Source organism: Streptomyces sp. NPDC049585 (assembly GCF_040675615.1).
In the GTDB taxonomy this organism is placed as follows: Bacteria; Actinomycetota; Actinomycetes; order Streptomycetales; family Streptomycetaceae; genus Streptomyces; species Streptomyces luteosporeus.
Genome location: NZ_JBFAPE010000007.1, coordinates 109453 through 166101 on the forward strand (window position 1 = coordinate 109453; position 56649 = coordinate 166101).

The 56649-nt window shown below is 71.0% G+C and carries 53 protein-coding genes and 4 tRNA genes (2 of these 57 cut by a window edge); 13 read left to right on the forward strand and 44 right to left on the reverse strand.

Features of this window, described 5'->3' with window-relative positions:
- The 10 genes from rpsL to AB0K17_RS11175 all read right to left on the reverse strand — a co-directional run.
- On the reverse strand, nt 1-41 hold the beginning of the coding sequence (gene rpsL, locus AB0K17_RS11130; RefSeq protein WP_003948652.1) for a 30S ribosomal protein S12. The gene continues 331 nt to the left of window position 1, outside the view; 41 of the gene's 372 nt are visible here — the first part of the coding sequence; its start codon is at nt 39-41; the stop codon falls past the left edge of the window.
- A 411-nt stretch (nt 42-452) separates the two neighbouring features.
- On the reverse strand, nt 453-4352 hold the full coding sequence (locus AB0K17_RS11135; RefSeq protein ID WP_365965726.1) for a DNA-directed RNA polymerase subunit beta': 3900 nt from the start codon (nt 4350-4352) through the stop codon (nt 453-455).
- Between the two features lie 160 nt (nt 4353-4512).
- Nucleotides 4513-7995, reverse strand: coding sequence for a DNA-directed RNA polymerase subunit beta (gene rpoB, locus AB0K17_RS11140; RefSeq protein ID WP_365982824.1), 3483 nt, complete (start codon nt 7993-7995; stop codon nt 4513-4515).
- A gap of 630 nt (nt 7996-8625) precedes the next feature.
- Nucleotides 8626-9015 (reverse strand): 50S ribosomal protein L7/L12, encoded by a 390-nt coding sequence (gene rplL / locus AB0K17_RS11145; RefSeq protein ID WP_365970033.1) that lies wholly within the window; start codon nt 9013-9015, stop codon nt 8626-8628.
- A 107-nt stretch (nt 9016-9122) separates the two neighbouring features.
- On the reverse strand, nt 9123-9650 hold the full coding sequence (gene rplJ / locus AB0K17_RS11150) for a 50S ribosomal protein L10 (protein ID WP_365970032.1): 528 nt from the start codon (nt 9648-9650) through the stop codon (nt 9123-9125).
- Between the two features lie 377 nt (nt 9651-10027).
- On the reverse strand, nt 10028-10744 hold the full coding sequence (gene rplA / locus AB0K17_RS11155) for a 50S ribosomal protein L1 (protein WP_365970031.1): 717 nt from the start codon (nt 10742-10744) through the stop codon (nt 10028-10030).
- Nucleotides 10745-10824: 80 nt separating this feature from the next.
- Entirely contained in the window at nt 10825-11256 is a 432-nt protein-coding gene (rplK, locus tag AB0K17_RS11160; protein WP_365982825.1) for a 50S ribosomal protein L11, read from the reverse strand.
- 201 nt (nt 11257-11457) lie between these two features.
- Nucleotides 11458-12342 carry a transcription termination/antitermination protein NusG gene (nusG, locus tag AB0K17_RS11165; RefSeq protein WP_365970030.1) on the reverse strand — a complete coding sequence of 295 codons (885 nt, stop codon included), beginning with the start codon at nt 12340-12342 and terminating at the stop codon, nt 11458-11460.
- 80 nt (nt 12343-12422) lie between these two features.
- The gene (secE, locus tag AB0K17_RS11170; protein WP_365970036.1) at nt 12423-12713 is read right to left on the reverse strand and encodes a preprotein translocase subunit SecE; all 291 of its coding nucleotides are present in this window, start codon (nt 12711-12713) and stop codon (nt 12423-12425) included.
- A 108-nt stretch (nt 12714-12821) separates the two neighbouring features.
- A tRNA-Trp gene (locus tag AB0K17_RS11175) sits at nt 12822-12894 on the reverse strand.
- 216 nt (nt 12895-13110) lie between these two features.
- Here AB0K17_RS11175 and AB0K17_RS11180 point away from each other — a divergent pair.
- Together AB0K17_RS11180 and AB0K17_RS11185 are read left to right on the forward strand one after the other, a co-directional pair.
- Nucleotides 13111-14358 carry a pyridoxal phosphate-dependent aminotransferase gene (locus tag AB0K17_RS11180; protein WP_365970028.1) on the forward strand — a complete coding sequence of 416 codons (1248 nt, stop codon included), beginning with the start codon at nt 13111-13113 and terminating at the stop codon, nt 14356-14358.
- Nucleotides 14359-14464: 106 nt separating this feature from the next.
- Nucleotides 14465-15484, forward strand: coding sequence for an adenosine deaminase (locus AB0K17_RS11185; protein WP_365970027.1), 1020 nt, complete (start codon nt 14465-14467; stop codon nt 15482-15484).
- 176 nt (nt 15485-15660) lie between these two features.
- Here the strand turns inward: AB0K17_RS11185 and AB0K17_RS11190 are convergent, their stop codons facing one another.
- From AB0K17_RS11190 to AB0K17_RS11225, 8 genes are all read right to left on the reverse strand, one after another.
- Nucleotides 15661-16776, reverse strand: coding sequence for a UDP-N-acetylmuramate dehydrogenase (locus tag AB0K17_RS11190; RefSeq protein ID WP_365970035.1), 1116 nt, complete (start codon nt 16774-16776; stop codon nt 15661-15663).
- A complete protein-coding gene (locus AB0K17_RS11195; RefSeq protein WP_365970026.1) occupies nt 16742-18169 on the reverse strand; it encodes a DHA2 family efflux MFS transporter permease subunit in 1428 nt (475 codons plus the stop codon). The genes AB0K17_RS11190 and AB0K17_RS11195 overlap by 35 nt, the downstream gene beginning before the upstream one ends.
- A 200-nt stretch (nt 18170-18369) precedes the next feature.
- A complete protein-coding gene (locus tag AB0K17_RS11200) occupies nt 18370-18918 on the reverse strand; it encodes a TetR/AcrR family transcriptional regulator (RefSeq protein WP_365970025.1) in 549 nt (182 codons plus the stop codon).
- Nucleotides 18919-19069: 151 nt separating this feature from the next.
- Nucleotides 19070-19504, reverse strand: coding sequence for a MaoC family dehydratase (locus tag AB0K17_RS11205; protein ID WP_365970024.1), 435 nt, complete (start codon nt 19502-19504; stop codon nt 19070-19072).
- 1 nt (nt 19505) lies between these two features.
- The gene (locus tag AB0K17_RS11210; protein ID WP_344435233.1) at nt 19506-19958 is read right to left on the reverse strand and encodes a MaoC family dehydratase N-terminal domain-containing protein; all 453 of its coding nucleotides are present in this window, start codon (nt 19956-19958) and stop codon (nt 19506-19508) included.
- 99 nt (nt 19959-20057) lie between these two features.
- Nucleotides 20058-20222, reverse strand: a complete 165-nt coding sequence (gene rpmG / locus AB0K17_RS11215) for a 50S ribosomal protein L33 (RefSeq protein ID WP_004571794.1) — start codon at nt 20220-20222, stop codon at nt 20058-20060.
- 85 nt (nt 20223-20307) lie between these two features.
- Nucleotides 20308-20380: transfer RNA gene (locus AB0K17_RS11220), tRNA-Met, on the reverse strand.
- A 50-nt stretch (nt 20381-20430) separates the two neighbouring features.
- Nucleotides 20431-20503: transfer RNA gene (locus AB0K17_RS11225), tRNA-Thr, on the reverse strand.
- Between the two features lie 309 nt (nt 20504-20812).
- Between AB0K17_RS11225 and AB0K17_RS11230 the strand changes: the two genes are divergently transcribed.
- On the forward strand, nt 20813-22186 hold the full coding sequence (locus AB0K17_RS11230; RefSeq protein ID WP_365982826.1) for a hydrolase: 1374 nt from the start codon (nt 20813-20815) through the stop codon (nt 22184-22186).
- A gap of 248 nt (nt 22187-22434) precedes the next feature.
- Entirely contained in the window at nt 22435-23100 is a 666-nt protein-coding gene (locus AB0K17_RS11235; protein WP_365970022.1) for an SDR family oxidoreductase, read from the forward strand.
- 61 nt (nt 23101-23161) lie between these two features.
- Here AB0K17_RS11235 and AB0K17_RS11240 read toward each other — a convergent pair.
- Nucleotides 23162-23243: transfer RNA gene (locus tag AB0K17_RS11240), tRNA-Tyr, on the reverse strand.
- 189 nt (nt 23244-23432) lie between these two features.
- On the opposite strand from AB0K17_RS11240, the gene AB0K17_RS11245 reads away from it, so the two are divergent.
- Nucleotides 23433-23921, forward strand: coding sequence for a YajQ family cyclic di-GMP-binding protein (locus AB0K17_RS11245; RefSeq protein ID WP_365970021.1), 489 nt, complete (start codon nt 23433-23435; stop codon nt 23919-23921).
- Nucleotides 23922-24064: 143 nt separating this feature from the next.
- Here the strand turns inward: AB0K17_RS11245 and AB0K17_RS11250 are convergent, their stop codons facing one another.
- The 5 genes from AB0K17_RS11250 to AB0K17_RS11270 all read right to left on the reverse strand — a co-directional run bounded on the left by AB0K17_RS11250 (nt 24065) and on the right by AB0K17_RS11270 (nt 25835).
- Complete coding sequence (locus AB0K17_RS11250; RefSeq protein ID WP_365982827.1) at nt 24065-24457, reverse strand: YccF domain-containing protein; 393 nt, start codon at nt 24455-24457, stop codon at nt 24065-24067.
- 109 nt (nt 24458-24566) lie between these two features.
- Nucleotides 24567-24701: a SapB/AmfS family lanthipeptide gene (locus AB0K17_RS11255; protein WP_365968747.1), complete on the reverse strand. Its 135-nt coding sequence runs from the start codon at nt 24699-24701 to the stop codon at nt 24567-24569.
- Nucleotides 24702-25095: 394 nt separating this feature from the next.
- A complete protein-coding gene (locus tag AB0K17_RS11260) occupies nt 25096-25257 on the reverse strand; it encodes a hypothetical protein (protein ID WP_365968748.1) in 162 nt (53 codons plus the stop codon).
- Between the two features lie 9 nt (nt 25258-25266).
- Nucleotides 25267-25455 carry a hypothetical protein gene (locus AB0K17_RS11265; RefSeq protein WP_365968750.1) on the reverse strand — a complete coding sequence of 63 codons (189 nt, stop codon included), beginning with the start codon at nt 25453-25455 and terminating at the stop codon, nt 25267-25269.
- A complete protein-coding gene (locus AB0K17_RS11270) occupies nt 25452-25835 on the reverse strand; it encodes an ATP-binding protein (protein WP_365968751.1) in 384 nt (127 codons plus the stop codon). The genes AB0K17_RS11265 and AB0K17_RS11270 overlap by 4 nt, the downstream gene beginning before the upstream one ends.
- A gap of 102 nt (nt 25836-25937) precedes the next feature.
- Between AB0K17_RS11270 and AB0K17_RS11275 the strand changes: the two genes are divergently transcribed.
- Nucleotides 25938-27143, forward strand: coding sequence for an XRE family transcriptional regulator (locus AB0K17_RS11275; RefSeq protein WP_365968752.1), 1206 nt, complete (start codon nt 25938-25940; stop codon nt 27141-27143).
- Complete coding sequence (locus AB0K17_RS11280; RefSeq protein ID WP_365968753.1) at nt 27140-27649, forward strand: NUDIX hydrolase; 510 nt, start codon at nt 27140-27142, stop codon at nt 27647-27649. Before AB0K17_RS11275 ends, AB0K17_RS11280 begins: the two co-directional genes overlap by 4 nt.
- A gap of 20 nt (nt 27650-27669) precedes the next feature.
- Here the strand turns inward: AB0K17_RS11280 and AB0K17_RS11285 are convergent, their stop codons facing one another.
- Nucleotides 27670-28938, reverse strand: a complete 1269-nt coding sequence (locus tag AB0K17_RS11285; RefSeq protein ID WP_365968754.1) for a ricin-type beta-trefoil lectin domain protein — start codon at nt 28936-28938, stop codon at nt 27670-27672.
- 140 nt (nt 28939-29078) lie between these two features.
- Here AB0K17_RS11285 and AB0K17_RS11290 point away from each other — a divergent pair, with 140 nt between their 5' ends.
- On the forward strand, nt 29079-29294 hold the full coding sequence (locus AB0K17_RS11290) for a hypothetical protein (RefSeq protein WP_365968755.1): 216 nt from the start codon (nt 29079-29081) through the stop codon (nt 29292-29294).
- Here AB0K17_RS11290 and htpX read toward each other — a convergent pair.
- The 11 genes from htpX to AB0K17_RS11345 form a co-directional block, all read right to left on the reverse strand.
- Nucleotides 29287-30159, reverse strand: a complete 873-nt coding sequence (gene htpX, locus AB0K17_RS11295; protein WP_365968756.1) for a zinc metalloprotease HtpX — start codon at nt 30157-30159, stop codon at nt 29287-29289. The two genes, AB0K17_RS11290 and htpX, sit on opposite strands and share 8 nt — an antisense overlap.
- A gap of 133 nt (nt 30160-30292) precedes the next feature.
- Complete coding sequence (locus AB0K17_RS11300; protein ID WP_365968757.1) at nt 30293-31789, reverse strand: NADH-quinone oxidoreductase subunit N; 1497 nt, start codon at nt 31787-31789, stop codon at nt 30293-30295.
- Nucleotides 31789-33336 (reverse strand): NADH-quinone oxidoreductase subunit M, encoded by a 1548-nt coding sequence (locus tag AB0K17_RS11305; RefSeq protein ID WP_365968800.1) that lies wholly within the window; start codon nt 33334-33336, stop codon nt 31789-31791. The genes AB0K17_RS11300 and AB0K17_RS11305 overlap by 1 nt, the downstream gene beginning before the upstream one ends.
- A gap of 25 nt (nt 33337-33361) precedes the next feature.
- Nucleotides 33362-35377 (reverse strand): NADH-quinone oxidoreductase subunit L, encoded by a 2016-nt coding sequence (locus AB0K17_RS11310; RefSeq protein WP_365968758.1) that lies wholly within the window; start codon nt 35375-35377, stop codon nt 33362-33364.
- Nucleotides 35374-35739: an NADH-quinone oxidoreductase subunit NuoK gene (nuoK, locus tag AB0K17_RS11315; RefSeq protein ID WP_365968759.1), complete on the reverse strand. Its 366-nt coding sequence runs from the start codon at nt 35737-35739 to the stop codon at nt 35374-35376. The genes AB0K17_RS11310 and nuoK overlap by 4 nt, the downstream gene beginning before the upstream one ends.
- Complete coding sequence (locus tag AB0K17_RS11320; RefSeq protein WP_365968760.1) at nt 35739-36278, reverse strand: NADH-quinone oxidoreductase subunit J; 540 nt, start codon at nt 36276-36278, stop codon at nt 35739-35741. Before AB0K17_RS11320 ends, nuoK begins: the two co-directional genes overlap by 1 nt.
- The gene (locus AB0K17_RS11325; RefSeq protein WP_365968761.1) at nt 36275-36826 is read right to left on the reverse strand and encodes an NADH-quinone oxidoreductase subunit I; all 552 of its coding nucleotides are present in this window, start codon (nt 36824-36826) and stop codon (nt 36275-36277) included. The genes AB0K17_RS11320 and AB0K17_RS11325 overlap by 4 nt, the downstream gene beginning before the upstream one ends.
- On the reverse strand, nt 36823-37791 hold the full coding sequence (locus tag AB0K17_RS11330) for a complex I subunit 1 family protein (RefSeq protein ID WP_365968762.1): 969 nt from the start codon (nt 37789-37791) through the stop codon (nt 36823-36825). Before AB0K17_RS11330 ends, AB0K17_RS11325 begins: the two co-directional genes overlap by 4 nt.
- Nucleotides 37788-39035, reverse strand: a complete 1248-nt coding sequence (locus AB0K17_RS11335; protein ID WP_365982828.1) for an NADH-quinone oxidoreductase subunit C — start codon at nt 39033-39035, stop codon at nt 37788-37790. The genes AB0K17_RS11330 and AB0K17_RS11335 overlap by 4 nt, the downstream gene beginning before the upstream one ends.
- Nucleotides 39032-39619 carry an NADH-quinone oxidoreductase subunit B family protein gene (locus AB0K17_RS11340; protein ID WP_365968764.1) on the reverse strand — a complete coding sequence of 196 codons (588 nt, stop codon included), beginning with the start codon at nt 39617-39619 and terminating at the stop codon, nt 39032-39034. The genes AB0K17_RS11335 and AB0K17_RS11340 overlap by 4 nt, the downstream gene beginning before the upstream one ends.
- A complete protein-coding gene (locus AB0K17_RS11345; RefSeq protein ID WP_365968765.1) occupies nt 39610-40026 on the reverse strand; it encodes an NADH-quinone oxidoreductase subunit A in 417 nt (138 codons plus the stop codon). Before AB0K17_RS11345 ends, AB0K17_RS11340 begins: the two co-directional genes overlap by 10 nt.
- 186 nt (nt 40027-40212) lie before the next feature.
- Here AB0K17_RS11345 and AB0K17_RS11350 point away from each other — a divergent pair, with 186 nt between their 5' ends.
- The 5 genes from AB0K17_RS11350 (at nt 40213) to AB0K17_RS11370 (ending at nt 46782) form a co-directional block, all read left to right on the forward strand.
- Nucleotides 40213-41382 (forward strand): sensor domain-containing protein, encoded by a 1170-nt coding sequence (locus tag AB0K17_RS11350; protein WP_365968766.1) that lies wholly within the window; start codon nt 40213-40215, stop codon nt 41380-41382.
- A gap of 140 nt (nt 41383-41522) precedes the next feature.
- The gene (locus AB0K17_RS11355; protein WP_365968767.1) at nt 41523-42875 is read left to right on the forward strand and encodes a sensor domain-containing protein; all 1353 of its coding nucleotides are present in this window, start codon (nt 41523-41525) and stop codon (nt 42873-42875) included.
- A gap of 116 nt (nt 42876-42991) precedes the next feature.
- Nucleotides 42992-43651 (forward strand): response regulator transcription factor, encoded by a 660-nt coding sequence (locus tag AB0K17_RS11360; protein WP_365968801.1) that lies wholly within the window; start codon nt 42992-42994, stop codon nt 43649-43651.
- A 177-nt stretch (nt 43652-43828) separates the two neighbouring features.
- Nucleotides 43829-45733: a 2-oxoacid:acceptor oxidoreductase subunit alpha gene (locus AB0K17_RS11365; protein ID WP_365968768.1), complete on the forward strand. Its 1905-nt coding sequence runs from the start codon at nt 43829-43831 to the stop codon at nt 45731-45733.
- Nucleotides 45730-46782: a 2-oxoacid:ferredoxin oxidoreductase subunit beta gene (locus AB0K17_RS11370; protein WP_365968769.1), complete on the forward strand. Its 1053-nt coding sequence runs from the start codon at nt 45730-45732 to the stop codon at nt 46780-46782. Before AB0K17_RS11365 ends, AB0K17_RS11370 begins: the two co-directional genes overlap by 4 nt.
- A 69-nt stretch (nt 46783-46851) precedes the next feature.
- Here the strand turns inward: AB0K17_RS11370 and AB0K17_RS11375 are convergent, their stop codons facing one another.
- The 8 genes from AB0K17_RS11375 to AB0K17_RS11410 form a co-directional block, all read right to left on the reverse strand.
- Entirely contained in the window at nt 46852-48225 is a 1374-nt protein-coding gene (locus tag AB0K17_RS11375; protein ID WP_365968770.1) for a M20/M25/M40 family metallo-hydrolase, read from the reverse strand.
- Between the two features lie 111 nt (nt 48226-48336).
- Entirely contained in the window at nt 48337-49347 is a 1011-nt protein-coding gene (gene rarD / locus AB0K17_RS11380; RefSeq protein ID WP_365968771.1) for an EamA family transporter RarD, read from the reverse strand.
- An 82-nt stretch (nt 49348-49429) separates the two neighbouring features.
- Nucleotides 49430-51418, reverse strand: a complete 1989-nt coding sequence (locus tag AB0K17_RS11385; RefSeq protein WP_365968772.1) for an APC family permease — start codon at nt 51416-51418, stop codon at nt 49430-49432.
- A 340-nt stretch (nt 51419-51758) separates the two neighbouring features.
- Entirely contained in the window at nt 51759-52595 is an 837-nt protein-coding gene (locus AB0K17_RS11390; RefSeq protein ID WP_365968773.1) for an ABC transporter permease, read from the reverse strand.
- The gene (locus tag AB0K17_RS11395; RefSeq protein WP_365968774.1) at nt 52582-53568 is read right to left on the reverse strand and encodes an ABC transporter ATP-binding protein; all 987 of its coding nucleotides are present in this window, start codon (nt 53566-53568) and stop codon (nt 52582-52584) included. Before AB0K17_RS11395 ends, AB0K17_RS11390 begins: the two co-directional genes overlap by 14 nt.
- Nucleotides 53565-54884 (reverse strand): DUF2092 domain-containing protein, encoded by a 1320-nt coding sequence (locus tag AB0K17_RS11400; RefSeq protein ID WP_365968775.1) that lies wholly within the window; start codon nt 54882-54884, stop codon nt 53565-53567. Before AB0K17_RS11400 ends, AB0K17_RS11395 begins: the two co-directional genes overlap by 4 nt.
- Nucleotides 54885-55054: 170 nt before the next feature.
- Entirely contained in the window at nt 55055-56065 is a 1011-nt protein-coding gene (locus AB0K17_RS11405; protein ID WP_365968776.1) for a polyprenyl synthetase family protein, read from the reverse strand.
- A 175-nt stretch (nt 56066-56240) separates the two neighbouring features.
- Nucleotides 56241-56649: the 3' end of an FAD-dependent oxidoreductase gene (locus AB0K17_RS11410; protein ID WP_365968777.1), read on the reverse strand. 794 nt of this gene lie beyond the right edge of the window; 409 of the gene's 1203 nt are visible here — the last part of the coding sequence; the start codon falls outside the window, past its right edge; the stop codon is at nt 56241-56243.

A 56649-nucleotide genomic window follows, 5' to 3' on the forward strand; every position in this document is an offset into this window, starting at 1 on the left:
TCCTGCCGGCCCTTCCGGACCAGCTGCTGGATCGTAGGCACCGTTTCTCCGGTTTCTGTGTGCCGATCACGATAAAACTAACCTGGAACGTAGCTCCGACCCACGCGGTCGGGCGTGTCGAATACTGCAGACCTCCGCCGCAAGGCGGATCGCGCAGATTTCGGTGTCTCCCGGCGGTACGGAAACCGCCCGGTTCCGGGCCCCCTGTGCGGTCTGACGGCACGCACAAGAGCCCAGGGACACCCCAGGCACAAGGTCAGAGCGTACCTACCGCATGGGCTGCGGTCAAAACAAATGCACACGCGGAGGACACCCCGATGTGCTGCAAATGTCGCAGATCTGCGGGCTGTTGGCCTGCTGGGCGCGGTCCGCGCCGTCCGTATGGGTGAAATCACGCCGCAGGGCGGCCACCCCCGAAGGGGTGACCGCCCTGTGCGCGATCAGCTGCTCGCCTACTGGTTGTACGGACCGTAGTCGTAGTCCTCCAGCGGGACGGCCTGGCCGGAGCCGGTGCCGAAGGGCGAGTAGTCGATGTCGTCGTAACCGACGGCCGAGTACATCGCGGCCTTGGCCTCCTCGGTGGGCTCCACCCGGATGTTGCGGTAGCGGGACAGGCCCGTACCGGCCGGGATGAGCTTACCGATGATGACGTTCTCCTTGAGGCCGATGAGGCTGTCGGACTTGGCGTTGATCGCCGCATCCGTCAGGACTCGGGTCGTCTCCTGGAAGGAGGCGGCCGACAGCCAGGACTCCGTCGCCAGCGAGGCCTTGGTGATACCCATCAGCTGCGGACGGCCGGAGGCGGGGTGACCGCCCTCGGTGACCACACGACGGTTCTCGGACTCGAAGCGCGAGCGCTCCACGAGCTCGCCCGGCAGCAGCTCGGCGTCGCCGGACTCGATGATCGTCACGCGGCGGAGCATCTGCCGGATGATGATCTCGATGTGCTTGTCGTGGATCGACACGCCCTGCGAGTTGTAGACCTTCTGGACTTCCGCGACCAGGTGGACCTGGACGGCCCGCTGACCGAGGATGCGCAGCACGTCGTGCGGGTTGGTGGCACCCACGGTGAGCTTCTGGCCCACCTCGACGTGGTCGCCCTCGCCCACCAGCAGACGGGCTCGCTTGGAGATCGCGTAGGCGGTCTCGTCGGAGCCGTCGTCCGGGGTGACGACGATCTTCTTGGTCTTCTCGGTCTCCTCGATACGGACGCGGCCGGCCGCCTCCGAGATCGGGGCGACACCCTTGGGCGTACGGGCCTCGAAGAGCTCGACGACACGGGGCAGACCCTGGGTGATGTCGTCACCGGCCACACCACCGGTGTGGAAGGTACGCATCGTCAGCTGGGTACCGGGCTCACCGATGGACTGGGCGGCGATGATGCCGACCGCCTCACCGATGTCCACCAGCTTGCCGGTCGCCAGCGAGCGGCCGTAGCAGAAGGCGCAGGTGCCGACGGCGGACTCGCAGGTGAGGACCGAGCGGGTCTTGACCGTCTCCACGCCGTGCTGGATCAGCTGGTCGATGAGCACGTCACCGAGGTCGACGTTGGCCGGCGCGATGACCTTGCCGTCGACGACGACGTCCTCGGCCAGCATGCGGGCGTAGACGCTCGTCTCGACGTCGTCGGCCTTGCGCAGGACGCCGGCCTCGTCGCGGACGCCGATCACCAGCTTGAGGCCACGGTCGGTGCCGCAGTCCTCCTCGCGGATGATCACGTCCTGGGAGACGTCCACGAGACGACGGGTCAGGTAACCCGAGTCGGCGGTACGCAGGGCGGTGTCCGCGAGACCCTTACGGGCACCGTGGGTGGAGATGAAGTACTCCAGCACGGAGAGACCCTCACGGAACGACGCCTTAATGGGTCGCGGAATGGTCTCGTTCTTCGCGTTCGACACCAGACCACGCATACCGGCGATCTGCCGCATCTGCATCATGTTTCCTCGGGCACCCGAGTCAACCATCATGAAGATGGGGTTCGTCTTGGGGAAGTTCGCGTTCATCGCCTCGGCGACCTCGTTGGTCGCCTTGGTCCAGATCGCGATGAGCTCCTGCGTGCGCTCGTCCTTGGTGATCAGACCGCGCTCGTACTGCTTCTGGACCTTCTCGTCCTGGGCCTCGTAGCCCGCGACGATCTCCTTCTTGGCCTCGGGGACCACGACGTCGGAGATGGCCACGGTGACGCCGGAACGGGTCGCCCAGTAGAAGCCGGCCGCCTTCAGGTTGTCGAGCGTCGCCGCCACGATGACCTTGGGGTAGCGCTCGGCGAGGTCGTTGACGATCTCGGAGAGCTGCTTCTTGCCGACCGAGTAGTCGACGAACGGGTAGTCCTCGGGCAGCAGCTCGTTGAAGAGCGCACGGCCCAGCGTGGTGCGCAGCCGGAAGCTGTCGCCCTGCTGCCAGGTCGTCTCGCCGTTCTCGTCGGCGGCCGGGGTCCAGCCGCGCGGCGGGACGGTGCCGATCGGGAAGCGGATGTCGACCTTCGCCTGGAGCGAGAGCTCCCGGGCGTCGAACGCCATGATCGCCTCGGCGACGGACGCGAAGGACCGGCCCTCGCCGATGACCTCGCGCTCCTCCTCGTCGGTGGTGAGGAAGAACAGACCGAGCACCATGTCCTGGGTGGGCATGGTGACCGGACGGCCGTCGGCCGGCTTGAGGATGTTGTTCGAGGACAGCATCAGGATGCGGGCCTCGGCCTGCGCCTCCGCGGAGAGCGGCAGGTGGACGGCCATCTGGTCACCGTCGAAGTCCGCGTTGAACGCGGTGCAGACGAGCGGGTGGATCTGGATGGCCTTGCCCTCGACCAGCTGCGGCTCGAAGGCCTGGATGCCGAGGCGGTGCAGCGTGGGCGCACGGTTCAGCAGCACCGGGTGCTCGGCGATGACCTCTTCGAGGACGTCGTACACCACGGTGCGGCCGCGCTCGACCATGCGCTTGGCCGACTTGATGTTCTGCGCGTGGTTCAGGTCGACCAGGCGCTTCATCACGAACGGCTTGAAGAGCTCCAGCGCCATGGCCTTGGGCAGACCGCACTGGTGCAGCTTCAGCTGCGGACCGACGACGATGACGGAACGGGCCGAGTAGTCGACGCGCTTACCGAGCAGGTTCTGACGGAAACGACCCTGCTTGCCCTTGAGCATGTCGGACAGCGACTTCAGCGGACGGTTGCCGGGGCCCGTGACCGGGCGACCACGACGGCCGTTGTCGAAGAGCGCGTCGACGGCCTCCTGAAGCATGCGCTTCTCGTTGTTCACGATGATCTCGGGCGCGCCGAGGTCAAGGAGTCGCTTGAGGCGGTTGTTGCGGTTGATGACGCGGCGGTACAGGTCGTTCAGGTCGGAGGTCGCGAAGCGGCCACCGTCCAGCTGCACCATCGGACGCAGGTCCGGCGGGATCACCGGGATGCAGTCCAGCACCATGCCGCTGGGGCTGTTGCGGGTCTGCAGGAAGGCGGAGACGACCTTGAGGCGCTTGAGCGCACGGGTCTTCTTCTGGCCCTTGCCGGTACGGATGATCTCGCGGAGGCGCTCGGCCTCCTCGTCGAGGTCGAAGGACTCCAGGCGCTTCTGCAGCGCGGCGGCGCCCATCGCACCCATGAAGTAGGTGCCGAAGCGGTCGCGCAGCTCGCGGTAGAGCAGCTCGTCGCCCTCGAGGTCCTGGACCTTGAGGTTCTTGAAGCGGTTCCAGACCTCGTCGAGACGGTCGATCTCGCGCTGCGCACGGTCGCGCAGCTGCTTCATCTCACGCTCGGCGCCCTCGCGCACCTTGCGGCGCACGTCGGCCTTGGCGCCCTCGGCCTCCAGCTCGGCCAGGTCGGACTCGAGCTTCTTGGCGCGGGCCTCCAGGTCGGCGTCGCGGCGCTGCTCGATCTGCTGGCGCTCGACGGAGACGTGGGCCTCCAGCGACGGCAGGTCGCGCGTACGGCGCTCCTCGTCCACCCACGTGATCATGTAGGCGGCGAAGTAGATGACCTTCTCGAGGTCCTTCGGGGCCAGGTCCAGCAGGTAGCCCAGGCGCGACGGGACGCCCTTGAAGTACCAGATGTGGGTGACGGGGGCGGCAAGCTCGATGTGGCCCATCCGCTCACGGCGCACCTTGGCGCGGGTGACCTCGACGCCACAGCGCTCACAGATGATGCCCTTGAAGCGGACACGCTTGTACTTGCCGCAGTAGCACTCCCAGTCCCGGGTGGGGCCGAAGATCTTCTCGCAGAAGAGCCCGTCCTTTTCCGGCTTCAGGGTGCGGTAGTTGATGGTCTCCGGCTTCTTGACCTCGCCGTGGGACCAGGTTCGGATGTCGTCCGCGGTCGCCAGGCCGATCCGCAGCTCGTCGAAGAAGTTGACGTCGAGCACTTTGTCGTCAATCCCTCTTTCAGGGTTCGTGCGCCCTCCCGCCGGAGCGGGACATGGGCTCTACATCAGTGGTCTGGGGTCCGGATGGGGGTCCCCCCAGGCCCGTTCAGGGCTCTGGGGGATGCCGGGGGCCTCTAGGCGAGGCCCCCGGCCAGACCCGTCAGACCTCTTCGACGCTGCTCGGCTCGCGCCGGGACAGGTCGATACCGAGCTCCTCCGCGGCGCGGAAGACGTCCTCGTCGGTGTCGCGCATCTCGATGGACATGCCGTCCGAGGACAGCACCTCCACGTTGAGGCACAGGGACTGCATCTCCTTGATGAGCACCTTGAAGGACTCGGGGATGCCGGGCTCGGGGATGTTCTCGCCCTTGACGATCGCCTCGTAGACCTTCACACGGCCGGTGACGTCGTCGGACTTGATGGTGAGGAGCTCCTGCAGGGCGTAGGCGGCGCCGTACGCCTCCAGGGCCCAGACCTCCATCTCACCGAAGCGCTGGCCACCGAACTGAGCCTTACCACCCAGCGGCTGCTGGGTGATCATCGAGTACGGACCGGTCGAACGGGCGTGCAGCTTGTCGTCGACCAGGTGGTGCAGCTTGAGGATGTACATGTACCCGACCGAGATCGGGTCCGGGAACGGCTCGCCGGAGCGGCCGTCGAACAGCCGGGCCTTGCCGGACGGGAGCACCATGCGCTCGCCGTCACGGTTGGGCACGGTGTGCTCGAACAGACCGGCCAGCTCGTCCTCGCGGGCACCGTCGAAGACCGGGGTCGCGACGTTGGTGCCCGGGGCGACCTCGTCGGCGCCGATCGCCTGGAGCCGCTTCATCCACTCGTCGTCGCCCTCGACCTTCCAGCCCTGGCTGGCGAGCCAGCCGAGGTGGATCTCGAGGACCTGTCCCGGGTTCATTCGGGACGGGACACCGAGCGGGTTGAGGATGATGTCGACCGGGGTGCCGTCCTCGAGGAACGGCATGTCCTCGACCGGGAGGATCTTGGAGATGACACCCTTGTTGCCGTGGCGGCCGGCGAGCTTGTCACCGTCGGTGATCTTGCGCTTCTGCGCGACGTAGACGCGGACCAGCTGGTTCACGCCCGGGGGCAGCTCGTCGCCCTCCTCGCGGTCGAAGACGCGCACGCCGATGACCTTGCCGATCTCGCCGTGCGGCACCTTCAGCGAGGTGTCACGGACCTCACGGGCCTTCTCACCGAAGATCGCGCGGAGCAGGCGCTCCTCCGGGGTCAGCTCGGTCTCACCCTTCGGGGTGACCTTGCCGACCAGGATGTCGCCGGCCACGACCTCGGCACCGATGCGGATGATGCCGCGCTCGTCGAGGTCGGCGAGGACCTCCTCGGAGACGTTCGGGATGTCCCGGGTGATCTCCTCGGGGCCCAGCTTGGTGTCACGGGCGTCGACCTCGTGCTCCTCGATGTGGATCGAGGAGAGGACGTCGTCCTGCACGAGGCGCTGCGACAGGATGATCGCGTCCTCGTAGTTGTGGCCCTCCCACGGCATGAACGCCACGAGCAGGTTCTTGCCGAGCGCCATCTCGCCCTCGTCCGTGGACGGACCGTCGGCGAGCACCTGGCCGGCCACCACGCGGGCGCCCTCGTCCACGACGACCTTCTGGTTGAAGGACGTGCCCTGGTTGGAGCGGGAGAACTTGGCGACGCGGTACGTGTTGTACGTGCCGTCGTCGTTGGCCACGGTGACGTAGTCGGCGGAGACCTCCTGGACGACACCGTCCTTCTCGGCCTTGATGACGTCGCCGGCGTCGACCGCGCAGCGGTACTCCATGCCGGTGCCGACCAGCGGCGCCTCGGCCTTGATCAGCGGCACGGCCTGGCGCATCATGTTCGATCCCATGAGCGCGCGGTTGGCGTCGTCGTGCTCGAGGAAGGGGATCATGGCGGTCGCGACCGACACCATCTGGCGCGGCGAGACGTCCATGTAGTCGACCTCGTCCGGCGCGATGTAGTCGATCTCGCCGCCACGGCGGCGGACCAGCACGCGGGCCTCGGCGAAGCGCATGTCCTCGTTGAGGGCGGCGTTCGCCTGGGCGATGACGAAGCGGTCCTCCTCGTCGGCGGTCAGGTAGTGCACCTCGTCGGTGACCTGGCCCTCGACGACCTTGCGGTACGGCGTCTCGACGAAGCCGAACGCGTTGACCCGGCCGTAGGAGGCGAGCGAGCCGATCAGACCGATGTTCGGGCCTTCGGGCGTCTCGATCGGGCACATGCGGCCGTAGTGCGAGGGGTGCACGTCACGGACCTCGAAGCCGGCCCGCTCACGGGAGAGACCACCCGGGCCCAGCGCCGACAGACGACGCTTGTGGGTCAGACCCGACAGCGGGTTGGTCTGGTCCATGAACTGGGACAGCTGGCTGGTGCCGAAGAACTCCTTGATGGAGGCGACGACCGGCCGGATGTTGATCAGGGTCTGCGGCGTGATCGCCTCGACGTCCTGGGTGGTCATCCGCTCGCGGACGACGCGCTCCATACGAGCCAGACCCGTGCGGACCTGGTTCTGGATGAGCTCGCCGACGTTGCGCAGACGACGGTTGCCGAAGTGGTCGATGTCGTCGGTCTCGACGACGATCGTGGTGCCGTTCTCGCCGACGGTCTCGACCTCACCGGCGTGCAGCTTGACCAGGTACTTGATCGTCGCGATGACGTCGTCGACGGTCAGCACACCGGCGTCGAGCGGGGCGTCCGCGCCCAGCTTCTTGTTGACCTTGTAGCGGCCGACCTTGGCCAGGTCGTAGCGCTTGGGGTTGAAGTAGAGGTTCTCGAGCAGCGTCTGCGCGGCCTCACGGGTCGGGGGCTCGCCCGGGCGCAGCTTGCGGTAGATGTCGAGCAGCGCGTCGTCCTGGCCCTGGGTGTGGTCCTTCTCCAGGGTGGCGCGCATGGACTCGTACTCGCCGAACTCCTCGAGGATCTGCTCGGTGGTCCAGCCGAGCGCCTTCAGGAGGACGGTGACGGACTGCTTGCGCTTGCGGTCGATGCGGACACCGACCATGTCGCGCTTGTCGACCTCCATCTCCAGCCAGGCACCCCGGGACGGGATGATCTTGGCCGTGAAGATGTCCTTGTCGGACGTCTTGTCGATGGAGGAGTCGAAGTAGACACCGGGCGAACGGACCAGCTGCGAGACCACGACACGCTCGGTGCCGTTGATGCAGAAGGTGCCCTTCGGCGTCATGAGCGGGAAGTCGCCCATGAAGACCGTCTGGGACTTGATCTCACCGGTCTCGTTGTTGGTGAACTCGGCCGTGACGAAGAGCGGAGCCGCGTACGTGAAGTCGCGCTCCTTGCACTCGTCGATGGAGTTCTTCGGGGGCTCGAAACGGTGGTCGCGGAAAGTCAGCGACATCGACCCGCTGAAGTCCTCGATCGGGGAGATCTCCTCGAAGATCTCCTCCAGACCGGACTTGGTGGGGACGTCCTGACCGGACTCCAGCGCAGCCTCGACGCGAGCCTTCCAGGCGGCGTTGCCGAGCAGCCAGTCGAAGCTCTCGGTCTGCAGCGCAAGGAGGTTCGGAACCTCGAGGGGCTCCTTGATCTTCGCAAAGGAGATGCGCAGCGGGGCGGTGCTGGCGCCGTTGTTCGTATTGGCGGTCGAGGCGTTGCGCGAGGCGGCCAAGAGGGGGTCCTTCCGAGGGCTCGGACTCACTACGCGCGTACCGGTCCCACTCCGTCCAGAGGAGAGAAATCCCAGGTCAGGGGGCTTCTTTCGACTGTGCTATGAAGTGGGCATGCCCCTGGTGACGGGCAGGGAGCAGCTAACAGGCAGCGCAAAGGGTCAGTGTAGCCACTTGGCCCACTGATGTCCAGAGCGGGTATCCCGAGACCGGTGCGATACCAATCTCTCCCTCCGGGATCCTTTTGTTCCTCGCTGTACGGCGTCTGCCCGCGCCCGTCCGACGCAAGTCCTGCGCTGGAAGCGCATGACCATACTTCCCCCTCCGCCTACGATCCATGCCTCGGACGGAGGACCGAAGTGGCGGGGCGTCGTGGGACGCGTCCTGAGAATCGCGCGCGGCGTGCCGTTCGTCAAGGCCCCTCGGCCCCCGGCCGCCCGTTGCGAGGGGCGGATGCCCTGCTCGGAGCGGGTCCCGGCCACCGGGAGGGCAACGAAGATCACCATACTCGCCTTGCGGCCCTGCTGCGCGCACCCGTCCCGGGAACGCCCGAGGGCGACCACCCGTGCGGGTGATCGCCCTCGGTTTTTCCGACGATCGTCGGAAGGAGAGTCCTCGCGGACCCGGAGGTCTTACTTGACCTCGACGGAGGCGCCGGCGCCCTCGAGGGCCTCCTTGGCCTTGTCCGCGGCGTCCTTGGCGACCTTCTCGAGGACCGGCTTCGGGGTGCCGTCGACGAGGTCCTTGGCCTCCTTCAGGCCCAGGGAGGTCAGCTCACGCACGACCTTGATGACCTGGATCTTCTTGTCGCCCGCACCGGTGAGGATGACGTCGAACTCGTCCTTCTCCTCGACGGCCTCGGCGGCAGCGCCACCGGCAACGCCGCCGGCCATGACGACCGGGGCGGCCGCAGCGGCGGTGACGTCGAACTTCTCCTCGAAGGCGGAGACGAACTCGGCCAGCTCGATGAGGGTCATCTCCTCGAACTGCGCGAGCAGCTCGTCCTTGGTCAGCTTCGCCATGATGGCGGTCCTTCCACTAATTCGGCAGGTGCCGGAATGTACATGTCGGCGGGCGGACGGCCCGCTGCGACCGGTGCCGGGTGACACCGATCAATGCGCGAGCCGAATTACTCGGCACCGCCCTGCTCGGCGAGCTTGGCGCGCAGCGCGTCCGCAGTGCGGACGAGCTTCGTCGGCAGCGCCTGGAAGAGGGAGGCAGCCTGGGACTGCTTGCCCTTCATGGCACCGGCCAGCTTGCTGAGCAGAACCTCGCGGGACTCGAGGTCCGCAAGCTTCTTGATCTCGTCAGCGGAGAGCGTCTTGCCCTCGAGCACGCCGCCCTTGATGACGAGGTTCGGGTTCTCCTTGGCGAAGTCACGAAGACCCTTCGCCGCCTCGACCGGATCTCCGGTCACGAAGGCGACAGCGGTCGAGCCCTTCAGGTGCTCGTCCAGCTGGATCCCGACCTCATTGGCCGCGATCTTGGTCAGCGTGTTCTTCACCACACGGTACTGAGCGTTGTCACCGAGCGAACGGCGCAGCTGCTTGATCTGCGCAACGGACAGCCCGGTGTACGCGGTCACGACGGCCGCGTTGGAGTTACGGAACTTCTCCGTAATCTCCGCAACGGCGGTGACCTTCTCGGCCTTCGCCATGAGCCTCGGCCTCCTTCCGGGTGATGAAGACCGCAGTGGCGCGCGAGAAGGGGCCTGGGCAAAACGAAACGCCCCGGCACAGGCGCACGGGGCGTGACTCGACCGCGGGGGCGTAATTCGCATTAACGCCTCGGCGGGAGTTCTTCCACTGTCACCTGCGCAGGTCGTCCGCAGCTAGCGGATCCTTCGGCCGCCGTATCTCCCATTACGGACACACGGCAACGACCAGCGGTCTTTGGCTTCCCCGGTACGGTACGGGATGGGGGGCAACATACGCAAATCGAGCCGGGCCCCGCCTCCCGGAAGGGAAAGCGGGGCCCGGCCCGATGGATTCACGCGCACGCGCGAGAGGCCGCTCAGCGGCCCTCAGACCGTCCTCAGACGGTCTCGTCCTCGACGAGGAGGTTGCGGGTGCGGTTCGGGTCCAGGGCGATGCCCGGGCCCATCGTGGTGGTCAGGGTCGCCTTCTTGACGTAGCGGCCCTTGGCGGCCGACGGCTTCAGACGGAGGATCTCCTCCAGCGCCGCGGCGTAGTTCTCCACCAGCTTGGTGTCGTCGAACGAGACCTTGCCGATGATGAAGTGCAGGTTCGAGTGCTTGTCGACGCGGAACTCGATCTTGCCGCCCTTGATGTCGGTCACGGCCTTGGCCGTGTCCGGGGTGACCGTGCCGGTCTTCGGGTTCGGCATCAGACCACGGGGGCCGAGGACGCGGCCGAGGCGGCCGACCTTGCCCATGAGGTCCGGGGTGGCGACGACGGCGTCGAAGTCCAGACGGCCCTTCGCGACCTCGTCGATCAGCTCGTCGGCACCGACGATGTCGGCGCCCGCGGCACGCGCGGCCTCGGCACGGTCGCCGGTCGCGAAGACCAGGACCCGGGCGGTCTTACCGGTGCCGTGCGGAAGGTTCACGGTGCCACGGACCATCTGGTCGGCCTTGCGCGGGTCGACACCCAGGCGGAAGGCAACCTCGACGGTCGCGTCGAACTTGGTGGTGGAGGTCTCCTTGGCGAGACGGACGGCCTCGAGCGGGGCGTACAGGCGCTCCGCCTCGACCTTGGCGTCCGCAGCGCGGAGAGTCTTGCTGCGCTTCACTTCTGCTCCTGAATGGTTGAGCGTGGAGTCGTGGTCCGGGCCAGCGCTTGGCCCTGCCACTGGGGGTCAGCGGGAGCTGATCAGCCCTCGACCGTGATGCCCATGGAACGGGCGGTGCCGGCGATGATCTTCGCGGCGGCGTCCAGGTCGTTGGCGTTCAGGTCGGGCATCTTGGTGGTGGCGATCTCGCGGACCTGCGCCTCGGTGATCTTGGCGACCTTGGTCTTGTGCGGCTCGCCGGAGCCCTTCTCCACGCCCGCGGCCTTGAGGATCAGCTTGGCGGCCGGCGGAGTCTTGGTGACGAAGGTGAAGGAACGGTCCTCGTAGACCGTGATCTCCACCGGCACGACCATGCCACGCTGCGACTCGGTCGCGGCGTTGTAGGCCTTGCAGAACTCCATGATGTTGACGCCGTGCTGACCCAGCGCGGGGCCGACCGGCGGAGCCGGGTTGGCGGCACCGGCCTGGATCTGGAGCTTGATGAGCCCCGTGACCTTCTTCTTGGGAGGCATTGCTCTCTCCGGGTCCTAGTGAGAGTTTTTTTGCCCACGCACACTGCACGCAGGCATACCGCACCACGATAACGGGTAACGTGGCGGGACCAAAAACCGAATGGTCAGGCCCGCCTCGAAAGGCGGGCCTGACCGGTTCGGAAGCGTTCGGCCAGAAGATCCGTACTTCTGGATCGGACCTTCTGGATCAGATCTTCTCGATCAGTTCTTCTGGATCTGGTCGAAGCTCAGCTCGACCGGGGTCTCGCGACCGAAGATCTCGACGAGGCCCTTGACCTTCTTCGAGTCGGCGTTGATCTCGTTGATCGTCGCCTGCAGCGTCGCGAACGGACCGTCGGTGACGGTGACGGAGTCGCCGACCTCGAAGTCCAGGACCTGGACCTCGACCTTGCGGGACGGCGCCGGACGGCCCTCGGCCTCGGCGGCCTCCTTGGCGGCCTTGGCCTCCGCCTCCGGGGCGAGCATCTTGACGATCTCGTCCAGGGTCAGCGGGTACGGGTCGTAGGCGTTGCCGACGAAGCCGGTGACACCGGGGGTGTTGCGCACGACGCCCCAGGACTCGTTCGTCAGGTCCATGCGCACCAGCACGTAGCCGGGGAGCTTGTTCTGGCGAACGGTGCGGCGGTCGCCGTTCTTGATCTGGACGACCTCTTCCTGCGGCACCTCGGCCTGGAAGATGTAGTCCTCGACGTTCAGCGAGACGGCGCGCTGCTCGAGGTTGGTCTTCACGCGGTTCTCGTAACCGGCGTAGGTGTGGATGACGTACCACTCGCCGGGCAGGCCGCGCAGCTCCTCGCGGAGCGCGGCGACCGGGTCGACCGGAGCGGCCTCCTCGGCCTCGCCGTCCTCCTCGGGCTCCTCGTCCTCGGCGGCAACCTCGGCGTCGCTCTCGACGCGCAGCGCGGCCTCCTCGGCCGGCTCGCCGGCGGCGGCCTCCTCGGCGTCGAGCTCGTCGACGGCGTCGGCGCCCTCGACGATCTCCTGCGGGGTGTCGTCGCCCTGGACCTCGGCCGAGACAGCCGCGTCCACGTCGGCCTCTGCGGCCGCGACGGGCTCGGCGGCGTCGTTCAGGTTCGGGTCAGACACTTGGCTGCTTCTTCCTGGCTTCAAGGGGTGGAACGTGCGAAAGGGCGGACCTCCACAGGGAGGCCGCCTCGCGCGGGGGCTCAGCCGAAGACGTACTTGACGGCCTGCTGGAACCCATAGTCAATCACGGTAACCAGACCGATGACGATGCAGACGAACGCGATCACCACGGTGGTGTAGGTCGACAACTGGCCTCTGGTGGGCCACACGACCTTGCGGAGTTCGGCGACGACCTGGCGGTAGAACAGTGCGAGCCGGCCCAGCGGGCCCTTCTTGGCGCGCTTTCCGCCCCGGCGGCCCTTCTTGCCGGCCACCTCGTCCTCGGGACGACCGCTTTCAGGCGTCGCGGTGGAGCCAAGGGCTTCCGTCACTACGTCCTCACCTGAATCCGGGTCGTGGCCGTGCCGCGCCCGGGTGAGCCGCACGGCGGTGCATTTCAGTACGTACGCACGCACGCACCCTGGTGACGATGCGTGTAGCAGGGCCGAAGGGACTTGAACCCCCAACCGCTGGTTTTGGAGACCAGTGCTCTACCAATTGAGCTACGACCCTTTGTGTTCCCCCAACGTACCGCATCCGCCCGGACGCACGGTGTGTGCGAGGCCGGATTCGCTGCTGGAGGCCAACGAGGGATGAGTGTACGTGGTCCGGAGCGGATCGTCGAACAGCCTTTGTCGCGGCGTTCCCGGACAGGGCCCGGTTCACCCTTTCTGACAGGGGCACGCAAACGGTGTGCCGGCGTTCCGGCGGGTCTGCAACGATGCCCTCATGACCGCTGCGACTCCTCCCGTTCCTCCTGCCCAGTCCCCCACCGAGCGCCGGGTCTCCGCCCGCGTCGGTTCGATCTCCGAGTCGGCGACCCTCGCCGTGGACGCCAAGGCCAAGGCCCTCAAGGCCGCCGGGCGCCCGGTCATCGGCTTCGGCGCCGGCGAGCCGGACTTCCCCACCCCGGGCTACATCGTCGACGCCGCCGTCGAGGCCTGCCGCGACCCGCGCTACCACCGCTACACGCCGGCCGGCGGCCTGCCCGAGCTGAAGGCAGCCATCGCCGCCAAGACCCTGCGCGACTCCGGCTACGAGGTCGACGCCTCCCAGGTGCTCGTCACCAACGGCGGCAAGCAGGCGATCTACGAGGCGTTCGCCGCGATCCTGGACCCGGGCGACGAGGTCATCGTCCCCGCCCCGTACTGGACCACCTACCCCGAGTCGATCCGCCTGGCCGGCGGCGTCCCGGTGGAGGTCGTCGCCGACGAGACCACCGGCTACCGGGTCTCCGTCGAGCAGCTGGAGGCGGCGCGCACCGAGCGCACGAAGGTGCTGCTCTTCGTCTCCCCGTCGAACCCGACCGGTGCGGTCTACTCGCGCGAGCAGGTCGAGGAGATCGGCCGCTGGGCCGCCGAGCACGGCCTGTGGGTCCTGACGGACGAGATCTACGAGCACCTGGTCTACGGCGACGCCGAGTTCTGCTCGCTGCCCGTCGTCGTGCCCGAGCTGCGCGACAAGTGCATCGTCGTCAACGGCGTCGCCAAGACGTACGCCATGACCGGCTGGCGCGTGGGCTGGGTCATCGGCCCCAAGGACGTCGTCAAGGCCGCCACCAACCTGCAGTCGCACGCCACGTCCAACGTGTCGAACGTCGCGCAGGTGGCCGCCCTCGCGGCCGTGTCCGGCGACCTGACGGCCGTCGAGGAGATGAAGGTCGCCTTCGACCGCCGCCGCCGCAGGATCGTCTCCATGCTGAACGAGATCGACGGCGTGTACTGCCCCGAGCCGGAGGGCGCCTTCTACGCCTACCCCTCGGTCAAGGACCTGCTCGGCAAGGAGATCCGCGGCAAGCGCCCGACCACGTCGGTCGAGCTGGCCGCGCTCATCCTGGACGAGGCCGAGGTCGCGGTCGTCCCGGGCGAGGCCTTCGGCACCCCGGGCTACCTGCGGCTGTCCTACGCGCTCGGCGACGAGGACCTCGTCGAGGGCGTCTCCCGCCTCCAGAAGCTCCTGGCGGAGGCCAAGGCGTAAGCAGGGGCACCAGCGGTGGCGTCAGCGCCCCGCACCTGTATTCGGCCCCTTCCCCCTGCGGGGAAGGGGCCTTCCGGTTGACGGGCCGGTACGGCAAAATCCCTGAATGGAGAACGTTCGGGACGTCCGTAAGCTGCCGAAGGCCCACCTGCACCTGCACTTCACCGGGTCGATGCGGCCCTCGACCCTGCTGGAACTGGCCGACAAGTACGGCGTGCACCTGCCCGAGGCACTCAGCAGCGGCGAACCGCCCAGGCTGCGGGCGACGGACGAACGCGGCTGGTTCCGCTTCCAGCGGCTCTACGACATCGCCCGCTCCTGCCTGCGCTCCCCCGACGACATCCGGCGCCTGGTGCGCGAAGCCGCCGAGGAGGACGTCAAGGACGGCTCCGGCTGGCTGGAGATCCAGGTCGACCCCACCTCGTACGCCCCCCGCCTCGGCGGCCTCATCCCCGCCATGGAGATCATCCTCGACGCGGTGGAGAGCGCCTCGAAGGAGACCGGGCTCGGCATGCGCGTCCTCGTCGCCGCCAACCGCATGAAACACCCCCTCGAAGCCCGCACCCTCGCCCGCCTCGCCGTGCGCTACGCCGACCACGGTGTGATCGGCTTCGGCCTCTCCAACGACGAGCGCCGCGGCCTCGCCCGCGACTTCGACCGCGCCTTCGAGATCGCCCGCGAAGGCGGCCTCATCGCCGCCCCCCACGGCGGCGAGCTGTCGGGCCCCGGCAGCGTCCGCGACTGCCTCGACGACCTCCACGCGGCCCGCATCGGCCACGGCGTCCGCGCCGCGGAGGACCCCCGCCTGCTGCGCAAACTCGCCGAACGCGGCGTGACGTGCGAGGTCTGCCCGGCCTCCAACGTCGCCCTCGGCGTCTACGACAAGCCGGCCGACGTGCCGCTGCGCACGCTGTACGAAGCGGGCGTACCGATGGCGCTGGGCGCCGACGACCCGCTGCTGTTCGGCTCGCGCCTGGCGGCGCAGTACGAGCTGGCGCGCGAGCACCACGCGTTCACGGACGCGGAGCTGGCGGAGGTGGCCCGGCAGTCGCTGCGGGCCTCCCGCGCCCCGGAGGACGTCCGCAAGCGCCTCCTGGCGGGCGTCGACGCCTGGCTGGCGGCCTGAGCGCTGCCGCGGGGTGGTGCGGGCCGCATCCAGCCCGTTGGGGGCACCTCCCAGCGGTGGCTGGGGGAGTTTGAGGACCCGGGGGTCCGGGGGCGTGCCCCCGGTTTCGGGATGGGGGTCCCCCCAGCGGTAGCTGGGGGAGGGCGGGGCTGGGGATCAGCCCGCCGCAGGCGCCCCTACAGGGCCACGCCCACCGTGACCGGTTCGTTCACCAGCGTGACGCCGAACGCCTCGCGCACGCCGTCCCGGACCTCGCGCGCCAGCGCAAGGAGATCCTCCGTCGTCGCGGAGCCCCGGTTCGTCAGCGCCAACGTGTGCTTCGTCGAGATCCGCGCCGCCCCCTCCCCGTACCCCTTCGTGAAGCCGGCCCGGTCGATCAGCCACGCGGCCGACGTCTTCACCATCCCGTCGCCCGCCGCGTAGGCGGGCGGCTGGACGTCCGCCCCGAGGCGCTCGGCGACGCGCGCGAGGAAGGCCGCGTGCTCGTCCGCCGTGAGGACGGGGTTGGTGAAGAAGGAGCCGGCGGACCACGTGTCGTGGTCGTCCGGGTCGAGCACCATGCCCTTGCCGGCGCGCAGCTTGAGCACGGTCTCGCGGGCCTGGGCGACGGGTACGCGGTCGCCCTGGGCGACGCCGAGTGCCCGGGCGGTCTCGGCGTACTTCAGGGGCGCGGACAGCCCGTCCGCGTCCTCGAGCTCGAAGCGCACGCGCAGCACGACGTGGCGCGCCGGGTCGGCCTTGAAGCGGCTGTGGCGGTAGGAGAAGGCGCACTCGGCGTTGGTGAGGGTGACGATCTCGTCGGTGTGCCGGTCGTAGGCCACGACCTCGGTGATCGTCTGGGCGACGTCCTGCCCGTAGGCGCCGACGTTCTGGATGGGGGTGGCGCCGGCGGAGCCGGGGATGCCGGCGAGGCATTCGACGCCGGCGAGGCCGGCGTCGACGGTGCGGGCGACGGCGTCGGACCAGTTCTCGCCGGCGGCGAGCTCCAGGCGGGTGCCCTCCAGCGTGAAGCCGCTGGTGGCGATGCGCAGGGCGGTGCCCTCGAAGCCCTTGTCGGAGATGACGAGGTTGCTGCCGCCGCCGATGATCAGCAGCGGCGTCCCGGCGCGGTCGGCCTCGCGCACGGCCTCGACCACCTCGGCGTCCGTCGTGGCCGTGATCAGACGGCTCGCGGGGCCGCCGAGGCGGAAGGTGGTCAGGGGGGCGAGGGGGGCGTCGTGTCGTTCCTGCACGGGCACAAGGGTACGGGTGCGGGTCTCAGCGCCCGGCGGCCGCGGGCGCGGGGGCCGCAGCCGGCTCCGCGGCGGGTACGGGCCGGCGCCGGCGCGAGGCCGGTATCGCGAGTGCCGCCAATGCGGCCACGGTCACCATGGCCGCGCCCGTCCACAGGGCGGGGGTGAGGCCGTCGGTGAAGCGGGAGGGCGACTCGTAGCCGCCGTGGGAGGAGAAGACGGTGCTCAGGACGGCGATGCCGAGGGCGCCGCCCACTTCGCGCAGGGCGTTGTTGGCGCCGGAGGCCATGCCCTGTTCGGCCGGGCGGACGCTGGACATGACGAGCTTGGCGGCCGGTGCGAAGAACAGGCCCATGCCGATGCCGCTGACGATCAGCGCCGGAAGCTGTGTGGCGTACGTGACACCGGGGTCGATGACGACGGCGAACCAGGCGAGTCCCGTGGCCTGCAGGGCCAGGCCGGCGGCGACCACCGGGCGGCTGCCTATCCGGTCGGCGAGGACGCCGGAGAGCGGGGCGGCGACCATCGGCATGGCGGTCCACGGCAGCATGCGCAGGCCGGCCTCGGTGGGCGAGTAGTGGAGCACGTTCTGCAGGAACTGGCTGAGCAGGAAGATCGAGCCGAACATGCCGAAGAACATCAGCAGGCTGGCCGCGTTGATCCCGCTGAAGGCGCGGCTGCGGAAGAGGCGCATGGGCAGCATGGGGTTCTTCGCCCGCGTGCCGTGAACGGCGAAGGCGGCCAGGAGCACCCCGCCCGCACCCAGGCTGACCAGGACCTTCGTGCCCGTCCAGCCGGCGGAGTGGGAGCTGATCAGGCCGTAGACGATGCCGAAGAGGCCGCCGCTGACCAGGAGCGTGCCGACGACGTCGAGGCGGGCGCCGGAGCCGCGGGACTCGCGCAGGCGCAGCCGGGCGAGGGGGACGAGGGCGATGCCGAGCGGCACGTTGAGCCAGAAGATCCACTGCCAGGAGATGTGCTCGGTGAGGGTGCCACCGATCAGGGGGCCGGTGGCCACGGCGAGGCCGTCGACGGCGCCCTTGATGCCGTACGCCATGCCGCGGCGCCCGGCCGGTACGGCGTCGGTGAGCAGGGTGAGGGTCAGCGGCATCATCACGGCGGCGCCGACGCCCTGGACGGCGCGGGCGGCGACGAGGGCCTCGATGCCGGGGGCGAGGGCGGCCGCGGCGGAGGCGCCTGTGAAGATCGTCACACCGATGACGAAGAGCCGGCGGCGGCCGAACCGGTCACCGAGGGCGGCGCCCAGCATGAGCAGGACGGCGAAGGTGAGGGTGTAGGCGTTGACGGTCCATTCGAGGTCCTCCAGCGCCCCGCCGAGGTCCTTGCGGATGGCCGGCAGGGCGGTGGTGACGACGAGGTTGTCGAGCGCGGCCATGAAGCCGGCGATGCCGGTGATGACGAGGGCCCAGGCGGCCCTGGAGCGGTCGGTCACGGAAACCCCCCGAAAGGTTTATTAGTGAGTGATTACTAAATTTGGCCGGTACGGCAGAGGGCGTATGGCGATCCTGCGGCGCCACGGCGCCCCATAGGGGCGCGGGGAACTGCGCGATCGACCACCGGCGGCCCGCAGTCGGAGTGCCACGCCGGGCCCCACCCGCCGATGACCGATCGCGCACACGCGGCGGCAGCCGCCTAGCAGCCCTCGTCGTCGAAGCCGCCCCACACGCGGTGGCCGGCCGGGAAGCCGAGGGCGAGCAGGGTGTTGATGAGCATGCCTTCGGCCAGGAAGCGGCTCGAGACCTTCTCGTCGGCGCCGAGCGCGAGGTGGATCGTGTCCCGCAGCCTCAGCCAGCCCTCGCGGATGGGGTGGCCGAACTCGTGGTCCCCGGCCGCTTCGGCGGACGCGACCGCGACGTACATCTGCATCTGCATGAGCAGCTTCTCGCGGTCGCGCTCGATCATGTCGGCGTACGCGGCCCCCATGGCGGCCGGGATGCCGCCGGGAGGGGCGTTCCTCGCGGCGTCCGCGAAGAGCCGGGTGGTCTCCTCCAGACAGCGGGTGGCCGCGGCCAGGAAGATCGCACGCTTGCCCGGGAAGAGCCGGAAGAGGTACGGCTGCGAGACGCCCACGCGGCGGGCGATCGCCTCGGTGGACGTGCCTTCGTACCCGCCGCGCGCGAACTCCGAGATCGCGGCGCGGACGACGCTCTCGCGGCGCTCTTCGGCGCTCATCCTGACCATGAAGCAGTAAGTTAGTGACCACTCACTAGCATGTCAAGGGCGGAGTAAGGGGCGCCCGATCATGGCGGACGCCCCTTACGCGACGCGTGAGGTGCAGGCTCAGGCGCGAGCGTGAGGTGCAGGCTCAGGCGCGACGCGGTGAGACGCAGGCTCAGGCCAGCCGGACCACGGCCCGGGACATGCCCAGCACCTTCTGCCCCGCGCAGGTGGCCACCAGGTCCACCCGCACCGTACGGGCCTCGTCGTCCAGCTTGGCGGCGACCTTGGCGGCGACCTCGACGACCGCGCCCTTGTCGTCGTTCGGCACGACGACGGGCTTGGTGAAGCGCACGCCGTAGTCGACCAGGGCACCCGGGTCGCCCACCCAGTCGGTGACCACACGGATCGCCTCGGCCATGGTCCACATGCCGTGGGCGATCACGTCCGGGAGCCCGACCTCCTTGGCGAACTTCTCGTTCCAGTGGATCGGGTTGAAGTCGCCCGAGGCGCCCGCGTAGCGCACCAGCGTGGCGCGGGTCACAGGGAAGGACTGCGCCGGCAGCTCGGTGCCGACCTCGACGTCGTCGTAGGAAACCGCGGCAGCCATCTCACGCCTCCTCGGCGGCACGCGCCACCAGCTTCGTGTGCGCGGTCACGACCAGCTCGCCGTCCGCGTCGTGCACCTCGCCGCGGACCGTCACCACGTCGTTGCCCGCCAACGACTTGATCGAGTCGATGGTGGAGGTGACCGTCAGCAGGTCGCCGGCGCGCACCGGGCGGACGTACTCGAACCGCTGATCACCGTGGACCACGCGGTCGTAGTCCAGCCCCAGCTTCGGATCCCGGACGACCTGGCCGGCGGCCTGGAAGGTGATCGCGAACACAAAGGTCGGCGGGGCGATCACATCGGGGTGGCCGAGCGCCCTGGCGGCCTCGGGGTCGGTGTACACCGGGTTGGCGTCGCCGACGGCCTCGGCGAACTCGCGGATCTTCTCCCGGCCGACCTCGTAGGGGTCGGTCGCCGGATAGGTCCGCCCGACGAAGGACTGGTCGAGCGCCATGGCTCGGAACCTCCTGAGTGGACTGGGCTTGCGTACGTGAATACGCCATGAGGCCGCCCCCGGGAGCCGGGGGCGGCCTCATGAACGACCTGTTTGCGCTTAACGCGTCTCGCGGTGCGCCGTGTGGGCGTTGCAGCGAGGGCAGTGCTTCTTCATCTCAAGACGGTCCGGGTCGTTACGCCGGTTCTTCTTGGTGATGTAGTTCCGCTCCTTGCACTCCACGCAGGCCAGCGTGATCTTCGGGCGGACGTCGGTGGCAGCCACGTGAGTGCTCCTTGACGGATGGACGGATTCAACGCAGAAAAGAGTAGCCGATCGGAGGACCGACCCCACAATCGGCTACTGTGTGTAGCGGCGACCGGACTTGAACCGGTGACACAGCGATTATGAGCCGCTTGCTCTACCGACTGAGCTACGCCGCTTTGATGAGGTTGATTCCCCCGTCCGAAGACGGAGGAACCTTCCCCACCAGAGCCCCAAAACGGAATCGAACCGTTGACCTTCTCCTTACCATGGAGACGCTCTGCCGACTGAGCTATTGGGGCGAGCGAGGAAGACATTACACGGTCTGCGGCCGAAGGTGAAATCCGTACCCGGCGGCCCCCTGCCAGCGCGTTCTCCCGGCGCGCCGGTGCCTGCCGGATCCTCCGTCGCACCCCCCACCGGATCCCCCACCCGATCCCCCACAGGCGACCCGTAAAACCGCTGCCGGTGCGGGCGCGTACACCGGCATCGGTACGACCGCCGGTACGACTATTCAACGACTACCCGCCGCCTGCGCGAACCGGCTTCGCCCGCGGCCTACGCTCGGACAGCCGCGTGATCATGCCTGCCCCGGCCACCGGAGGATCGCGATGCCCGACAGTCAGCCGCAGCCCGCCGGCCACGGCGGCGACGCCGCCGCCCCGGCGCCGGGCGAGGGCGCGCTGGTGCTGTGCGGTGCCCGCCTCGCCGACGGGCGCGTGGTCGACGTGCGCCTCAGCGGCGGCCGCATCGAGGCCGTCGGCACTGCAGGCAGCCTTGCCCCCGGCCCGCGCGTCGACCTCACCGGCTACCTGCTGCTGCCCGCGCCCGCCGAACCCCACGCGCACTACGACACCGCCCTGACCGCCGACATCGGCGGCCCCGCCGCCCACGCCCCCGAGGACGTCCAGCGCCGCGCCACCGAGGCCGCCCTGCTGCAGCTCGGCCACGGCGTCACGGCCGTCCGCAGCCACGTGCGCGTCGGCGACGTGACGGGACTGCGGGCGCTCGAAGGCGTCCTGGCCGCGCGCCGGACCCTGCAGACCCTCACCGACCTCACCGTCGTCGCCGTCCCGCGGCTGCTGACCGGCGCCGCGGGTGCCGACGGGCTCGCCGTGCTGCGCGACGCGGTCGCCATGGGCGCCACCGTCGTCGGCGGCTGCCCCGACCTCGACCCCGACCCCACCGGCTACGCCGAGGCCGTGCTCGCCCTCGCCGCCGACCACGGCTGCGCCGTCGACCTGCACACCGACGGCGGCGACCCGGCCCGTCTCGCCCGGCTCGCCGCCATGGCCGGCGGGCTGCGGCCCGGCGTCACCGTGGGCCCCTGCGGCGCCCTGGCCCGCCTCCCCCGCGACCAGGCCGCCCGCGCGGGCCAGCAGCTGGCCGCAGCCGGCGTCACCGTCGTCTGCCTGCCCCAGGGCGACTGCGGTGCCGTCAGCGGCGGACGCAGCGCCTGGTGCGCCCCCGTACGGCTGCTGCGCGCCGTGGGCGTCCAGGTCGCCGCCGGCAGCGGCGCCCTGCGCGACGCCGCCAACCCCGTCGGGCGCGGCGACCCCCTGGAGGCCGCGTTCCTGCTGGCCTCGCACGCCGAGCTGTCCCCGGCGCAGGCGTACGAGGCGGTGAGCGCCCGGGCCCGTACGGCCATGGGGCTGCCCGAGGTACGCGTCGAGGCGGGCTTCCCCGCCGAGCTCCTGGCCGTCCGGGGCACCGGCATCGCCGGCGCCCTGTCCCTGGGCTACAGCCGCCTGGTCGTCCACCAGGGGCGCGTCGTCGCCCGGACCAGCGCGGTGCGCGAGTACGGCGACCACGGGGGCGGGAGCGGGGGCGGAGGCGGAGGCGGTACGTCCGAGGGGTCCGGCGAGACGCACGGTGCGGCGGCCCTGGAGCTGCCGCGGCAATCGCCGCGGCAGTCACCCCGGGGGGACGGGCCGGGAGGCGGACCGGGGAGCGGGGCGGGAGGCGGGTCGGGGGGTGGGGCTTAGGCCGTGTCCGGCGGATCATGCAGTGCCCCGTAAGGGGCGCGGGGAACTGCGCGACAAGCCACGATGCGCCCGCAGATTGCCCGGATCCCGGGGTGGCGTGTGAGCTGCGGGCCGTCGCTGGTTGATCGCGCAGTTCCCCGCGCCCCTTACGGGGCGCCGTGGTGGCGCGTGACGAAGATCCGCCGGACAGGCCCTAGCAGCCCTGACGGCCCCGCGACGGGAGCGCTACGTTCGGTTACGGTCGGATCATGCGCATTGTCATCGCTGGAGGACATGGTCAGATCGCGCTGCGGCTGGAGCGGTTGCTCGCCGGGCGCGGAGACGAGGTGGCGGGGCTCATCCGCCGCCCGGAGCAAGCAGGTGACCTACTGGCGGCGGGCGCCGAACCCGTCGTGTGCGACCTGGAATCCGCGACGGTGGCGGACGTCGCCCGGCACCTGGAGAGCGCCGACGCCGCCGTCTTCGCCGCCGGCGCCGGACCGGGCAGCGGCGCGGACCGCAAGGAGACCGTCGACCGGGGCGCCGCGGTGCTCTTCGCGGACGCGGCCGAGGCCGCCGGCGTCCGGCGGTTCGTGGTCGTCTCGTCCATGGGCGCCGACCGCGAGCCACCCGAGGGCACGGACCCGGTCTTCGCCGCCTACCTGCGGGCCAAGGGCGCCGCGGACGCGGACATCCGCTCGCGCGCCGGCCTGGACTGGACGATCCTGCGCCCGGGCCGGCTGACGGACGAGCCGGGCACGGGCCGGGTGACCCTGTCGGCGGGCTCCACGGGCCGCGGCGACGTCTCCCGGGACGACGTGGCGGCGGTGCTGGCGGCCCTGCTGGACGAGCCGGAGCGCGGGGCGATGGGCCTGACGCTGGAGCTGATCGGCGGCGACACGCCGGTGGAGGAGGCGGTCAAGGCGCTCGGCTGAGGGCGACGAGGCCGGAAAACGAAAGAAGCCCCTGACCGTGAAGGTCAGGGGCCTCGTTCCGTGGCGGCGCCAGGATTCGAACCTGGGTAGGCTAAGCCGACGGATTTACAGTCCGCTCCCATTGGCCACTCGGGCACACCGCCATGGGAGTCACCTCGGTCGCTCTTTCGAGCTGCTCCGTGGCAACGACGTAAACCATACCCGATGACCTGGGGTGGTCCGCCACTCGGTTCACAGCCGGTCGATCGGGCCCCGGATGACTAGGCTGGCAGCGCGGCCCCTCGTAGGGCCGCGCCCCCCTGATGGATCTACGTACGAGGAGCCAACTCAATATGGCCGACTCCAGTTTCGACATCGTCTCGAAGGTCGAGCGGCAGGAGGTCGACAACGCCCTCAACCAGGCCGCCAAGGAGATCTCCACGCGCTACGACTTCAAGGGCGTCGGCGCCTCCATCGCATGGTCCGGCGACAAGATCGAGATGCGCGCCAACGGCGAGGACCGGGTCAAGGCCGTCCTCGACATCTTCCAGTCCAAGCTGATCAAGCGCGGCATCTCGCTCAAGGTCCTGGACGCCGGCGAGCCGCAGCTCTCCGGCAAGGAGTACAAGATCTTCGCCTCCATCCAGGAGGGCATCTCCCAGGAGAACGCCAAGAAGGTCGCCAAGATCATCCGCGATGAGGGCCCCAAGGGCATCAAGGCCCAGGTCCAGGGCGAGGAGCTGCGGGTCAGCTCCAAGAGCCGCGACGACCTGCAGGCCGTGATCGCGCTGCTGAAGGGCAAGGACTTCGACTTCGCGCTGCAGTTCACGAACTACCGCTAGGCGCGGCGGAGCGACTGACTGACTGACTAGCGACTGACTGACTGACGAGGGCGCGTCCGGAACGGTTCGTACGAACCGTTCCGGACGCGCCCTCGTCGTTGCAGCTGCGGAGCAGCGGGTCAGTGGATCAGCGGGTCAGCGGATCAGCGGGTGGCGAAGGGCCGGTCGGAGGGGACGATCTCGCGGCCGAGGGGCATCAGGGAGATCGGGATCAGCTTGAAGTTCGCGATGCCCAGCGGGATGCCGATGATCGACAGGCACAGCGCGATGCCGGTGACGATGTGGCCCAGCGCCAGCCACCAGCCGGCGAAGACGATCCAGATGACGTTCCCGAGCAACGACCCGGCCCCCGCATCCCGCCGCTCCACCGTCGTCCGCCCGAAGGGCCAGAACGCGTACGCCGCGATCCGGAACGAGGCGATGCCGAAGGGGATGGTGACGATCAGCAGGCAGCAGATGAGCCCCGCGACCAGATAGCCCACCGCCATCCAGAACCCGCAGAGCACCAGCCAGACGACATTCAGGATCAACCTCATGATTCAAGCCTCTCACCAGCATGGGTTCCGTGCTCCATAAGACGCCGGGGCTTCGAATCCCAGTTCCTGGGCGCGCCTGGCCAGTGACCCTGAACGAACCCTTAGGGGATCACTCCTCGTGGCAGAGAATCACGCTCAATTCACTGTTGTCGTCGCCGATGCTGCGCCCCAGCTGCAGCAGCGCTTCCTCGCCCTCGTCGGGCCTCATCACCTGCAGATCCAGCAGAACCATCGTCTCGCCCACCTCCCTTGCCGACCCTTCCCGTCTTTCCCACCTTCCCGGGAGGCCTTTCCTGCGAGTGGCGGGCACAGACAGGGCATGCCGGAAATTCAGGGCAATTGGGGAGGGGGCGTGGGTGGTTGTGCGTAGGGCCGGTGGCGAGTTCAGGTCAAAGCTTTGGCCGGCTACGAGGGGAGGGGTGGGGGGGCGCGCCTTGGTTCCCAGTCTGCGGGTGGGTTTGGGGCTGGTCGCCGTTCTCGTGCCGTCGCGGATGCGGGTGCGTGAGGAGATCGCGCCGTTTGGTTGTGGCTGAGGGGGAGCTGGCTGCTGCCGCGATGTGGCTTGCGCCGGTGGAGACGCTCCGCTCGTGTCAGGTGGGTCGGGTGGCTGGGCGTTCGGGTGCGGGCCGTGGTGGACGCTACTTCAGGAAGTCGGGAATGTCGTCGAATTCGTCGTCCGGCTCGGGACGAGGGCGCCTCATGAGGTTGGGGCAAGGGGGGTAGTGGGTGTCGGCGGACGCGGGGAAGAGGAAGTTGGGGCCGGCGTACACCCACTTGACGTCGTTCGGCTCGGATTCCATGCGCCAACCTTACGAGCGCGGCGGCGGCCAGGTGCGGCGTACGTGCAGGGGATGGGCGGGTGGAATGGTGAGCGTTCGACCGCCTGCGAAAACCACCGTGACCGTGTGCTGTTGGTGAAGGATCGTGCCGACGCGATGGGCCTGCCGCCCGTCGAGGACGACGTCGCCGCGTTGCAGCATGTAGGCGAGGAGGATCATTCGGACCGCTCCGCCCGGAGGACGGCCCAGACGCGCTTGCCCACGCCGTTGCGGCCGCTGACTCCCCAGCTGGAGGACAGGGCGGCGACGAGGGACAGGCCTCGGCCGGGGTGCGGGTGGGTGGGGTCCGCGTCGTCGACGCAGATGCGTACGGTGTCGCGGACCGGGTGCTCGAAGCGGGTCTCGATCCGGCGGTCGCGCGGCACGCGGGCGTGGACGACGGCGTTCGTCAGCAGCTCGGAGAGGACGACCAGGGAATCGTCCTCGATGGCCGTCAGATGCCAGTCCGCCAGCGCTTTCCTCAATTCGGCGCGGGCCAGGGGAATGGAACGCGCGGTGTGGCGCCAACGGTGGGTGACCGTAGGGGGTTTGGTGAGCATGGGCCCATGCTCGGTGCCGTGGGTGGGGGCATGATTCCCCCTGGCGGTCTCCCTCCGGTGGGTAGACTTGGCACCTCGAACCGCCCAGCCGGGAGTACCCAGTTGATCGCCGTTCCGGAAACTGTGCTCGCCCGCGAGGACGTGCGGGCGGCGCTGGCGCGTCATGACTTCGGGACGTTCTTCGCCCTCGTGCGGAAGTGGGGCGGGATCAGCTTCATGCGGATTGCGGACGCGTGCGACATGAAGCCGGAGCGGGTGGGCAAGCTGGCGCGGGGCGAGGGGCGCGTCACGAGCGTCGAAAAGATGGAGCGGATCGCCGACGGCCTCCGTGTCCCCGGCACGCTCATTCGGCTCGCGCCGCGGCCCTGGGAGTCGACCGCCGTGCCGGCGGAGCCGGCGGGGGCGCCCTCGGGGCCCGACATGGCCGCCGTGAAGTCCTTCCGTGTTGCCGACCGCCGGCTCGGGGGTGGGCACCTCTATGGTTCCGTTCTGCACTACCTGCATCACAGCCTGGCGCCCAGGTTGTTCGGCTGCGAGGCCGGCCATGATGCGGGGCAGGTGTTCCGGGCTGCGGCGTCGCTGACGGAGATGGCGGGCTGGATGGCCCACGACTCGGGCCGGGACGGGCGGGCCCGCGAGCACTTCGAGCAGGCGCTGGCCCTGGCGACCGCCGGAGCCGATCCTGCTCTCGGGGCCAACATCATGGCCAGCATGAGCCACTTGGCCCTGCAGGTCGGCCGCCCGCGGGAAGCGGTCTCGCTGGCCCGTGCGGGCCGGGCTCGCCTGGATGCGCCCGTGCCGATGCTGTCGGCACGGCTGCATGCCATGGAGGCCCGGGCGCTCGCCCGGCTGGGGGACGAACGCGCTGCCCAGGCGGCGCTGGACGCAGCGCAGCGGGATGTCGGCGCGCCGGAGGAGTCCTCGGGCTGGCTGAGCTCGTTCGATGCCGCTGCGCTGGCCAGTGAGAGGGCCTTGGTCCTGCAGGATCTGGGGCTGCTGGCGGAGGCTGCCGCGGCGGCGGAACGCGCTGTGGCTCTGCGGTCGGGAGACCGTGCCAGGAGCCGGGTGTTCGGTCAGATCGCGCTGGCCACCATCCGCGCACAGCAGCGGGAGCTGGAGGCGGCGTGTGAGACGGGACATCGCGTGTTGAGCGCGTGTGGAACGCTCGGGTCGGCGCGGATCACCCAGCAGTTGGCCGCACTTGCAGCGGTGATGGCTCCTCATCGGGGGTACCGGCCCGTGGCCGGCTTCCTGGATGCTCATGCCGAAGTCCATCGCCGTCGCACCCTCCTCCTGGCCACGGGATGAGCAGCGCGCCTCGACCGGGCACGGCCGAGTGGAACGCCTACCTCGCGGAGGGCAACGCGAAGCAGGCAAGGAAGCGTGTGGCTGCCGACGTGCTCCTTCGGGACGACGTCGGGCGGGTGCTGCTGGTCAAGCCGACCTACAAGGAAGCCTGGGACCTGCCCGGCGGGATGGCCGAGGCCAACGAGTCGCCGCGGGAAGCGGCAAGGCGCGAGCTGCGGGAGGAACTCGGTCTCGCGGTGGACCTGCACGGCCTGCTGTGCGTCGACTGGGTGCCGCCGCACGGCCCGTGGGACGACCAACTGGCGTTCATATTCGACGGGGGCGTGCTCGGGGCCGAACAGCGCGGGACCCTCGGTCCGACGGACGACGAGCTGTCGGCGTGCGCGTTCTTCGTCCCGGACGAAGCCCTCCACCTGCTGCCCCCGCGTACGCGGATGCGCGCTGCCGCAGCGCTGGCGGCACTGGGGGACGCAGTCCCCCGCTACCTGGAGGCCGGCCGGACGTGAGGCCGGCCTCCAGCGGGGCGTTACTTCGGGACCGTCCAGAGCTGGCGCTTGTTCGTGTTCGGGGTGGTGAGCTGGATCTTCGTGCCGTTTGCCGTGCTGCCGCCCGTCACGTCCAGGACCTTGCCGGAGGCCGTGTGGGCGATCTGGCCCTTTGTGTTGACCGTCCAGCGCTGGGTGGCGGTGCCCTTGCAGTCGGAGAGGGTGGTGTTGGTGCCGTCGGTGCTCAGGCACTTGCCGAGGGCGCGGATGCTGCCGTCCTGGGCGAGGATCCAGGACTGGGCGACCGTGTTGTTGCAGGTGTAGAGCTGGATCTGGGTGCCGTTGTCGGGCTTGGCGCCCTTGACGTCGAGGCACTTGCCGCCGAGGCCGGTGATGCGGCCCTGGGGCGGGACGACGACGCCGGCGGCGGTGGCGAGGTGGCGCAGGCCCTGGACGTCGAACTGCTGGATGTAGGTGCCGGCGCGGCCGTCGGTGTAGCCGTGGTTGTCGGTGCACATGATGGGCTTTTCGCCGGAGTCCTTGCCGACGGCGCAGTCGCCGCGCGTGGGGCTGCGGTCGGCGTGGGTGAGGCCCATGGTGTGGCCGAGTTCGTGGCTGATGTGGTTGCGCATGAACGTCTCGCCCCAGCGGGGCAGGGGCTTGCCGTCGGCGGTGAAGAAGGAGCTGTCGATGTAGGCGTGGCCGCTGGTGACGGTCTGCGGGAGGGAGGTGGAGATGAAGCCGCAGCTGAGGTTGAGGGTGCCGGTGCCGTCGTGGACGACCTTCCAGCCCTTCTGGCCGTTGTCGGCGGGGGGTACGCAGGGGCGCTTGAGGACGCCGATGACGATTTCGCCGCGGGGGCGGGAGTAGTTCCAGCCGACGGGCGTGGTGTCGACGGAGATGGGGAGGTTGGTGATGCGCTTGAGGTCGGCGGCGGTGGCCTTGACGTAGCGGCCGAGCCAGTCGACGGACTGCTGGTCGTAGAACTTGATGGTGTAGCCGGTGGCGAGCGACTTGGTGACGCCGTCGGCGATCTTCCAGCCTTCGCCCTGGGGGGCGGCGGCCGCTGCGGCGAGTGCCGTCGTGGTGTGGGCGGGTGCGGCGTCGAGTGTCATGACGCCGTTGCGGAAGACGGTGCCGTCGGTGGCGGAGGTGCCGGTGTCCTGCGGTTCGGCGGTCGTCGGTGCCGCCGTGGCGGGCGTGGTGGTGCCCTCGGTGCCGAAGGCACTGGGCATGATCTGCGTGGTGGCGGCGATGGCCGCCACGGCGCCCGCAGCGGCGACGGCTATGCGCTTGCCGGTGAGTCGCATGTCCTGTTCGGACCTTTCCCCGTTGGTTCAGTTGTGGGGAGAGATCCTAGGGTCACCCGAACGGAGCAGCGCAACGCGCCCCCAGGGGCGCGGCATGGCCATGGTGGGTGCTCCGACGTCACGACAGGACGGGGAGTGCCATGCGTTGCAGGTTGCTGCTCTCGACCGCCATATCCGCGGTCGTTCTCATCGGCGGTGTTGCCACTCAGGCGTACGCGGCGCCTTCCGACACCGATCTGCGGACGTGCATCGACGGGGGCGGGCTGCCGGAGGTGAAGGTGACCGGTGGGGTGCTGTCGCCCACGGTCACCAAGGTGTGCAAGGGCGGGGCGCAGGACGGTCAGACCATCAGCTGAGGCGGCCGTCGTGGCCCGCCATCTGCTCCAGGCGGGCGATGCGCTCGCGCATGGGCGGGTGGGTGGAGAAGAGCTTCGACAGGCCCTCGCCCGGCCGGAACGGGTTGGCGATCATCATGTGGCTCGCCGTCTCCAGGCGCGGCTCGGGGGGCAGGGGCAGGCGCTGGGTGCCCAGTTCGAGCTTGCGCAGGGCGGCGGCCAGGGCCAGGGGGTCGCCGGTGAGGCGGGAGCCGGAGGCGTCGGCCTCGTACTCGCGGGAGCGGCTGACGGCGAGCTGGATGAGGGAGGCCGCGATGGGCCCCAGCAGCATGATCATGATCATGCCGACGATGCCGGGGCCCTCGTCGTCCTCGGAGCGGCCGAAGGGGATCAGCCAGGCGAAGTTGACCAGGAACATCACCACCGAGGCGAGCGCGCCGGCCACGGAGGAGATGAGGATGTCGCGGTTGTAGACGTGGCTGAGCTCGTGGCCGATGACGCCGCGCAGCTCGCGCTCGTCCAGCAGGCGCAGGATGCCCTCGGTGCAGCAGACGGCGGCGTTGCGCGGGTTGCGGCCGGTGGCGAAGGCGTTGGGGGCCTCGGTCGGGGAGATGTACAGGCGGGGCATCGGCTGGCGCGCGGCGGTGGAGAGCTCGCGCACCATGCGGTACAGCTGGGGGGCCTCGAATTCGCTGACGGGCCGGGCGCGCATGGCGCGCAGGGCCAGCTTGTCGCTGTTCCAGTAGGCGTAGGCGTTGGTGCCCACGGCGACGAGCACGGCGATGATCAGGCCCGCGCGGCCGAAGACACTGCCGATGGCGATGATGAGGGCGGACAGTCCGCCGAGGAGTACGGCGGTCCTGAGCCCGTTGTGCCGGCGGTGCACGGTACGCCCTCCAAGTGGTGCGGCAGGGGAACCCTTGAACCTGGTTTAACCAGTGGAACCTTTCGTACTGGTCAACGCCAGGCGAGGGCCGCCAGTTCCCTGGTGCACGGTGGGCGCGGGGCGGCCGTCGTCCCTACAGGAGCGCTCCGGCGGCGAAGCGCAGCACCAGTTGCGGGGCGCCCGAGAGGGCGACGCCCAGTACGGCCGCCAGGGTGATGGCCGCCGTGAGGGGGGCGGGGATGCGGAGCTTCGCGGGGGCCGCCGTCTGCGCCGGGCGGAACAGCAGCGCCGTCCACTGCAGGTAGTAGTACAGGGCGATCACGACGTTGACGGCCATGACGACCGCCAGCCAGCCCAGCCCCGCGTCCACGGCGGCCGAGAAGACGGTCACCTTGGCGAACAGGCCGATGATGCCCGGCGGCAGTCCGGCGAGGCACAGCAGGAAGAAGCCCAGGGCGAGGGCCGCCAGCGGGCTGCGGGCGTACAGCCCGCGGTAGTCGGCGAGGCGGTTGGCCGGGCTGGTACGGGCGACGAGCGCGGCCACCGCGAAGGCGCCGAGGTTCACGGCCGCGTACATCAGGGCGTAGGCGACCGTGGAGCCGATGGCGTGGCCGGGGCGGTCGCTGTAGCCGGCGGCGGCGACGGGGACGAGGAGGTAGCCCGCCTGGCCGACGGAGGACCAGGCCAGCAGGCGCACGGCGCTGTGGGCGCGGTCGGGGCGCTGGCGCAGGGCGGCGACGTTGCCGGCGGTCATGGTGAGGGCGGCGAGGACGGCGAGGGCGGGGCCCCACACGTCGGCGTACGCCGGGAAGGCGACGACCGTCACGAGGATGAGGCCGGTGAAGCCGACGGCCTTGCCGACGACCGACAGGTACGCGGCGACGGGCACGGGGGCGCCGACGTAGGTGTCGGGCACCCAGAAGTGGAAGGGCGCGGCGGCGGTCTTGAAGGCGAAGCCGACGAGGGTGAGGGCGATGCCGGCCTTGGCGAGGACGGCCAGGCGCGGGTCGGTGTGGCCGAGGCCGGCGGCGATGCCGTTCAGGTGCAGGGTGCCGGTGGCGGCGTAGACGAAGCTCGCGCCCAGCAGCGTGACCGCGGTGGCGGTGACGGAGGACAGGAAGAACTTCAGGGCCGCCTCGGAGCTGCGGCGGTCGCCGCGGCGCATGCCGACGAGGGCGAAGGCGGGCAGCGAGGCCACTTCGAGGGCGACGACGAGGGTGGCGAGGTCGCGGGAGGCGGGCAGGAGTGCGGCGCCGGCGGCCGAGGACAGCAGCAGGAACCAGAATTCGCCGGCGGGCAGTTTGTGGTCGGCGATCGCGCTGAGGGACAGCAGGGCCGTCAGCAGGGCGCCGCCGAGGACGAGGAACTGCACGACGAGCGTGAAGTGGTCGGCCACGTAGCTGCAGGAGGAGTCCCGTCCGACGATGCAGAAGGTGGAGCGGTCGCCGTCCAGCAGCGGCAGCAGCGCGAGTGAGGCGGCGAGGAGTCCGCCGATGGACAGCCAGCCGAGGAGCGGCTTGCGCTCCTCGGGCAGGAAGAGGTCGGCGACCAGGACGACGAGCGCGACGAGGGCCGCGACGGTCGGCGGGGCGATGGCGAGCCAGTCGACGGACTGGACCAGCGAACCCATCACTTGCCTCCTGCGAGGAGCTGCTGAACGGCAGGGTCGGTGAGGCCGATGAGGGCCGCGGGCCACAGCCCGGCGAGGACGGTGAGGGCCACGAGCGGACTCCAGGCGGCGAACTCGTAGCCGTGGACGTCGGCCAGGGCCGGGGTCTCGTCGCGCTTCTCGCCCATGCACACCCGGCGCACCACGACCAGCAGGTACGCGGCGGTGAGCAGGGTGCCCAGGCCGGCGAGGGCCATGAAGGTGAGGAACGCGGGGCGGCTGAGCCCGTCGGCGGGGCGGAAGGAGGCGAACATGGCGAGCATCTCGCCCCAGAACCCGGCGAGCCCCGGCAGGCCCAGCGAGGCGACCGCGCCGAAGGCGAGCAGGCCGCCCAGGCGGGGGGCGCGGCCGTACAGGGCCGCGCCGGTGGTGCCGGAGAGGCTGTCGAGGTCGGAGGTGCCGTAGCGGTCCTTCAGGGCGCCGACGAGGAAGAAGAGCAGGCCGGTGATCAGGCCGTGGGCGACGTTGGCGAACAGCGCGCCGTTGAGGCCGGTCGGGGTGAGGGTGGCGATGCCCAGGAGCACGAAACCCATGTGGCCGACCGAGGAGTAGGCGATCAGGCGCTTGAGGTCGCCCTTGCCGCCCGAGCGGGCCAGGGCCAGGCAGACCAGGGAGCCGTAGACGATGCCGACGGCCGCGAAGGCGGCCAGGTAGGGCGCGAAGGTGTGCGCGCCGTCCGGCACGATCGGCAGCAGGATGCGCACGAACCCGTAGGTGCCCATCTTCAGCAGGACGCCCGCCAGCAGCACCGATCCGACCGTGGGGGCGGAGGTGTGGGCGTCCGGCAGCCAGGTGTGCAGGGGCCACATCGGGGCCTTGACGGCCAGTCCGACGCCGATGGCCACAGCGGCGATGAGCTGCGTGGTGTGGCTGAGCGAGGCGCCGTTGTCAGTGGCGAGTGCCACCATGTCGAACGTGCCGCCCTTGATCCCGACCAGGAGGAGGCCGAGCAGCATCACCACGGAGCCGAGCAGCGTGTAGAGGATGAACCGCCACGCGGCGGGTCCCCGCCCCTCGCCGCCCCAGCGGGCGATGAGGAAGTACATCGGGATGAGCACCATCTCGAAGGCGAGGAAGAACAGCATCAGGTCGAGGACGGCGAAGGTCGCGAGGGTGCCGGCCTCCAGGACGAGCAGCAGCGCCACGAATGCCTTGGGAGACGGGCCCTGCGGCATGCGGTGGTAGCTGTAGAGCGCGCTGAGGAAGGTCAGCAGCGCGGTCAGCACGAGGAGGGGGAGCGAGACGCCGTCCACGCCGAGGTGGATGCGGATGTGCAGCGCGGGGATCCAGCTGACGTCCGTGGTCGCCTGCATGCGCGCCGGATGGCCGTGGTCGAAACCGGCGGCGAGGGCCACGGCCAGGGCGAGGACGGCACCGGTGACGGTGACGCCGTGCCGCAGCACGGCCTGCTCGGGGCTCCTGCCCTTCAGGCCGGGCGGGGCCGGCAGCAGGGCGGCAACGGCGCCGAGCAGGGGCACGACGACGATCGCGGCGAGGAGGATCTGCATGACGGTGTGACTCATGGTCTTGCGCTCACGCTCCCGTGACCAGCAGCACGGCGGCGACGGCCAGGACGACGGAACCGGCGAGGAGGGCGCCGAGGTAGGTCTGCACGTTGCCGGTCTGCGCCCGGCGGACGGCCGCGCCCAGCAGACCGGGGGCGGTTCCGGCCCCGCGCACGTACCCGTCCACGACCTCGCGGTCGAGGAAGTGGGCGAGCCGCGCGGCGCCGCGGGCGGGCCGCACGAGGAGCGCGGAGTACACGGCGTCCAGGTGGAAGCCGCTGACGGCGTGCCGGTGCAGGGGGCCCAGCAGGAGCCGGCCGGGGTCGGCCGGGTCCGGGGCGCCGGCGATGCCGCCGTAGGCGGCCTCGTGGGTGGCGATGCTCTCCTCCTCGGAGACGTACGGCGCCTCGCGCGGGTCGGCGGCGACCGCGCCGAGCGGCGTACGGGCGGCCAGCGCGGCGCTGCGCCGCCAGGCCGCGTACGTGACGAGCACGCCGGCGAGCGCGCAGCCGGTGGACAGCACGGAGGTGGTGAGCGTCGGGGTCAGCGACCGCCCGTCGAACCAGTCGGGCAGCTGCCAGGCAGCCAGGCCGAAGGCGGTGGTGGGCACGAACAGCACCCACAGCACGGTGGTCATGGCCGCCGGTTCCCTGCCGTGGTCCGGTGCCTCGGTGCCCTTGCCGTGGAAGGCGAGCAGCCACAAGCGGGCGGCGTAGGCGGCGGTGAGCACGGCGGTGAGCAGTCCGGCGACGAGCACCGTCCAGCCGGCCGGGCCGGCCGCGGTGGCGGGGATGCCGTGGGCCTCACCCGCGGTGGCCCGCTCGGCGGCGCCCAGGACGGCCTCCTTGGAGAAGAAGCCGCTGAACGGCGGGATCGCGGCCAGCGCCAGCAGGCCGACGGTCATCGTCCAGTACGCGTCCGGGACGCGCCGGGCCAGGCCGCTCATGCGGGAGGTCGCGGCCAGCGAGTTGGTGCCGGCCGCGTGGATGACCACGCCCGCGCCGAGGAACAGCAGCGCCTTGAAGGCGCCGTGCGACAGGAGGTGGAAGACGGCAGCGCCGCGGTCGCCGACGGCCAGGGCACCGGTCATGTAGCCGAGCTGGCCGACGGTCGAATAGGCGAGGACGCGCTTGATGTCGTCCTGGGCGAGCGCGGCCAGGGCCGAGCCGACCATCGTGACCGCGGCCATCACGGCGAGCACGACCAGCGCCGCCGCGGAGGCGGCGAAGACGGGCAGCAGCCGGGCGACGAGGTAGACGCCGGCCGCGACCATCGTCGCGGCGTGGATCAGCGCGGAGACGGGCGTGGGGCCCGCCATCGCGTCGGGCAGCCACGTGTGCAGGGGGAACTGCGCCGACTTGCCCGCCACGCCCGCGAGCAGCAGCAGCGCCACCAGCGTGGGGTGCGTGAGGTCACCGGCCGCGGCCGTGGTGAGGATGCCGTTGATCCGGAACGTTCCGGCGTCGGCGGCCAGCGCGAAGACGCCGATCAGGAAGGGGACGTCGCCCAGCTTCGTGACCAGGAACGCCTTCAGGGACGCCGCCCGGGCGGCCTCGGTCTCCCAGTAGTGGCCCACCAGGAAGTACGAGCAGATGCCCATGACCTCCCAGCCGACCAGCAGCACCATCAGGTCGCCCGAGTAGACGACGAGGAGCATCGCGGAAGTGAACAGCGAGACCAGCGCCGCGTACGAGGGGTAGCGGGGGTCGTCGCGCAGGTACGCCGTCGAGTACAGCTGCACGCAGGTGGCCACGACACCGACCAGCACCGCCACCAGCACGGCGAAGCCGTCCAGGTGCAGGGCCAGGTCGATCGGCACCGAGCCGGTCGGGGTCAGCCGCGTGGCGGCGTCGATCGCCTCGCCCGGGCCGCTGCCGCCGCCCTGCCGGCAGGCGACCACGACCGCGAGCACGGCCGCGGCCAGCGTCGGCAGCACGGCCAGCGGCCGTACGAAACCGGGCGCGCGGCGGCCCGTCAGCAGGCCGGCGAGCGCACCGAGGAAGGGCAGCAGGGGAACGAGAACGGCGGTGGTCGTGGTGCTCACGCGGCAGCCTCCGCCTTCTGCTGCGGCCCGGCCGTGGGCCCGGGCTCCTCCGGCGCGTCGTCGCGCAGGTCGCGCAGCCGGTCGACGTCGGCGGTGCCGCGGTTGCGGTACACCATCAGGACGATCGCCAGGCCGATGCCGATCTCGGCGGCGGCGATGGCGATGGTGAACAGGGTCAGCGCCTGGCCGGCGTGCAGCGTGTCGCGCAGCCACACGTCGAAGGCGACGAGGTTGAGGTTGACGGCGTTGAGCATCAGCTCGACGGACATCAGCACCAGGATGGCGTTGCGCCGGGCCAGCACGCCGTACAGGCCGGTGCAGAAGAGAAGGGCGGCCAGCACGGCCGGGTACACCAGGTGCATCAGCGCTGCTCCTCCTTCTTCCTGCGGGACAGCACGATCGCACCCACCAGCGCCGCCAGCAGCAGCACCGACAGCGCTTCGAACGGCAGCACCCAGTGCCGGAAGAGGATCTCCCCCGACACCTTCGTGGTGCCCTGCGGCGCGCCGTCCAGGTCGATCCACGTCGTACGGAAGGCGTCGACGACCACCCACACCAGGGCCGCGGCCGCAGCACCCGCGACGGCCAGAGCCGCCCAGCGGTTGCCGGAGTCGGCGTCCGGGGAGCGGCCGATGGGAGCCCTGGTGAGCATGAGCCCGAAGAGCAGCAGCACCACCACCGAGCCGACGTAGATCAGCACCTGCACCCAGGCGATGAACTCCGCCGTCAGCAGCAGGTACTCCACGGCCAGCCCGCCCAGCGCCACGACCAGCCACAGGGCCGCGTGCACCAGCTGCCGGGTCGTGACGGCGACCGCCGCGGCGCCCAGGGTCACGACACCGACGAGCAGGAAGGCGATCTCCACGCCGGAGGGGGAGAGAAAGGCGTGAGTCGCGCTCATGTGTCCTCTCCCTGTTCCTTCTCCTGCTGGGCCGCCAGCTTCTCGGCCGTCTTGCGCGCCGCCACGATCTCCTTCGGCTCCTCCGCCGCCGCATCGAGCGCCGGCGGCTCCGGAACCGTCCACATCCACTCGCGGAGCTTGTCCCGCTCGTGCGTCAGCTCCTGGATGTCGGTCTCCGCGTACTCGAACTCCGGCGACCAGAACAACGCGTCGAACGGACACACCTCGATGCAGATGCCGCAGTACATGCACAACGCGAAGTCGATCGCGAAGCGGTCCAGCACGTTGCGGCTGCGCTCGCGGCCGCCCGGCACCGCCGCCGGCACGGTCTCCTTGTGGGAGTCGATGTAGATGCACCAGTCCGGGCACTCGCGGGCGCACAGCATGCACACCGTGCAGTTCTCCTCGAACAGCCCGATCACACCGCGCGTACGCGGCGGCAGCTCCGGCTGCGCATCCGGGTACTGCACGGTCTGCGCACGCCGCGTCATCGTCCGCAGCGTGACCGCCAGCCCCTTGGCCAGACCCGATCCGGGAACGCCCATCACTGCATCACCACCTTCACGACACCCGTGAGCGCGATCTGCGCGAGAGCCAGCGGGATCAGCACCGTCCAGGCCAGCTTCTGCAGCTGGTCCTCGCGCAGCCGCGGATAGCTCACCCGCAGCCAGATCACGACGAAGGCGAGGACGGCCGTCTTCAGCAGCGTCCACAGCCAGCCCAGACCGTCGGCCCCGAACGGGCCGTGCCACCCACCGAGGAACAGCACGGTCGTCAGACCGCACAGCACCACGATGCCGGCGTACTCGGCGAGCAGGAACATCGCGAACCGCAGACCCGTGTACTCGGTGTACGCGCCGAAAATGATCTCCGAATCGGCCACCGGCATGTCGAACGGCGGCCGCTGCAGCTCGGCCAGGCCCGCGGTGAAGAACACCAGGCCGCCCACGATCTGCCACGGCACCCACCACCAGTGGAAGGCGTCCACGATGCCCGGCAACGACACCGTGCCCGCCGCCATCGCGACGGACGCGGCCGCCAGCAGCATCGGCAGCTCGTAGGCGAGCAGCTGCGCGGCGGTGCGCAGACCCCCGAGGAGGGAGAACTTGTTCGCCGAGGCCCAGCCGGCCATCAGCGAACCGAGCACGCCCACGCCCATCACGGCGAGCACGAAGAAGATGCCGGCGTCGACGACCTGCCCGACGGCGTTGCCGGGCCCTACGGGCAGCGCCACCAGCACCAGCAGGTACGGCAGCAACGCCACGGCCGGCGCCAACTGGAACACGCGCCGGTCGGCGTCCCTCGGGACGACGTCCTCCTTCTGCGCGAACTTCACCCCGTCCGCCACCAGCTGAGCCCACCCATGGAACCCACCGGCGTACATCGGCCCCAGCCGGCCCTGCATGTGCGCCATCACCTTGTGCTCGGTCTGCCCGATGACGAGCGGAAGCACGAGGAAGACGACGAAGACGGCGAGCAGACGCAGCACGACGTCGACGGTCTCGCTGCTCATGCGCTCTCGCCTCCGGCGGGGTTCGTACGTGTCTGGGGCCCGGCCCCGGGTTCCTTACCGGGCGGCTCCGCCGGGGCGGGCGGCTCGGGCTGGGCGCCGTCGCCCGGCGCGGCGTCGGCCGGCTGGGGTGAGTCCGGCTCCGCCGGGGGCGCCGGTTCGCGCCGGTCGCCGTCGCGGCGGGGGGTCGGTGCTGCGCCGTCGCCCGAGGGCTGGGGCGCGTCCGATTCCGCCGGGCCCGGCCGCTCGGGCCGGTCGCCGTCGCGGCGGGAAGGGGCGGCGGCACCGTCAGTCGGCTCCGCCGGCCCCGTCGGCTCGGGCCGGGTGTCGGGGGTGGCTGGGGGCTCGGCCGGGCGGGCGGCGGGCTCGTCGAAGGCCGGGCGGGCGTGGTGCCAGGGGGCGTCCGACGAGCGCGGCGCGGGCGCCGCGCCCTCGCTCGCACTCCGCGGAGCGGCCTGGCTGGCGGAGCCGTCCGCCGCCGAGCGGGTGCGGCGCGGCGCCGCCGGCGCCTGGCTCGCCGAGCCCTCGGCCGCGCTGCGCGCACGCCGCGGAGCGGCCTGGCTCGCCGAGCCTTCGCTGACGCTCCGCGCGCGCCGCGGGGGCGTGGCGCGGTCGCCGGACGGTGCGCGGCGCTCCGGGCGGGTCGGGGCCGGGGGGAGCTGGCCCTTGAGGGGGCCCCATTCGTTGGGGTCGGGGACGCCCGGGGGGAGCATCTGGCGGCGCTTGGGGCCGCCCTCGGCGGATTCGCCCGGTTCCTTGGCGCCCGGCCAGGCCTTGACCACGCGTGCGGCGAGGACGAAGTCCTTGCGCAGGGGGTGGCCCTCGAAGCCGTCGGGGAGCAGCAGGGGTTCCAGGTGCGGGTGGCCCGCGAAGTCGATGCCGAACATCTCGTGCGTCTCGCGCTCGTGCCATGCCGCGCCGGCGTAGACGCCGGTCGCCGTCGGCAGGGTGGCGGCGTCGTGGGGGACGGTCGTGCGCAGGAGCAGGCGGTGCACGGCGCCGCCGTGCTGTGCCGGCAGGGCGGCCACGTGGGCGGAGATGCGCAGGCCGGTGCCGGGTTCGTCGACGGCGCTGAGCCAGTCGAAGAAGGTGCAGCCGAGCGCGTCGCGGGCGGTCGTCAGGGCCGGGAGCCACGCTTCGGCGGGGACGTCGACGGTGAGCAGGTCGTAGGCCTCCTCGGCGGTCGCGCCCTCGCCGAAGAGGTCCGTGGCGCCGCGCGGCAGCCATCCCACCGTGGGCTCGCTCATCGTTCCGTCTCCTCGGGGGCCGGCGCGGGCGCCGGCGGCGGGGTGATCAGCCCGCTGCGCAGCTGTCCGGCCGTGGCAGCGCCGGCGGCGGTTCCGTAGCGCTCGCCGAGGGACTCCTGGGCGATCTTCTCCTGGAGCTTGAGGATGCCCTGGAGCAGTGCTTCGGGCCGGGGCGGGCAGCCGGGTACGTAGACGTCGACGGGGATGATCTGGTCGACGCCCTTGGTGACGGAGTAGGAGTCCCAGTAGGGCCCGCCGCAGTTGGAGCAGGCGCCGAAGGAGATCACGTACTTCGGTTCGGGCATCTGTTCGTAGAGCCGCTTGACCGCGGGCGCCATCTTGTCCGTCACCGTGCCGGAGACGATCATGAGGTCGGCCTGGCGCGGTCCGGGGGCGAAGGGGATGACGCCGAGCCGGATGAAGTCGTGGCGGGCCATGGATGCGGCGATGAATTCGATCGCGCAGCAGGCGAGCCCGAAGTTGAACACCCACAGGCTGTAGCGGCGTCCCCAGTTGAGGACGACCTTCATGGGCTCGGGGGCGAGCCGGGCGAGCGGTCCGAGGCTCCTGCGTGTCACGTCCATTCCAGGACGCCCTTCTTCCATGCGTACAACAGGCCCACGGCGAGGAAGCCGAGGAAGACGAACATCTCCACCAGCGTCGCTCCGCCGAAGCCCGGTGCGGCGAACACCGTCGCCCAGGGGAACAGGAAGATCGAGTCCACCGCGAAGATCACGTACAGGAAGGCGTAGACGTAGTAGCGCACCTGCGTGTGCGCCCAGCCCTCGCCGACCGGGTCGACGCCGCACTCGTAGGTCAGCAGTTTCTCCGGCGTCGGCACCACCGGCCGCAGCAGCCGGCCCGCGGTGAACGCGACGACGACGAAGAGCACGCCGATCGCCGCGAGCAGCCCGACCACGGCGTAGCCGTGGAAGTAGTCCGCCGCGAGCTGGACGGCGGCGCCGCTGGTGCGCACGGTCGCCTTCGGCACGTCCGCCCCTCGCTCCCTGTCCTGTTTGTTCGACGATCTGTACGCACGCGAGTCTAGGCCCTGCCCGGGCCGGGGTGGGCCGCCGCGGTCCGTGGGGCGGGCGGGGCGGGGGGTGGGGTTATCCCCACCGGAGGTCCCCCACGGCCCCCATGGCGGTGGGGGGCGGGGCCGGGGCAGGCTTGCGCCATGACCGCCCGCACCACCTCGGACCTCAGCGGCGACGAGGCGCTTCCGCCCGTCCGCCCGGCCTTCTCCGCCACCACATGGAAGGAGGTCGTCCACTTGCTGCTGAACCTCGCGGCGGGCATCGGCGGCTTCCTCTACGTCTCCTTGTGGCTCTATGCCGGCGTGGCGCTGTCGGTGACCGTGGTGGGGCTGCCGCTGCTGGCGGCCGGCCTGACGGGCGCGCGGGTGCTCGGGCGCATCGAGCGCCGGCGGGCGCGCGCCCTGCTGGGCGTGCACGTCGACGAGCCGAGCCGGCTGCAGCGGCTGGGTGCCCAGGGGGTGCTCGCCCGGATGTGGAGGTCGCTGCGGGACCCGGTGGCGTGGCGCAGCACGCTGTACGCGTTCATCAGATTGCCATGGGGTGTTCTCACCTTCGCCGTCACGCTGGTCTCCCTCCTGGTCGCCTGGCCGCTGCTGGGCTGGATCACGCGGGGGCTGTCGAACGTGGACCGGGCGATGGTGCGCGGGCTGCTGTCGCCCTCCGGCGAGCTGGAGCGGCGGATCGCGGAGCTGGAGGAGGACCGCGGCATCGTCGTGGACACCGCGGCCGCCGATCTGCGCCGTATCGAGCGCGATCTGCACGACGGCGCCCAGGCGCGGCTGGTCGCGCTGGCGATGGGGCTGGGCCTGGCGAAGGAGAAGGTGCTGGAGGACCCGGACGCGGCGGCCCGCATGGTGGACGAGGCGCACGGCGAGGTGAAGCTGGCCCTGCAGGAGCTGCGGGATCTGGCCCGCGGCATCCATCCGGCGATCCTCACCGACCGAGGCCTGGGCCCGGCCCTGTCCTCGGTCGCCGCCCGCTGCACCGTTCCCGTGACGGTGACCGTCGAGCTCCGGGACCGGCCGGCACCTGCCATCGAAGGCATCGCCTACTTCACCGTCTCGGAACTCCTGCAGAACATCAGCAAGCACAGCCACGCCACCCGGGCCGAGGTCCGCGTGCACAAGCGCGGCGAGCGCCTCCACCTGCGCGTCACCGACGACGGCCGCGGCGGCGCCTCCCCCGCGAACGGCAGCGGCCTGGCCGGGCTCGCCGAACGCCTGGGCTCCGTCGACGGTGCGCTGACGGTCCACTCCCCCGCCGGCGGACCCACCACCGTCACCGCCGAACTCCCCTGGCGCAGCCGCTGACGCTTCCGGGGGTGGGGAATCCCCCACCCCCGGGACGCCCGCTCTCCTCATGGTCCGGACGGCCCCGCCCCGGGAGGCTGGAGGGGACGACGACAGCCGCGCCCGACCCGGCGCGCCACCCCAGGAGAACGGACGACGACATGGCCCTCCCCCACGGACACACCGCGCCGGCGGCACCCCGGCGGCCGCGGGTGCCGGTCGCGCTGCGCGCCCCGCTGGCGGGCCGCACCTGGCGCGAGTTCCTGTACGTGATGCTCGGCCTGCCGATCGCGGTGTTCACCTTCGCGTACGGGGTGGTGATGACCACCCTCAGCGTGGGCCTGCTGGTGACCTTCCTCGGCGTGCCGCTGCTGGCGGGCACCCTGGCGGGGGCGCGCGGGCTGGGTGCGCTGGAGCGGGCGCGGGCCCGGGCGCTGCTGGGCCTGCGGGTCGGCGAGCCGGAGCCCGTACGCCCGCGGCCGGCCCGCGCCGGGCGCAGGGCCCGCGGTGGCCTGATGACCTGGGTGGGGGCGCTGCTCAAGAGCGGGACGTCCTGGCGGAACCTGCTGTATACGGTGCTGTGCCTGCCGTGGGCGATCTTCTCCTTCGTCGTGGCGGTCGTCGTCACGACGGTGGGCTGGCTGCTGTTCCTGTACCCGGCGTGGCAGTGGGTGCCCAAGAGGTACGTCGGTCATCCCGGCATCCAGCTGTACGGCGACTCGGAGGGCCACGCGTACTACGTCGACACCCCGTTCGAGGTCGGCGTGACCTGCGTCCTCGGTCTGCTGCTGGTGCTGGCGATGCCCTGGGTGCTGCGTGGTCTGACGGCCGTCAACCGGCTGCTGGTGTCGGGGCTGCTGGGCCCGTCGGTGCTGGCCGCGCGCGTGTCGGAGCTGGAGGAGGACCGCGGCGTGGCCGTGGACACCGCCGCCGCCGATCTGCGCCGCATCGAGCGCGACCTGCACGACGGCGCCCAGGCCCGCCTGGCCGCCCTCGCCATGGACCTGGGGATGGCGAAGGACAAGGCGCAGTCCGATCCGCAGGCCGCCGCCCGGCTGGTGGACGAGGCGCACGGCGAGGTGAAGCTGGCCCTGCAGGAACTGCGCGACCTGGCCCGCGGCATCCATCCGGCGATCCTCACCGACCGAGGCCTCGGCCCCGCCCTGTCCTCCGTCGCCGCCCGCTGCGCCGTCCCCGTCACCGTCACCGTCGAGCTCCCCGACCGGCCGGCACCCGCCATCGAAGGCATCGCCTACTTCACCGTCTCCGAACTCCTGCAGAACATCAGCAAGCACAGCCACGCCACCCGGGCCGAGATCCGCGTGCACAAGCGCGGCAACCGCCTCCACCTGCGCGTCACCGACAACGGCCACGGCGGCGCCACCACCGCCCACGGCAGCGGACTCGCCGGGCTCGCCGAACGCCTCGGCTCCGTCGACGGTGCCCTCACCCTCGACTCCCCCGCCGGCGGACCCACCACCGTCACCGCCGAACTCCCCTGGCGCAGCCGCTGACGGCGCTCCGTCACCCGCGATGCTGCGATGCTGGTGGGCAGTCGGCAGGGCTGCCCACGGGGGGTGGCGTCGCCAGGGTGACCGGAGGTCGGATCGTGCAGGACGCGGTGCAGCGGGTGCGGGTGGTCATCGCCGAGGACTCGGTGCTGCTGCGGGAGGGCCTGACCCGGCTGCTGACCGACCGCGGGCACGAGGTCGTGGCCGGCGTGGGCGACGCCGAGGCCCTGCTCAAGACGGTCGGCGAACTGGCGGCCGAGGGCGCGCTGCCGGACGTCGTGGTCGCCGACGTGCGGATGCCCCCCACCCACACCGACGAGGGCGTGCGCGCGGCGGTGCGGCTGCGCGGCGAGCACCCGGAGCTGGGCGTGCTGGTGCTCTCGCAGTACGTCGAGGAGCAGTACGCCACGGAGCTGCTGGCCGGCAGCAGCCGGGGCGTGGGCTACCTGCTGAAGGACCGCGTCGCCGACGTGCGCGAGTTCGTGGACGCGGTGGTGCGGGTGGCCGGCGGGGGCACCGCGCTGGACCCGGAGGTCGTCGCCCAGCTGCTGGGGCGCAGCCGCAAGCAGGACGTCCTGGCGGGGCTCACCCCGCGGGAGCGGGAAGTGCTGGGGTTGATGGCCGAGGGCCGCACCAATTCGGCCATCGCCAAGCAGCTGGTCGTCAGCGACGGCGCGGTGGAGAAGCACATCAGCAACATCTTCCTCAAGCTGGGGCTCGCGCCGAGCGAGGGCGACCACCGCCGGGTGCTGGCGGTGCTGACGTACCTGCGCTCGTAGCGGGGCGGGCCGGGCCCGGGTCTGTCCGAAGAGCGGTCCCGCCGGGCGGAGCCCTGCCCTCCGCTGTTGATTCGTTGATCCATCCAAGGAAGGCTGACCTTGCCACCGTAGGATGGCGGGGGAAGGCCGGACGCGCCACCATGTGGCCCGGCTCCGCCACAAGGGAGGTCCGAAGCAGTGACCAGCGAGGTCAGCAGCCCGGCCGAGCAGGCCGGCGGCGCGCCCGCCGCCAAGGAGATCCGTCGGTTGGACCGGGTCATCATCCGCTTCGCGGGTGACTCCGGTGATGGCATGCAGCTGACGGGAGACCGGTTCACGTCGGAGACGGCATCGTTCGGCAACGACTTGTCGACGCTGCCGAACTTCCCCGCCGAGATCCGTGCTCCTGCCGGAACGCTGCCGGGAGTGTCGTCCTTCCAGCTCCACTTCGCCGACCACGACATCCTCACGCCCGGTGATGCGCCGGACGTCCTGGTGGCGATGAACCCGGCGGCGCTGAAGGCGAACGTGGGCGATCTGCCGCGGGGCGCGCAGATCATCGTCAACACCGACGAGTTCGCCAAGCGCCCGATGGCGAAGGTGGGCTACGACAGCAACCCGCTCGAGGACGGTTCGCTGGACGCCTACCACCTGCACAAGGTGCCGCTGACGACGCTGACGATCGAGGCGCTCAAGGAGTTCGGGCTCTCCCGCAAGGAGGCCGAGCGCAGCAAGAACATGTTCGCGCTGGGCCTGCTGTCGTGGATGTACCACCGGCCGACGGAGACGACCGAGGCCTTCCTGCGGAAGAAGTTCGCGAAGAAGCCGCAGATCGCCGAGGCGAACGTGGCCGCGTTCCGGGCCGGCTGGAACTTCGGCGAGACCACGGAGGACTTCGCCGTCTCCTACGAGGTGGCCCCCGCCACCTCCGCGTTCCCCCCGGGCACCTACCGCAACATCTCCGGCAATCTCGCCCTGGCGTACGGCCTGATCGCCGCCGCGCAGCAGGCGGACCTGCCGCTGTTCCTCGGCTCGTACCCGATCACGCCGGCCTCCGACATCCTGCACGAGCTGTCGAAGCACAAGAACTTCGGTGTGCGCACCTTCCAGGCCGAGGACGAGATCGCCGGCATCGGCGCCGCGCTCGGCGCGGCCTTCGGCGGCTCCCTGGCGGTGACCACCACCTCGGGCCCGGGCGTGGCGCTGAAGTCGGAGACGATCGGTCTCGCGGTGTCGCTGGAGCTGCCGCTGCTGATCGTCGACATCCAGCGCGGCGGCCCGTCGACCGGCCTGCCCACCAAGACCGAGCAGGCCGACCTGCTGCAGGCGATGTACGGGCGCAACGGCGAGGCCCCCGTGCCGGTCGTCGCCCCGAGGACGCCCGCGGACTGCTTCGATGCGACGCTGGACGCGGCCCGCATCGCGCTGGCCTACCGCACCCCCGTCTTCCTGCTCTCCGACGGCTACCTCGCCAACGGCTCCGAGCCGTGGCGGATCCCCGAGCTCGACGAACTGCCGGACCTGCGCGTGCAGTTCGCCACCGGCCCGAACCACACCCTCGCCGACGGCACCGAGGTCTTCTGGCCGTACAAGCGCGACCCGCAGACCCTGGCCCGGCCGTGGGCCGTGCCCGGCACCCCCGGGCTGGAGCACCGCATCGGTGGCATCGAGAAGCAGGACGGCACCGGCAACATCTCCTACGACCCGGCCAATCACGACCTGATGGTCCGCACCCGCCAGGCCAAGATCGACGGCATCACCGTGCCCGACATCGAGGTCGACGACCCCTCGGGCCGGGCCCGCACGCTGGTGCTCGGCTGGGGCTCGACGTACGGACCGATCACCGCCGCGGTCCGCCGCGTGCGCGGCGGCGGGCAGCACCTCGCCCAGGTGCACCTGCGCCACCTCAACCCCTTCCCCGCGAACCTGGGCGAGATCCTGCGCGCTTACGACACCGTGATCGTGCCGGAGATGAACCTCGGCCAGCTCGCCACCCTGCTGCGGGCGAAGTACCTCGTCGACGTCCGCTCCCACACCCAGGTCAGCGGCATGCCGTTCAAGGCCGAGCAGCTCGCCACCGTGTTCAAGGAGGCCATCCGATGACCATCGAGGCACTCTCCCTGGTCCCCAAGGCCGACGCCGCGCAATCCATGAAGGACTTCAAGTCCGACCAGGAAGTGCGCTGGTGCCCCGGCTGCGGCGACTACGCCATCCTCGCCGCCGTCCAGGGCTTCCTGCCCGACCTCGGCCTGGCGAAGGAGAACATCGTCTTCATCTCCGGCATCGGCTGCTCCTCCCGCTTCCCGTACTACATGAACACCTACGGGATGCACTCCATCCACGGGCGCGCCCCGGCCATCGCCACCGGCCTGGCCGCCTCCCGGCGGGATTTGTCGGTGTGGGTCGTCACCGGCGACGGCGACGCGCTGTCGATCGGCGGCAACCACCTCATCCACGCGCTGCGGCGCAACGTCAACCTCAAGATCCTGCTGTTCAACAACCGGATCTACGGGCTGACCAAGGGGCAGTACTCGCCGACCTCCGAGGTCGGCAAGATCACCAAGTCCACGCCGATGGGCTCGCTGGACGCCCCCTTCAACCCCGTCTCCCTCGCGCTGGGCGCCGAGGCCTCCTTCGTGGCCCGCACCATCGACTCCGACCGCAAGCACCTCACCGAGGTCCTGCGGCAGGCGGCCGCCCACCCCGGCACCGCGCTCGTGGAGATCTACCAGAACTGCAACATCTTCAACGACGGTGCGTTCGAGGCCCTGAAGGACAAGGAGCAGGCCCAGGAGGCCGTCATCCGCCTGGAGCACGGCGCCCCCATCCGCTTCGGCGCGGACGGCGGCAAGGGTGTCGTGCGCGACCACGCCACGGGCGATCTGAAGGTCGTGGAGGTGACGCCGGAGAACGAGGCGTCCGTCCTCGTCCACGACGCGCACGCCGCGTCCCCGACGACGGCGTTCGCGCTCTCGCGCCTGGCCGACCCGGACACGCTCCACCGCACGCCGGTGGGCGTCTTCCGCAGCGTCGAACGCCCCGTGTACGAGGCACAGATGGCCCAGCAGCTGGAGGCCGCGGTGGAACAGCGCGGCAAGGGCGACCTGGCGGGCCTGCTGTCCGGCAACGACACATGGACGGTGGTGGGGTAGGTACCCCGAAGACGAACGCCGGCCGGGCTGCTGTGCAGCCCGGCCGGCGTTCGTCTGCCGACGGTGGCGTCAGAACGTGAGCTTCCAGCCCGCCACGTAGCCGTCGTCCTGTGCTGCCACGTCCTGCACGCGCAGCTTCCAGACGCCGTTCGCCGCCTCCGACGACGCGTCGACCGTGTACGTCGCCACGACGTCCGCCGCCGAGTCGTTCGCGCTGGAGGACTTCAGCCGGTACGTGCGCCCGCTCGGTCCGACCAGGTCGATCACCAGGTCACCGCGGTAGCTGTGCTTGATATTGACACCGACCTTGAGGGCCGACGGCGCGTTGCCGGTCAGGCCGGAGACGGTGAGCGGGGAGTCCACTGCCGCCCCCGCGTCGGGGATGTCGACGGTCGTCGTGCTCTCGAAGACCTTGCCGCCGCTCGGCGGCGTCGTGGAACCGCCGCTCAGGGTCCACAGCCCGTAGGCGATGGCGTCGCTGTTGTTGTCGAGGGCGGTGTCGTTGATGTTGGCGATGGTGTCGCACGCCTGGTGGTAGCAGCGGTCGAAGGCCTGGCCTGCGGTGCCGCCCCACTTCTGGGCCTGTTCGGCGGTCTTGGTGTAGTCGGCGCCGCTGAAGAGGCCGCCGACCCGCACGCCGGCGTTCTTGAAGGGGGCGTGGTCGGAGCGGCCGTCGCCCTCGGTCTCGATCTCGGTGGGGATGTTGCGGGTGGCGAAGAAGTCCTTGAAGACGCCTTCGAGCTGCGGGTCGTCGTCGTAGACGAAGTAGCCGGGGTTGGGCGAGCCGATCATGTCGAAGTTCAGGTACGCGTCGATCCTGCCCCGCTCGGCGGCGGGGAGCTGGCGTACGTAGTTCTGCGAGCCGACCAGGCCCAGCTCCTCGGCTCCCCACCAGGCGAAGCGCAGGTGCTTGTCGGGCTTGTAGCCCTGCTTGGCGACGGTCAGGGCGACTTCGAGGATGCCGGCGGTGCCGGAGCCGTTGTCGTTGATGCCGGGGCCGCGGCCGACGGAGTCGAGGTGGGCACCGGCGAAGATCACGTGATTGGGGTCGCCGCCGGGCCAGTCGGCGACGAGGTTGTAGCCGGTGGCGCCGTTGGAGGTGAACTGCTGGACGCTGGTGGTGAAGCCGGCCGCGTCCAGCTTGCCCTTGACGTAGTCGAGGGACGCCTTGTAGCCGCTGCGCCCGTGGGCGCGGTTGCCGCCGTTGGCGTTGGCTATGGACTGCAGCTGGTTCAGGTGCGCCTTGACGTTGGCGACGGATATGTCGGGAGCCGCGGGTGCGGCCGTTCCGGTCCGCCCGGCGGCCGCGGTGGTGGGTGCCGCGGTCGCCGGGACGGAGGAGGTGCCGAGCAGGGCGGCGGTTGCGGCCGCGCCGGCGGCGAGGAGTACGGCACCGCGTGATCTTCGCGGCGCCGTGCGCAGGGTTGGTCCGTGGAGAAGCATGGGGGGCTCCCAACTCTGTTTGACGTGGCCATGATGCTGAGGTGCACCTGACGCAGCGTCAAGAGCGGGTTCAGGACACCGATCACCGGTTTCCGGATACCGGGCGCCCGTTCACCCCCGCTGAGCTGTGGTTTCCGTGTCCTGAGGGGCAATTGTTTTTTCTGTGTTACCAACGGCCGCCTGGCGCCGGGCCGTTTGCACCTGCACCCGAGCGTGACGGGCCGTACGCAGCGCGTCCCCCGTGAGCACCGCCAGCGCCACCCACACCAGCGCGAAGCCCGCCCACCGCTCGGGCGGCATCGCCTCGTGGAAGACCACCAGCCCGAGCGCGAACTGGAAGACCGGCGCGAGGTACTGCAGCATGCCGATCACCGACAGCGGCAGCCGCACCGCCGCCGCGCCGAAGGAGACCAGCGGCACCGCGGTGATCACACCGGTGCCCATCAGCAGCAGCGCGTGCCCGGCCCCCTCGGAGGTGAACGTCGACTGCCCCCGGCCCCCCAGGAACAGCAGCACGCCGAGCGCCGGCAGGAACTGCACGGCCGTCTCCACGGCCATCGACTCCAGCCCGCCCAGACCCACCTTCTTCTTCACCAGGCTGTACGTGCTGAAGGTCGCCGCGATCGTCAGCGCGATCCACGGCGGCTTGCCGTACCCGGCCGTGAGCACCGCCACCGCCACCGCGCCGGCCCCGACGGCCACCCACTGCGCCCTGCGCAGCCGCTCGCGCAGCACGAGGACGCCCAGGGCGATGGTGGCGAGCGGATTGACGAAGTAGCCGAGCGACGTCTCGACGACGTGCCCGGAGTTCACGGCCCAGATGTACACCCACCAGTTGACCGAGATCACGGCCGCGCCGAGCGCCGCCACGGCCAGCCGTTTGGGCTGCCGCAGCAGCGGGCGTATCCACTGCCACCGGCGGGTGACGGCCAGCACGACGGCGACGGTGACCAGGGACCACACCATGCGGTGGGCGAGGATCTCGACCGCCCCGGCGGGTTCGAGGAGCGGCCAGTACAGCGGGAAGAGCCCCCAGATGCCGTACGCGGCGACGCCGCACAGCAGGCCGGTGCGGCTCTCGCTGCGCTGCGGCCGGGGCGGGGCGGGCGGTGTGGACGGCATGGCGACCCCCGTTCTCGGTGACGTCAACCATGCGACGGTAGTCCGCCCGGCCGGTCGTGTGCATGCGCGTATCGCATGACGGTCATGACCCTGCCGTCCCGCCCGCACCTGCTTCTTTCTGCCCGGCGCCGGCGTGCTGCTGCTCGATGGCCCGCGTCACGTCGAACGGCAGGATCGTCACGGCCACGTTGGGCAGCTGCTCCAGGACGCGGGCGAGCTCCTCGGCCGTACCCCGGTGCAGCAGCCGGCCCAGCGGGGTGGAGTACGTGCGCCGGGGCACCAGCAGCGTCAGGGCCGTCGTGCCCTCCGCCGTCGTACGGGCCGCGTGGTCGGCGACCGCGTGCCGCAGCCGGCGGTCGGGGCAGTCGACGAGCTCCAGGGGGACGGTGGTGCCGCTCGAGCGGTCCCAGCGCTCGGTCAAATGGCGCGCCCGTTCAGCGTCGATGACGAAGTGCACGGCCCGCACCTCGTCGGGGTGCAGCTCGTGGGCGTAGCGCAGCGCCTTGAGCGTGGCCAGGTCGAGGTTGTCGACGAGGACGTGCACGACGTGGCGCCGCCAGTGGGGGCGGTCGGTGGCGAAGGCCGGCATGTTCTCCAGCGCTGCGGCCTCCTGCCGGTACTGGCGGTTGATGCGGATCAGCGCCCACACGCCCAGCGGGAAGATCACGACCACCAGCCAGGCGCCCTCGGTGAACTTCGTGATGGCGAAGATGACCACGACCGCCGCCGAGACGACGGCGGCCAGCAGGTTCGCCACCGTCTTCCAGTGCGCGGGGCCCCTGCCCCGCCGCCAGTGGTGGGCCGTCATGCCGGCGGCGGCCATCGTGAAGCCGGTGAAGACGCCGATGGCGTACAGCGCCACCAGCTTGTCGACGTTCGCGCCCGTCACCAGCAGCAGCGCCAGCGAGACGACGGTCAGGCAGATGATGCCGTTGGAGAAGGCCAGCCGGTGGCCGCGGCGGGTCAGCTGGCGGGGCAGGAAGCGGTCCTCGGCGACGAAGCTGGCGAGGAAGGGGAAGCCGGTGAAGGGCGTGTTGGCGCCGGTGTAGAGGATCAGGGCGGTGGCCAGCTGCACGAACACCAGCCCCGCCGTGCCCGCCCAGCCGTCGCCGAAGACCAGGTGGGCCTCCTGGGCCAGGACGGTGGGGTTGCCGTCCTCGTAGGGAATGGCGTGCGTGTAGTGGGCCAGCAGCGAGACGCCGAAGACCATCGCGCCCAGGATGCAGCTCATCGTGGTGAGCGTGCGGCGGGCGTTGACGCCCTCGGGGTGGTGGAAGGCGGAGACGCTGTTGGAGATCGCCTCCAGACCCGTCAGCGACGAACCGCCGTTGGCGAAGGCGCGCAGCACCATGAACGTGGTCGCCCCGTACAGCCAGCCGTTGCCCGTGCCCAGCGGCACGGCCCCGACCGCGTGCACGTCCGCGTGCGGCAGGCCGCTGCCGGCCACGGCCCGCACCAGGCCGACGCACAGCACCAGGGCGATGGCGAGCATGAACAGGTACGCGGGCGCGGCGAAGGTCCGCCCGGCCTCGCGCAGGCCGCGCAGGTTGCCGTACATGAGCAGCACGACGACGCCCGCGGTGATCGGCAGCTTGAGGTGGTCGATGCCGGTGTAGCCGTCGCCGGTCAGGTGCGCGAGCGAGACCAGCGCATCGGTGCCGGCGGCCGTCTGCACGGCGACGGTGACGATGTAGTCGACCAGCAGCGCGACCGCGGCGATCTGCGCGATGCGCGGCCCGAAGTTCTCGCGGGCGACGACGTAGGAGCCGCCGGCGCGGGTGTAGACGGAGACGACGTCGCGGTAGGAGAGGGTGAGCAGCAGCAGGACGAAAAGGATCGCGCCCGTGACGGGCAGGATGAGCGTGAAGGCGGCCGTCCCCGCGACGGGCACGAGGATGCGCAGCATCTCCTCGGGGCCGTACGCGGTCGACGACATGCAGTCGGAGGCGAGGACGCCGAGCGCCAGCGGATTGGACAGCTTCTCCCGGGCCAGCCGCCCGGTGACGAGCGGCGGACCGAGCAGGAACCGCTTGATCCGGTACGCGGGACGGTCGCGGACGGGCATGGCCATAGGAGACGGGTGCCCGGCCCGGCCCCGGATCAGCCCCGCCGGTCGGGGGCTTTTCCCCCTCGCCGCCGACCGCGCGGAGCGCGGTACCGGGGGCCCCGATCCGCCGGGGCCTGTCCACGGCGCCCCGTAGGGGCGCGGGGAACTGCGCGACAAGCCACGACGCGCCCGCAGATCGCCCGGGCCCCGGGGTGGTGTGTCGGCCTGCGGGCCGTCGCCGGTCGATCGCGCCCACGCGGCGGCAGCCGCAGATCGACAACGCCCCGCGCCCCTACGGGGCGCCGTGATGGCGCGTGACGAGGATCCGCCGGACGCGCCCCGGCGCGGTGCGCAGGCGCGGGGCCTACGCCGTCACGTCACGGGAGGTGAACCGCGCCCACGCCGCCGAGCCGAAGACCGCCGCGTACAGCCCCTGCAGCCCCACGTTGCGCAGCACCTCGTCCCAGTACACCGGCTGCCGCAGCAGATCCGCGAAACTCAGCCAGTAGTGCGGGAAGAGATACGACCGCACCGCGCCCACCTGCGGGAACTGGTCGAGGATCTGGACGGTGATCAGCAGGCCCACCGTCGTGGCCATCGCCGCGATGCCGCTGTCGGTCAGCGTGGAGACGAACAGGCCCAGCGCCGCCAGCCCCACCAGCGACAGCGCCACCACGCCCGCGATCGCCAGGGCCCGCAGCAGCCCCTCCCCGAACGACACGGTGGTGCCGCTGATCAGCGTGACCTCCCCCAGCGGGAAGAGCACGGCCCCCACCGCCAGCGCGGACAGCGCGACGACGAGGGTCGCGGCGCAGCAGAACAGGACGGTCGTCGCGAACTTCACCAGCAGCAGCCGGGTGCGCCCGGCCGGGGCGACCAGCAGGTACCGCAGGGTGCCCGGGCCGGCCTCGCCGGCCACCGCGTCGCCGGCGACGACACCGATGGCCATGGGCAGGAAGAACGGCAGGGTCACGGCGAGCGAGGTGAAGACGAGGAAGAGGCCGTTGTTCGTGACCTGGCTGATGAAGGCCGGCCCGCCCCCGCCGTGCCCGGCGCTCCCGCCGTCGGCGGTCTCGATCTTCACGGCGATGCCCACCAGCACCGGCACGGCCGCGAGGACGCCGAGCAGGGCGAGGGTGCGCCACCGCCGGAAGGTCGTTCCCACCTCGTTGCCCAGCAGCGAGAGGTCAGCCCGCGACATCGAAGCCCTCCCCGGTCAGGGCGACGAACGCGTCCTCCAGCGAGGCCCGCTCGGCGCCGAAGGCCCGCACGCGCACGCCGGCGCGGACGAGGGCGGCGACGAGGTCGGCGGGCTCGGCGAGGCCGGCCGGGGGCTCCCCGGTGACGCGGTCGTCGGTGACCGTGAGGTCGTGCACGCCGTGCTCCTTCAGTACGCGCACGGCCTCCGCCGTGTCGGGGGTGGTGACGGCCAGCCGGCCCCGGGCGGAGGCGGCGAGCTCGGCGACCGTGCCCTGGGTGAGCAGGCGGCCGCGGGCCATGACGGCCACATGGGTGCAGACCTGCTCGATCTCGTCGAGGAGGTGGGAGGAGAGGAAGACGGTGGTGCCCTCGGCGGCCAGGGAGCGCACCAGGGAGCGGATCTCGCGCATGCCCTGGGGGTCGAGGCCGTTGGTGGGCTCGTCGAGGACGAGGAGCTCGCGGGGTTGCAGCAGGGCGGCGGCCAGGCCCAGGCGCTGCTTCATGCCGAGGGAGTACGCGCGGGCCTTGCGGCCCGCGGCCGCGCCGAGGCCGACGCGGTCGAGGGCGGCACCGACGCGGGCCGCCCGGGTGCGGGGGTCGGCGGCCGGGTCGGCGGCGTCGAGGCGTACGAGGTTGTCGCGGCCGGAGAGGAAGCCGTACAGGGCGGGGCCCTCGATGAGGGCGCCCACCCTGGGCAGCACCCGGCGCACGGCGCGCGGCATCTCCTCGCCGAGCACGCGGGCGGTGCCGGAGGTGGGCTCGATGAGGCCCATGAGCATCCGGATGGTGGTGGTCTTCCCCGAGCCGTTGGGCCCGAGGAAGCCGAAGACGCTGCCGCGCGGCACGACGAGGTCGAGGCCGTCGACGGCGAGCCGGCCGCCGCGGTAGCGCTTGGCGAGCCCGCGGGTCTCGATCACGGGGTCGCCGGCGCCGGCGGCCGGCCCCTGCACGGTCGTGCCTTCCTCGTCGCTCACTTGGTGGTGTCGGCGGCCTTGACCAGGGCGTCCTTGGTGACGGCGCCGGCGTAGACCTTGCCGTCGTCGGTCATCAGGACGTTGACGATCCGGGTGCTGAACAGGCGTCCGGTGCCGAAGTCGCCGGAGACCTTGGTGCCGAAGCTGTCGAGCAGGGCCTGGGCGTTCTGCTCGCCGCCCTTGCCGGCGTCCTTGCCCGCGTCCTTCTTGGGCGCGGCCTTGCCGGCCTCGGCCTGGGTGGCCGCGTCCTTGCCGGCGTCGATGCGGACGATCGAGCCCCAGCCCTTGCCGAGAACCGTGTTCTTCCCGTCCTTGGCGCCCTCCAGCTCCCCGAGGGCGGGCATGCCGGGCAGCTCGGGCAGGGCCTTGCCGGCCCGGTCGTGGCGGCCGGCGGCGTCCTTGGCGTCGCCCTCGGTCACCTTGGCGCCCTTGGGCGGGGTGAAGCGGAAGGTGTCGGCGGCCGGGGCGCCGAAGTCGACCTTGGTGAAGGCCGCGTCGACGACCGCCTTGCCGCCGCCCTTGGGGGCGAGGGTGAACTTCAGCGGCACGCCGGTCCTCGCGTCCACGGCGATGCGCACGGCCTCGACGGTGGAGTCGCCCTGCTTGGGCTTGACCGCCAGCTGGTAGGTGTCGCGGCCGGCCACCTTGGCCGTGCCGTCGACGGTGACGGCGGTGGTGTCGTCGGCCGCGGCGAGGACCTTCTTGGCGAGCTCCTGCGGGGAGATCGCGGCGGCGTCCGAGGGGGCCTTGTGGTCGCGCTTCTGCGCGTCCTGCGGGGCCTTGGCGTGGTACGCGGTGTTGCTGGCGCTGTCGTACGCCCAGACCTCGCCGGCGTTGTGGACGACGCTGTACTCGGCGGCGGACTCGACGATGGACAGCCGCTGCTTGTCCGGGCCGTCGACGGCGATGCGCAGCGTGTGGCTGCCGGCCGCGAGCTCGGTGAGCCGGGCCTGCGGGGAGGCGTCCGCGCCGGAGGCGCCGCCCTTGCCGGCGCTCTTGCCGCCGAGGTCGCCCAGGGAGCCGCCGCCGGGCAGGGAGGGCAGCCCCAGGTCGGTGCTGATCTTGACCGTGCCCGACATGCGCTGCGTGTCGGAAGCGGCCATCTTGGCTATGAGGTCCTGCGCGCTGATCTTCGGCAGGTCCGGGTCGCCGGTGCTGGCGAGCGCGGAGCCGATGCCGATGGTGGCGGCGGCGACACCGGCCACCGCGACCGGTACCGCGTAACGGACCGCCTTGCGGCGCCGACGGCCGCCGGCGGCGGACGCCTCGGCCCCGTCCGTACCGTCGGTGCCCGGTGCCGGGTGGATCCCTGCCATTGCTCTACCTCCGTCGTGTGACCGACCGCTGGGGAAGACGCTCGGGAAGACCCTTCAATTGCATCAAAGGGACCGCGTCCAGTCGTCAGCCGACGGGATCAGGTCGTCGTACGCCTGCGGTATGACGACCCGTGAGGGAGCACCGGTCGGGGGGTGGAGCCGCGTACGCCTCAGCCGGCCCGGTGCACCACCGCGTCGCACAGGTCCTCCAGCGCCGCCTTGGCCGCGCAGTCGGGCAGCGGCGCCAGCGTTGCGCGGGCCTCCTGGGCGTAGCGGACGGTGTCGCGCCGGGCCTGCTCCAGGGCGGGGTGGACGCGCAGCCGGCGCAGCACCTCGGCGTGCCGGGCGTCGTCGGTGAGGTCGCCCGCGAGCAGCTCGCACAACTCCAGGTCCTCGGGCGCGCCGGTGGCCTCGGCGCGGGCGCGCAGGTGCAGCACCGGGAGGGTGGCGATGCCCTCGCGCAGGTCCGTCCCGGGCGTCTTGCCGGACTCGTGGGAGTCGCTGGCGATGTCCAGGACGTCGTCGGCGAGCTGGAAGGCGATGCCCAGGCGCTCGCCGTAGTGGGTGAGGATCTCCACGACGCGCTCGTCGGCGCCGGACATCATGGCGCCGTAGCGGCCGGAGACGGCGATCAGCGAGCCGGTCTTGCCGGCCAGCACGTCGAGGTAGTGCTCGATGGGGTCGCGGCCGTCGCGCGGGCCCGCGGTCTCCAGGATCTGGCCGGTGACCAGGCGCTCGAAGGCCTCGGCCTGGATGCGCACGGCCTCCGGGCCCAGGTCGGCGAGTATCCGCGAGGCGCGGGAGAAGAGGAAGTCGCCGGTGAGGACGGCCACGGAGTTGTCCCAGCGGGCGTTGGCGCTGGGCACCCCGCGCCGCACGTCGGCCTCGTCCATGACGTCGTCGTGGTAGAGCGTGGCGAGGTGGGTGAGCTCGACGACGACGGCCGAGGGCACCACGCCGGGGGCGTACGGGTCGCCGAACTGGGCGGCGAGCATCACCAGCAGCGGACGGAACCGCTTGCCGCCTGCCTTGACCAGGTGCTGGGCCGCCTCGGTGATGAAGGGCACCCCGCTCTTGGTGGCCTCGAGGAGGCCCTCCTCGACAGCGGCCAACCCGGCCTGGACATCGGCTTCAAGAGCCTGGTCCCGCACGTTCAGCCCAAAAGGCTCGACGACGGTCACGAGGGGTACTCCTGTCTGCCTGCGAACACGGGGATTGTCGATGTGTCGCTGTCTCCACCAAAAGTCAGCGTATCCGGTCGACAGTCGATCACTCCCCGTAGGGGTGTGGGCAGTCGTCCCAGCGGGGCGTGACGACTGCCCCCTTCCCTCGTGTTCCCCTCGCTTACCGCCGGTACTACAGCGCGGCCACCGCCCTCGACAACCGCGGCGAGGCGTACTCCGTACCGCACACGAACCGCATCACCGGACCGTAGCTGGCGGCGGCCGGCAGGCCGGTGAAGAACAGGCCCGGCACCGAGGAGTGGTAGCCCGGGCCGAGTCGGGGCCCGCCCGCGCTCACCGCGAGCCGGGTGCGCAGGCCGGTGCCCAGGAAGTCCAGGGCGGCCACGTCCATCCGGTAGCCGGTGGCGGCGATGACGTGGTCGGCGCGCAGCTCGCTCTCCGCGCCCTCGCCGTCACCACCGAGCGTGAGCACCGGCCGCCCCGCCTCCACGCGGGCGCGCACGACACGCTTGCCCTCGGTGACCTGCACCTTGCCGATGAACCGCTCCCGCAGCCACCAGGCGCCCAGCGGGCCGAGCACC

Bases quoted from the DNA above. Each gene is read 5' to 3' on its own strand.
- rplL (WP_365970033.1), bottom strand. From the start codon at position 9,015: ATGGCGAAGCTGACCAAGGACGAGCTGCTCGCGCAGTTCGAGGAGATG.
- rplJ (WP_365970032.1), bottom strand. From the start codon at position 9,650: ATGGCGAAGGCCGAGAAGGTCACCGCCGTTGCGGAGATTACGGAGAAG.
- rplK (WP_365982825.1), bottom strand. From the start codon at position 11,256: ATGCCTCCCAAGAAGAAGGTCACGGGGCTCATCAAGCTCCAGATCCAG.
- AB0K17_RS11180 (WP_365970028.1), top strand. From the start codon at position 13,111: ATGACCGCTGCGACTCCTCCCGTTCCTCCTGCCCAGTCCCCCACCGAG.
- AB0K17_RS11185 (WP_365970027.1), top strand. From the start codon at position 14,465: ATGGAGAACGTTCGGGACGTCCGTAAGCTGCCGAAGGCCCACCTGCAC.
- AB0K17_RS11200 (WP_365970025.1), bottom strand. From the start codon at position 18,918: ATGGTCAGGATGAGCGCCGAAGAGCGCCGCGAGAGCGTCGTCCGCGCC.
- AB0K17_RS11205 (WP_365970024.1), bottom strand. From the start codon at position 19,504: ATGGCTGCCGCGGTTTCCTACGACGACGTCGAGGTCGGCACCGAGCTG.
- AB0K17_RS11210 (WP_344435233.1), bottom strand. From the start codon at position 19,958: ATGGCGCTCGACCAGTCCTTCGTCGGGCGGACCTATCCGGCGACCGAC.
- AB0K17_RS11230 (WP_365982826.1), top strand. From the start codon at position 20,813: ATGCCCGACAGTCAGCCGCAGCCCGCCGGCCACGGCGGCGACGCCGCC.
- AB0K17_RS11235 (WP_365970022.1), top strand. From the start codon at position 22,435: ATGCGCATTGTCATCGCTGGAGGACATGGTCAGATCGCGCTGCGGCTG.
- AB0K17_RS11245 (WP_365970021.1), top strand. From the start codon at position 23,433: ATGGCCGACTCCAGTTTCGACATCGTCTCGAAGGTCGAGCGGCAGGAG.
- AB0K17_RS11250 (WP_365982827.1), bottom strand. From the start codon at position 24,457: ATGAGGTTGATCCTGAATGTCGTCTGGCTGGTGCTCTGCGGGTTCTGG.
- AB0K17_RS11260 (WP_365968748.1), bottom strand. From the start codon at position 25,257: ATGGAATCCGAGCCGAACGACGTCAAGTGGGTGTACGCCGGCCCCAAC.
- AB0K17_RS11265 (WP_365968750.1), bottom strand. From the start codon at position 25,455: ATGATCCTCCTCGCCTACATGCTGCAACGCGGCGACGTCGTCCTCGAC.
- AB0K17_RS11270 (WP_365968751.1), bottom strand. From the start codon at position 25,835: ATGCTCACCAAACCCCCTACGGTCACCCACCGTTGGCGCCACACCGCG.
- AB0K17_RS11280 (WP_365968753.1), top strand. From the start codon at position 27,140: ATGAGCAGCGCGCCTCGACCGGGCACGGCCGAGTGGAACGCCTACCTC.
- AB0K17_RS11285 (WP_365968754.1), bottom strand. From the start codon at position 28,938: ATGCGACTCACCGGCAAGCGCATAGCCGTCGCCGCTGCGGGCGCCGTG.
- AB0K17_RS11290 (WP_365968755.1), top strand. From the start codon at position 29,079: ATGCGTTGCAGGTTGCTGCTCTCGACCGCCATATCCGCGGTCGTTCTC.
- AB0K17_RS11300 (WP_365968757.1), bottom strand. From the start codon at position 31,789: ATGGGTTCGCTGGTCCAGTCCGTCGACTGGCTCGCCATCGCCCCGCCG.
- AB0K17_RS11305 (WP_365968800.1), bottom strand. From the start codon at position 33,336: ATGCAGATCCTCCTCGCCGCGATCGTCGTCGTGCCCCTGCTCGGCGCC.
- nuoK (WP_365968759.1), bottom strand. From the start codon at position 35,739: ATGCACCTGGTGTACCCGGCCGTGCTGGCCGCCCTTCTCTTCTGCACC.
- AB0K17_RS11320 (WP_365968760.1), bottom strand. From the start codon at position 36,278: ATGAGCGCGACTCACGCCTTTCTCTCCCCCTCCGGCGTGGAGATCGCC.
- AB0K17_RS11330 (WP_365968762.1), bottom strand. From the start codon at position 37,791: ATGAGCAGCGAGACCGTCGACGTCGTGCTGCGTCTGCTCGCCGTCTTC.
- AB0K17_RS11335 (WP_365982828.1), bottom strand. From the start codon at position 39,035: ATGAGCGAGCCCACGGTGGGATGGCTGCCGCGCGGCGCCACGGACCTC.
- AB0K17_RS11340 (WP_365968764.1), bottom strand. From the start codon at position 39,619: ATGGACGTGACACGCAGGAGCCTCGGACCGCTCGCCCGGCTCGCCCCC.
- AB0K17_RS11350 (WP_365968766.1), top strand. From the start codon at position 40,213: ATGACCGCCCGCACCACCTCGGACCTCAGCGGCGACGAGGCGCTTCCG.
- AB0K17_RS11355 (WP_365968767.1), top strand. From the start codon at position 41,523: ATGGCCCTCCCCCACGGACACACCGCGCCGGCGGCACCCCGGCGGCCG.
- AB0K17_RS11370 (WP_365968769.1), top strand. From the start codon at position 45,730: ATGACCATCGAGGCACTCTCCCTGGTCCCCAAGGCCGACGCCGCGCAA.
- AB0K17_RS11375 (WP_365968770.1), bottom strand. From the start codon at position 48,225: ATGCTTCTCCACGGACCAACCCTGCGCACGGCGCCGCGAAGATCACGC.
- rarD (WP_365968771.1), bottom strand. From the start codon at position 49,347: ATGCCGTCCACACCGCCCGCCCCGCCCCGGCCGCAGCGCAGCGAGAGC.
- AB0K17_RS11385 (WP_365968772.1), bottom strand. From the start codon at position 51,418: ATGGCCATGCCCGTCCGCGACCGTCCCGCGTACCGGATCAAGCGGTTC.
- AB0K17_RS11390 (WP_365968773.1), bottom strand. From the start codon at position 52,595: ATGTCGCGGGCTGACCTCTCGCTGCTGGGCAACGAGGTGGGAACGACC.
- AB0K17_RS11400 (WP_365968775.1), bottom strand. From the start codon at position 54,884: ATGGCAGGGATCCACCCGGCACCGGGCACCGACGGTACGGACGGGGCC.